Annotated in this window: 48 protein-coding genes, 4 pseudogenes and 2 riboswitches (2 of these 54 running past the window's edge); of the genes and pseudogenes, 30 read left to right on the forward strand and 22 right to left on the reverse strand. The window is 63.4% G+C overall.

Annotated elements, in window-relative coordinates; all coding sequences use genetic code 11:
• Positions 1-539 carry the final stretch of a methyl-accepting chemotaxis protein gene (locus tag NHH73_13960; GenBank protein USX29322.1) on the forward strand. It extends 1,090 nt beyond the left edge of the window, so only the last 539 of its 1,629 coding nucleotides appear in the window; its start codon lies off the left edge, out of view; its stop codon occupies positions 537-539.
• Between the two features lie 107 nt (positions 540-646).
• On the opposite strand, the gene gcvP is transcribed toward NHH73_13960, so the two are convergent.
• The 3 genes from gcvP to gcvT all read right to left on the reverse strand — a co-directional run bounded on the left by gcvP (position 647) and on the right by gcvT (position 5,117).
• Complete coding sequence (gcvP, locus tag NHH73_13965; protein USX29323.1) at positions 647-3,541, reverse strand: aminomethyl-transferring glycine dehydrogenase; 2,895 nt, start codon at positions 3,539-3,541, stop codon at positions 647-649.
• Between the two features lie 3 nt (positions 3,542-3,544).
• A complete protein-coding gene (gene gcvH / locus NHH73_13970; GenBank protein USX29324.1) occupies positions 3,545-3,925 on the reverse strand; it encodes a glycine cleavage system protein GcvH in 381 nt (126 codons plus the stop codon).
• Positions 3,926-3,995: 70 nt separating this feature from the next.
• Positions 3,996-5,117: a glycine cleavage system aminomethyltransferase GcvT gene (gene gcvT, locus NHH73_13975; GenBank protein USX29325.1), complete on the reverse strand. Its 1,122-nt coding sequence runs from the start codon at positions 5,115-5,117 to the stop codon at positions 3,996-3,998.
• A 75-nt stretch (positions 5,118-5,192) separates the two neighbouring features.
• A riboswitch (glycine riboswitch) is annotated at positions 5,193-5,318 on the reverse strand.
• A gap of 44 nt (positions 5,319-5,362) precedes the next feature.
• Positions 5,363-5,459: riboswitch (glycine riboswitch) on the reverse strand.
• A gap of 150 nt (positions 5,460-5,609) precedes the next feature.
• Between gcvT and NHH73_13980 the strand changes: the two genes are divergently transcribed.
• On the forward strand, positions 5,610-6,170 hold the full coding sequence (locus tag NHH73_13980; protein USX29326.1) for an ATP-dependent Clp protease proteolytic subunit: 561 nt from the start codon (positions 5,610-5,612) through the stop codon (positions 6,168-6,170).
• 67 nt (positions 6,171-6,237) lie between these two features.
• Here the strand turns inward: NHH73_13980 and NHH73_13985 are convergent, their stop codons facing one another.
• From NHH73_13985 to NHH73_13995, 3 genes and pseudogenes are all read right to left on the reverse strand, one after another.
• Positions 6,238-6,432: a hypothetical protein gene (locus NHH73_13985; GenBank protein ID USX29327.1), complete on the reverse strand. Its 195-nt coding sequence runs from the start codon at positions 6,430-6,432 to the stop codon at positions 6,238-6,240.
• A 171-nt stretch (positions 6,433-6,603) separates the two neighbouring features.
• A pseudogene (locus tag NHH73_13990) lies at positions 6,604-7,665 on the reverse strand (methyl-accepting chemotaxis protein).
• 66 nt (positions 7,666-7,731) lie between these two features.
• Positions 7,732-8,433: pseudogene (locus NHH73_13995) on the reverse strand (MCP four helix bundle domain-containing protein).
• A 239-nt stretch (positions 8,434-8,672) separates the two neighbouring features.
• On the opposite strand from NHH73_13995, the gene NHH73_14000 reads away from it, so the two are divergent.
• A complete protein-coding gene (locus NHH73_14000) occupies positions 8,673-11,057 on the forward strand; it encodes a DUF1631 domain-containing protein (GenBank protein ID USX29328.1) in 2,385 nt (794 codons plus the stop codon).
• A gap of 20 nt (positions 11,058-11,077) precedes the next feature.
• Here the strand turns inward: NHH73_14000 and NHH73_14005 are convergent, their stop codons facing one another.
• Entirely contained in the window at positions 11,078-11,716 is a 639-nt protein-coding gene (locus tag NHH73_14005; GenBank protein ID USX29329.1) for a LysE family translocator, read from the reverse strand.
• A 326-nt stretch (positions 11,717-12,042) separates the two neighbouring features.
• Between NHH73_14005 and NHH73_14010 the strand changes: the two genes are divergently transcribed.
• From NHH73_14010 to NHH73_14035, 6 genes are all read left to right on the forward strand, one after another.
• Entirely contained in the window at positions 12,043-12,561 is a 519-nt protein-coding gene (locus tag NHH73_14010; protein USX29330.1) for a phosphatase PAP2 family protein, read from the forward strand.
• Positions 12,562-12,686: 125 nt separating this feature from the next.
• Positions 12,687-16,214, forward strand: coding sequence for a chromosome segregation protein SMC (gene smc / locus NHH73_14015; protein USX29331.1), 3,528 nt, complete (start codon positions 12,687-12,689; stop codon positions 16,212-16,214).
• Positions 16,211-17,431, forward strand: a complete 1,221-nt coding sequence (locus NHH73_14020; protein ID USX29332.1) for a cell division protein — start codon at positions 16,211-16,213, stop codon at positions 17,429-17,431. The genes smc and NHH73_14020 overlap by 4 nt, the downstream gene beginning before the upstream one ends.
• Before the next feature lie 14 nt (positions 17,432-17,445).
• On the forward strand, positions 17,446-19,791 hold the full coding sequence (gene ligA, locus NHH73_14025; GenBank protein ID USX29333.1) for an NAD-dependent DNA ligase LigA: 2,346 nt from the start codon (positions 17,446-17,448) through the stop codon (positions 19,789-19,791).
• A gap of 18 nt (positions 19,792-19,809) precedes the next feature.
• A complete protein-coding gene (gene def / locus NHH73_14030; protein ID USX29334.1) occupies positions 19,810-20,346 on the forward strand; it encodes a peptide deformylase in 537 nt (178 codons plus the stop codon).
• 112 nt (positions 20,347-20,458) lie between these two features.
• Positions 20,459-21,517, forward strand: coding sequence for an AI-2E family transporter (locus NHH73_14035; GenBank protein ID USX29335.1), 1,059 nt, complete (start codon positions 20,459-20,461; stop codon positions 21,515-21,517).
• A 91-nt stretch (positions 21,518-21,608) separates the two neighbouring features.
• Here NHH73_14035 and NHH73_14040 read toward each other — a convergent pair.
• From NHH73_14040 to NHH73_14050, 3 genes and pseudogenes are all read right to left on the reverse strand, one after another.
• A pseudogene (locus NHH73_14040) lies at positions 21,609-22,379 on the reverse strand (methyl-accepting chemotaxis protein).
• Between the two features lie 291 nt (positions 22,380-22,670).
• Positions 22,671-23,108, reverse strand: a pseudogene (locus NHH73_14045) (MCP four helix bundle domain-containing protein).
• A gap of 241 nt (positions 23,109-23,349) precedes the next feature.
• Complete coding sequence (locus tag NHH73_14050; GenBank protein ID USX29336.1) at positions 23,350-23,775, reverse strand: hypothetical protein; 426 nt, start codon at positions 23,773-23,775, stop codon at positions 23,350-23,352.
• A 122-nt stretch (positions 23,776-23,897) separates the two neighbouring features.
• Here NHH73_14050 and NHH73_14055 point away from each other — a divergent pair, with 122 nt between their 5' ends.
• A complete protein-coding gene (locus NHH73_14055; protein USX29337.1) occupies positions 23,898-24,797 on the forward strand; it encodes a hypothetical protein in 900 nt (299 codons plus the stop codon).
• Here NHH73_14055 and NHH73_14060 read toward each other — a convergent pair.
• Both NHH73_14060 and NHH73_14065 read right to left on the reverse strand, forming a co-directional pair.
• Positions 24,783-25,892: a DNA topoisomerase IB gene (locus NHH73_14060; protein ID USX29338.1), complete on the reverse strand. Its 1,110-nt coding sequence runs from the start codon at positions 25,890-25,892 to the stop codon at positions 24,783-24,785. The two genes, NHH73_14055 and NHH73_14060, sit on opposite strands and share 15 nt — an antisense overlap.
• A 75-nt stretch (positions 25,893-25,967) precedes the next feature.
• On the reverse strand, positions 25,968-26,195 hold the full coding sequence (locus NHH73_14065; GenBank protein USX29339.1) for a hypothetical protein: 228 nt from the start codon (positions 26,193-26,195) through the stop codon (positions 25,968-25,970).
• Positions 26,196-26,360: 165 nt separating this feature from the next.
• On the opposite strand from NHH73_14065, the gene NHH73_14070 reads away from it, so the two are divergent.
• From NHH73_14070 to urtE, 6 genes are read left to right on the forward strand one after another with little or no spacing between them, the layout of a single operon-like run.
• Entirely contained in the window at positions 26,361-27,497 is a 1,137-nt protein-coding gene (locus NHH73_14070) for a porin (GenBank protein USX29340.1), read from the forward strand.
• A 24-nt stretch (positions 27,498-27,521) separates the two neighbouring features.
• A complete protein-coding gene (urtA, locus tag NHH73_14075) occupies positions 27,522-28,778 on the forward strand; it encodes an urea ABC transporter substrate-binding protein (GenBank protein USX29341.1) in 1,257 nt (418 codons plus the stop codon).
• A 51-nt stretch (positions 28,779-28,829) separates the two neighbouring features.
• Entirely contained in the window at positions 28,830-30,422 is a 1,593-nt protein-coding gene (urtB, locus tag NHH73_14080) for an urea ABC transporter permease subunit UrtB (GenBank protein ID USX29342.1), read from the forward strand.
• Positions 30,419-31,537, forward strand: coding sequence for an urea ABC transporter permease subunit UrtC (gene urtC / locus NHH73_14085; protein USX29343.1), 1,119 nt, complete (start codon positions 30,419-30,421; stop codon positions 31,535-31,537). The genes urtB and urtC overlap by 4 nt, the downstream gene beginning before the upstream one ends.
• Positions 31,534-32,331, forward strand: coding sequence for an urea ABC transporter ATP-binding protein UrtD (gene urtD, locus NHH73_14090; protein USX29344.1), 798 nt, complete (start codon positions 31,534-31,536; stop codon positions 32,329-32,331). Before urtC ends, urtD begins: the two co-directional genes overlap by 4 nt.
• A gap of 5 nt (positions 32,332-32,336) precedes the next feature.
• Positions 32,337-33,035 (forward strand): urea ABC transporter ATP-binding subunit UrtE, encoded by a 699-nt coding sequence (urtE, locus tag NHH73_14095; GenBank protein USX29345.1) that lies wholly within the window; start codon positions 32,337-32,339, stop codon positions 33,033-33,035.
• Between the two features lie 15 nt (positions 33,036-33,050).
• On the opposite strand, the gene NHH73_14100 is transcribed toward urtE, so the two are convergent.
• The gene (locus tag NHH73_14100; protein ID USX29346.1) at positions 33,051-33,935 is read right to left on the reverse strand and encodes a c-type cytochrome; all 885 of its coding nucleotides are present in this window, start codon (positions 33,933-33,935) and stop codon (positions 33,051-33,053) included.
• 120 nt (positions 33,936-34,055) lie between these two features.
• On the opposite strand from NHH73_14100, the gene NHH73_14105 reads away from it, so the two are divergent.
• The 6 genes from NHH73_14105 to NHH73_14130 all read left to right on the forward strand — a co-directional run bounded on the left by NHH73_14105 (position 34,056) and on the right by NHH73_14130 (position 39,958).
• Positions 34,056-34,415 carry a c-type cytochrome gene (locus tag NHH73_14105; protein ID USX29347.1) on the forward strand — a complete coding sequence of 120 codons (360 nt, stop codon included), beginning with the start codon at positions 34,056-34,058 and terminating at the stop codon, positions 34,413-34,415.
• Positions 34,412-35,383: a c-type cytochrome gene (locus NHH73_14110; protein USX29348.1), complete on the forward strand. Its 972-nt coding sequence runs from the start codon at positions 34,412-34,414 to the stop codon at positions 35,381-35,383. The genes NHH73_14105 and NHH73_14110 overlap by 4 nt, the downstream gene beginning before the upstream one ends.
• Positions 35,380-37,926: a cbb3-type cytochrome c oxidase subunit I gene (locus NHH73_14115; GenBank protein USX29349.1), complete on the forward strand. Its 2,547-nt coding sequence runs from the start codon at positions 35,380-35,382 to the stop codon at positions 37,924-37,926. Before NHH73_14110 ends, NHH73_14115 begins: the two co-directional genes overlap by 4 nt.
• 2 nt (positions 37,927-37,928) lie before the next feature.
• On the forward strand, positions 37,929-38,258 hold the full coding sequence (locus tag NHH73_14120) for a hypothetical protein (protein USX29350.1): 330 nt from the start codon (positions 37,929-37,931) through the stop codon (positions 38,256-38,258).
• 128 nt (positions 38,259-38,386) lie between these two features.
• Positions 38,387-39,280: a hypothetical protein gene (locus NHH73_14125; protein ID USX29351.1), complete on the forward strand. Its 894-nt coding sequence runs from the start codon at positions 38,387-38,389 to the stop codon at positions 39,278-39,280.
• Between the two features lie 33 nt (positions 39,281-39,313).
• Positions 39,314-39,958 (forward strand): GNAT family N-acetyltransferase, encoded by a 645-nt coding sequence (locus NHH73_14130; protein ID USX29352.1) that lies wholly within the window; start codon positions 39,314-39,316, stop codon positions 39,956-39,958.
• A 6-nt stretch (positions 39,959-39,964) separates the two neighbouring features.
• On the opposite strand, the gene NHH73_14135 is transcribed toward NHH73_14130, so the two are convergent.
• Both NHH73_14135 and NHH73_14140 read right to left on the reverse strand, forming a co-directional pair.
• A complete protein-coding gene (locus NHH73_14135) occupies positions 39,965-40,312 on the reverse strand; it encodes a metalloregulator ArsR/SmtB family transcription factor (protein ID USX29353.1) in 348 nt (115 codons plus the stop codon).
• A 9-nt stretch (positions 40,313-40,321) separates the two neighbouring features.
• A complete protein-coding gene (locus NHH73_14140) occupies positions 40,322-40,798 on the reverse strand; it encodes an SRPBCC domain-containing protein (GenBank protein USX29354.1) in 477 nt (158 codons plus the stop codon).
• Between the two features lie 239 nt (positions 40,799-41,037).
• Between NHH73_14140 and NHH73_14145 the strand changes: the two genes are divergently transcribed.
• The 5 genes from NHH73_14145 (at position 41,038) to NHH73_14165 (ending at position 43,704) form a co-directional block, all read left to right on the forward strand.
• Positions 41,038-41,562 carry a hypothetical protein gene (locus tag NHH73_14145; GenBank protein ID USX29355.1) on the forward strand — a complete coding sequence of 175 codons (525 nt, stop codon included), beginning with the start codon at positions 41,038-41,040 and terminating at the stop codon, positions 41,560-41,562.
• Positions 41,563-41,655: 93 nt separating this feature from the next.
• Positions 41,656-42,120 (forward strand): hypothetical protein, encoded by a 465-nt coding sequence (locus tag NHH73_14150; protein USX29356.1) that lies wholly within the window; start codon positions 41,656-41,658, stop codon positions 42,118-42,120.
• A gap of 110 nt (positions 42,121-42,230) precedes the next feature.
• Positions 42,231-42,602 (forward strand): hypothetical protein, encoded by a 372-nt coding sequence (locus NHH73_14155; protein USX29357.1) that lies wholly within the window; start codon positions 42,231-42,233, stop codon positions 42,600-42,602.
• 141 nt (positions 42,603-42,743) lie between these two features.
• Entirely contained in the window at positions 42,744-42,986 is a 243-nt protein-coding gene (locus tag NHH73_14160) for a ribonuclease E inhibitor RraB (protein USX29358.1), read from the forward strand.
• Between the two features lie 487 nt (positions 42,987-43,473).
• Positions 43,474-43,704, forward strand: coding sequence for a hypothetical protein (locus NHH73_14165; protein ID USX29359.1), 231 nt, complete (start codon positions 43,474-43,476; stop codon positions 43,702-43,704).
• Positions 43,705-44,028: 324 nt separating this feature from the next.
• On the opposite strand, the gene NHH73_14170 is transcribed toward NHH73_14165, so the two are convergent.
• From NHH73_14170 to NHH73_14200, 7 genes are all read right to left on the reverse strand, one after another.
• On the reverse strand, positions 44,029-44,967 hold the full coding sequence (locus tag NHH73_14170) for a response regulator transcription factor (protein USX29360.1): 939 nt from the start codon (positions 44,965-44,967) through the stop codon (positions 44,029-44,031).
• Positions 44,951-48,370: an ATP-binding protein gene (locus NHH73_14175; GenBank protein USX29361.1), complete on the reverse strand. Its 3,420-nt coding sequence runs from the start codon at positions 48,368-48,370 to the stop codon at positions 44,951-44,953. Before NHH73_14175 ends, NHH73_14170 begins: the two co-directional genes overlap by 17 nt.
• Positions 48,371-48,514: 144 nt before the next feature.
• The gene (locus NHH73_14180; GenBank protein USX29626.1) at positions 48,515-49,186 is read right to left on the reverse strand and encodes a PilZ domain-containing protein; all 672 of its coding nucleotides are present in this window, start codon (positions 49,184-49,186) and stop codon (positions 48,515-48,517) included.
• 271 nt (positions 49,187-49,457) lie between these two features.
• Positions 49,458-50,207: an rRNA pseudouridine synthase gene (locus NHH73_14185; GenBank protein USX29362.1), complete on the reverse strand. Its 750-nt coding sequence runs from the start codon at positions 50,205-50,207 to the stop codon at positions 49,458-49,460.
• Positions 50,208-50,238: 31 nt separating this feature from the next.
• The gene (locus NHH73_14190) at positions 50,239-52,806 is read right to left on the reverse strand and encodes a [protein-PII] uridylyltransferase (GenBank protein USX29627.1); all 2,568 of its coding nucleotides are present in this window, start codon (positions 52,804-52,806) and stop codon (positions 50,239-50,241) included.
• Between the two features lie 18 nt (positions 52,807-52,824).
• Entirely contained in the window at positions 52,825-53,667 is an 843-nt protein-coding gene (gene map / locus NHH73_14195; GenBank protein ID USX29363.1) for a type I methionyl aminopeptidase, read from the reverse strand.
• 165 nt (positions 53,668-53,832) lie between these two features.
• A complete protein-coding gene (locus tag NHH73_14200) occupies positions 53,833-54,630 on the reverse strand; it encodes an MHFG family PEP-CTERM protein (GenBank protein USX29364.1) in 798 nt (265 codons plus the stop codon).
• A 499-nt stretch (positions 54,631-55,129) separates the two neighbouring features.
• On the opposite strand from NHH73_14200, the gene rpsB reads away from it, so the two are divergent.
• From rpsB to pyrH, 3 genes are all read left to right on the forward strand, one after another.
• Positions 55,130-55,882: a 30S ribosomal protein S2 gene (gene rpsB, locus NHH73_14205; GenBank protein ID USX29365.1), complete on the forward strand. Its 753-nt coding sequence runs from the start codon at positions 55,130-55,132 to the stop codon at positions 55,880-55,882.
• Positions 55,883-56,008: 126 nt separating this feature from the next.
• Positions 56,009-56,920, forward strand: a complete 912-nt coding sequence (tsf, locus tag NHH73_14210) for a translation elongation factor Ts (protein ID USX29366.1) — start codon at positions 56,009-56,011, stop codon at positions 56,918-56,920.
• Between the two features lie 162 nt (positions 56,921-57,082).
• Positions 57,083-57,671, forward strand: partial view of a UMP kinase gene (gene pyrH / locus NHH73_14215; GenBank protein ID USX29367.1) — the 5' portion only. Its footprint extends 128 nt past the window's final position; only the first 589 of its 717 coding nucleotides appear in the window; its start codon is at positions 57,083-57,085; its stop codon lies off the right edge, out of view.

The raw sequence follows: 57,671 nt of genomic DNA on the forward strand, positions 1-57,671 counted from the left end.
GCGTCATCGACGGCCTGGCGTTCCAGACCAATCTGGTGGCCTTGAACGCGGCGGTGGAGGCGGCGCGCGCCGGCGCCCAGGGCGAAGCGTTCGCACAGGTGGCCAGCGAGGTGCTGGTCCTGGCGCAGCGCTCGGCGACGGCGGCGCACGAGATCAAGGCCTTGATCGCCGAGTCGGTGGCCGAGATCGAGGGCGGCGCGCGCTCGGTGGAGGAGGCCGGCGACAGCATGGCGGAGATCGTGGCCTCGGTGCAGCAGGTGGGCGACATCATCGGCCAGATCAGCGAGGCCAGCGCCGAGCAGGCCGAGGGTTTGCAGGGCGCGCACATGGCGATCCTCGAGATGGATCAGGTGACGCAGCAGAACCTGGCGCTGGTGCGGCAGGCGGCGGCGGCGTCCACGGGGTTGCAGCGGCAGGCGCTCAATCTGTCCGAGGCGGTGGCGATGTTCAAGCTGGAGGATGGTCAGGAGCCGAACGTCCCCCAGCAACCCGGCTCGCCGCGGGTGGTGCGCCTGCGGCTGGCGTCGATTAGGAATTGAGCGCACACCCGCAACCATCGCTGCACCGGATTGGATAATAAAAAAGCAGGCAAACCGTGAGGCTTGCCTGCTTTTTTGTTTGCGCGGCGTGCCGCGCAAACTGTCGCTTACTCGTAGTCGCTCATTGGCGCGCAGCCGCAGAACAGGTTGCGGTCGCCGTAGACGTTGTCGGCACGGCCGACCGGCGGCCAGTACTTCTGCTTGCGCAGCGACGGCACGGGGTAGGCCGCCACTTCGCGGCTGTACTTGTGCTCCCACTTGTCTGCGGTCAGCACCTCGGCGGTGTGCGGCGCGAACTTCAACGGATTATCCAGCTTGTCGAATTCGCCGCTCTCCACTTTGGCGATCTCGCCGCGGATGGCGATCATGGCGTCGATGAAGCGGTCCATCTCGGCCTTCGATTCGCTTTCGGTCGGCTCGATCATCAAGGTGCCCGGTACCGGGAAGCTCATGGTCGGCGCGTGGAAGCCGAAGTCCATCAGGCGCTTGGCGACATCCTCGTTGCTGATGCCGGTGGCGTCCTGCAGCTGGCGCAGGTCGATGATGCACTCGTGCGCCACCAGGCCGTCGTGGCCCGAATACAGCACCGGATAGTGCGGCGACAGGCGGCGCGCGATGTAGTTGGCGCTCAGGATCGCGGTTTCGGTCGCGGCGGTCAGGCCTTCGGCGCCCATCATCGCGATATACATCCACGAAATCGGCAGGATGCTGGCCGAGCCGTACGGCGCGGCGCTGACCGAACCGATGCCGGCGTTGTCGCGGATGTAGCCATTCGAACGCTGGTTCGGCAGGAACTTGGCCAGGTGCGCGCCAACGCCGATCGGGCCGACGCCCGGGCCGCCGCCGCCGTGCGGAATGCAGAAGGTCTTGTGCAGGTTCAGGTGCGAGACGTCGCCGCCGAACGCGCCCGGCGCGGCCACGCCGACCAGCGCGTTCATGTTGGCGCCGTCGATGTAGACCTGGCCGCCATGGCTATGGACGATCTCGCACAGCTCCTGGATGCCTTCCTCGAACACGCCGTGGGTCGAAGGGTAGGTCACCATGACGGCGGCCAGGTTCTTCGAGTGCAGTTCGGCCTTGGCCTTCAGATCGGCCAGGTCGACGTTGCCGTTGGCGTCGCAGGCGGTGACCACCACCTGCATGCCGACCATGTTGGCCGACGCCGGGTTGGTGCCGTGCGCCGACGATGGAATCAGGCAGATGTTGCGGTGGCCTTCGCCACGCGACTGGTGGTAGGCCTGGATTACCAGCAGGCCGGCGTACTCGCCCTGCGAGCCGGCGTTCGGCTGCAGCGAGATGGCGGCGTAGCCGGTCACCGCGCACAGCATCTCTTCCAGCTGCGCGATCATTTCGCGGTAGCCGATGGTCTGGCTGTCCGGCGCGAACGGGTGGATGTTGGAGAACTCGGGCCAGGTGACCGGGATCATCTCGCTGGTGGCGTTCAGCTTCATGGTGCATGAACCCAGCGGGATCATGGTGCGGTCCAGCGCCAGGTCCTTGTCCGCCAGGCTGCGCAGGTAGCGCAGCATTTCGGTTTCGGAGTGGTAGCGGTTGAAGACCGGGTGCGTCAGGTAATCGCTCGAACGCGCCAGCGATGCCGGGAACGATTCGGCGACGGCCGCTTCGACGGTGTCGAAATCCGGGCCGTGGGCCGGGCCGCCGACAGGGTGGGCGAACACGGTCCACAGCAGGGCGATGTCTTCGCGCGTGGTGGTCTCGTCGAGCGAGACGCCGACGTGCGAGGCGTCGATCACGCGCAGGTTGACGCCGTGCGAGTGGGCCGACGCGTGCAGCTGTTCGGCGTTGGCGGTGGCGACGGTCAGGGTGTCGAAGAAGCTGTCGTTGGTGACGGTGTAGCCGAGCGTCTTCAGGTTAGCCGCCAGCACGCCGGTGTAGCGGTGCACGCGCTGGGCGATCTGCAGCAGTCCTTTGGGACCGTGGTAGACGGCGTACATCGACGCCATCACCGCCAGCAGCACCTGCGCGGTGCAGATGTTGGAGGTGGCTTTTTCGCGGCGGATGTGCTGCTCGCGGGTTTGCAGCGCCAGGCGGTAGGCCTTGTTGCCCTGGGCGTCGATGGTGACGCCGACCAGACGGCCGGACATGCTGCGTTTGAATTCGTCGCGGGTCGACAGGTAGCCGGCGTGCGGGCCGCCGAATCCCAGCGGGACGCCGAAGCGCTGGCTGTTACCGACGACCACGTCCGCACCCCATTCGCCCGGTGGCGTGAGCATGGTCAGCGCCAGCAGGTCGGCGGCGACAACCACCATCGCGCCCTTGGCCTTGACCGCCTCGACGCCGGCCTTGTAGTCGCGCACCACGCCGTTGACGCCGGGGTATTGCAGCAGCACGCCGAAGGCGTCACCGATGCCGGAAAGTTCGGCAGGGTGGAAGCCCTTGACTTCGATGCCCAGCGGTTTGGCGCGGGTCTCGACCACTTCGCGCGTTTGCGGCAGCACGTCGTCGGCGACGTAGAACACGTTCGACTTCGACTTGCCCACGCGCTGGATCAGGGTCATCGCTTCGGCGGCGGCGGTGCCTTCGTCGAGCATCGAGGCGTTGGCGATGCCCATGCCGGTCAGGTCGGTGATGGTCTGCTGGAAGTTCAGGATTGCTTCCAGGCGGCCTTGCGAGATCTCCGGCTGGTACGGCGTGTAGGCGGTGTACCAGGCTGGGTTTTCGAAGATGTTACGCAGCACCACGCCCGGGGTCAGCGTGTTGTAGTAGCCCTGGCCGATCATCGACTTCAGGACCTTGTTCTTGCCGGCGATTTTTTTCAGCTTGTTCAACGCTTCCTGCTCCGGCATCGGCTGCGTGTATGCGCCGAGCGGCAGGGTGGCCTTGTTGCGGATGTTGGCAGGAACGATGGTGTCGATCAGGGCGGCGCGCGAGGCGTAGCCGAGGACCGCCAGCATGGCTTCCTGTTCTGCGGCGTCAGGGCCGATGTGGCGTGCGATGAAAGCGTCGCGTGCTTCGAGTTGGGTCAGGCTTGAACGGGTCATAATTTACGCTTCGGTGGTCTTGCCGTAGGCGGCTGCGTCCAGCAGGCCGTCGATCGCGCCGGCGTCGGTCGGCTTGATCTTGAACAGCCAGGCGGCGTAGGCGTCGGTGTTGATCGATTCCGGGGCGCTGGCCACGTCTTCGTTGACGGCGATGACTTCGCCCGACACCGGTGCGTAGATGTCGCTGGCCGCCTTGACCGATTCCACCACGGCGGCGTCGTCGCCGGCCGTGTAGCTCTTGCCGACCTTCGGCAGTTCGACGAAGACGATGTCGCCCAGCGCGTCCTGCGCGTACTCGGTGATGCCGACGGTGACGGTGCCGTCCGACTCAGCGCGTACCCATTCGTGGGATTCGGTGTACTTCAGGTCTGCAGGAATATTCATGTAAGGCTCCAGATGGGTAGGGGGCTAGTCGGGGTGCTAATCAGGGTACGAAGCAGGATACTAAATCAATTTAAACAGCGAGGATTTTACCGTTGCGGACGAACGGCAGCTTGACCACCGAGGCGGCCAGCTTCTTGTCGCGGATCTCGACGTGCACGGTGTCGCCGACGGCCACGCCGTTGGGCACGCGCGCCAGCGCGATGGCCTGCTGCATGGTCGGGCTGAAGGTGCCGCTGGTGATCTCGCCGACGGCGTCGGTGCCGGCTACGATGACTTTCTGGTGGGCGCGCAGCACGCCGCCTTTTTCGCGCAGGATCAAGCCGACGAATTGGGCGTTCTGGCCCATCGCCTGCAAGGCAGCTTTGCCGATGAAATCGCGCTCGGACACCAGGTCGATGGTCCACGCCAGGCCGGCGTCGAGCGGGTTGACGGTTTCGTCCATGTCCTGGCCGTACAGGTTCATGCCCGCTTCCAGACGCAGCGTGTCGCGGGCGCCCAGGCCGGCCGGCTTGACGCCGGCGGCGGCCAGCGTGTTCCACAGCTTCTCGGCCTGGTCGGCGGCGACACCGATCTCGAAGCCGTCTTCGCCGGTGTAGCCGGTGCGGGCGATCATCGCCTCGCCGAAGGCGGCGCTGTGCGCGAAGGCGACGTTGAACGGTTTCATGTCGGCGGTGCCTGCCTTCGATTCGGGGATCACGTCCCACACCTTGGCGCGCGCGTTCGGGCCCTGCACGGCGATCAGCGCCATGGCGTTATCACCATCCCGGCGCTGCGTGATCGTCACGCCGCTGTTGGTGGCGGCGTTCTGCGCCTGCATCCACGCCACGTCTTTTTCGGCGGTGCCGGCGTTGACGACCAGGCGGAACCAGCTTTCGTCGATGAAGTAGACGATCAAGTCGTCGATGACAAAGCCCTGCGGATTGAGCATGCACGAGTACAGCGCCTTGCCCGACACCTGCAGCTTGTCGACGTTGTTGGCCAGCAGGCCGCGCAGGAAGGCGCGCACGTTGGCGCCCTTGATGTCGACCACGCACATGTGGGCGACGTCGAACATGCCGACGTCGGTGCGCACGGCGTTGTGTTCTTCGATCTGCGATCCGTAGTTGACGGGCATGTCCCAACCGCCGAAATCGACCATCTTGGCGCCGGCGGCGCGGTGTGCGTTATTGAGTGGGGTGGCTTTGAGCGTCATAATTCCTCGGTCCATATCGAAAAGGGGTTAACAGAACATACAAGGAACGGCTAAAAAGCTGTTTCCACAATGATCGCAGACCCCTCTGTCCTTGGTACCTGAGAGATTACGGGCGAATCGACGCGAAGTCGAACTCGATTCCCGTGCGCCCCTTCGGTGGGCCGCCGGCGTGTGCCGCGGCCGCTCTCCAGAGTTGGACCAGTTGGCATCCCGCCGCGATAGATTATCGAACGGCGGCCGCGCTGGTCCCTTGATCGGTCCTTTTGCCTGAGAGTTTTTGGGTAGTGCCCCTTCGGCGGCTGCGTTGGCGTATCGCCCGCAACCCTCTCCCGATCAAGACTCGGGAATATATGTCAGAAGGGCCTGAATGTCAATCTTGCGGGCAGGGCTGGACGGGGTGGTGGGCGGGGGCGCGCACGAATGGCGTGCAATAAAAACGCTATATAAACAACTATTTGCTAGAATAAATCACACTTATTCGAGAGCCCACCCATGAGCCAAGATCCAAATTCCTACGAGGGCCACGCGTGGTTCACCCTGTCAGGCGACGTCAACAGTGACATGGTGCGCCGTGTCTTCGACGCCGTTGCCGATATGACGGAGGACCGCATCACCACCGCCCACATCCTGATCCAGTCCAACGGCGGCTATGTCAGCGACGGCATCTGTCTGTACAACTACCTGAGCAAGTTGCCGATCAAGATCGTCACCTACAACGCCGGCGCGGTGGCGTCCATCGCCGTGATCCTGTTCCTGTCCGGCGAGGAGCGTTATGCCAGCGACACGGCGCGCTTCATGGTGCACAAATCGCACGCCAGCGCGCCGCACGGCGCCCGGCCGGACGCGTTGCGCATCATCGTCGAAGGCTTGCAAGCCGACGACGCCCGCACCGAGCAGATCCTGCGCGAACACGTCAAGCTCACCGAGGAGCACTGGCGTACGCACGCGTACTCCGACCTGCACCTGACGGCGGCCGAGGGCGTGGCGGTGGGGATGGTCAACGCGGTGAAGGACTTTGTGCCGCCGCGCGGACAGCGCGTGGCCAATATTTGATTGCAGGATGAAACGGGAGCGGCGCCAGGGAGGCGCCGCCGATGCCGCTAATTATGGTGGAGCCTGATTAGCGGTTTTTGTTGCCCGTCTGTTTGTTGCCGTCGTTTTTATGGCTTTGCCGGCCGGCTTCCACATGCTGCTCATGGGTGCCGCCCTGGGTGCCGGAGCGCGAGCCGCTGGACGACCCTTTGTCGCCCGATTGCTTGCTGCTGCCTTGACTGGAGCCTTGCTTGCTGCCACCGCTTTTTTGATTCGAGTTCATTTTAGTTCCTTTGTGAAAGTGAAAGAACGTACTCGCCACAAGCGCGCCGTGCTGACTGGAAAAACGGTGACACCGTGCGCGTTTCTGGTAGAGCAATGATGCGTTTTCGCTCAGGCACTTGCTATCGGAGTGCGTCTTGGGGGGCTGTAGGAACATGCCTCGCACTCGTCATTAAAACTCTTCCCATTCGACCTCACTGTTGAGCTTGCCGGATGCCTTACCCAGTCCGCTGGCGGCGCCGGCGCGGGCGGGCGGACGGCGTGGCGCGACCGTGCGTTTTCCCGGCAAGGGCAGTGCCGGCTTGATCCGTTCGCGGCGCGCGCCGGCGGTGGCGAGCGCCGGCGGCGTCTCCTCGTCGTCGCGCATGTCCGCCGCGCCTGTCATCCCGGCGGTGCCGCGCGTTTTGAGCGGCTCGGCGGCGCGCAGCGGCTGCCGCGCCCGCGCGTCCCGGTCCGCGCCGTCGTGCACGGCGAACGCACCGATCGCCTCGTTCAGCTTGCCCGTTTCGTCGCGCATCGACGACGCTGCGGCGGCCGCCTGCTCGACCAGCGCGGCGTTTTGCTGTGTCACCTGATCCATCGCCGCGATCGCCCGGTTGACTTGTTCCAGGCCGGCCGTTTGCTCGGCGCTGGCGTCGGCGATCTCTCCGATCAGCCCGGTTACCCGCTGGACGCTGCCCACCACCTCGTCCATCGTCAAGCGTGCCTGGTCGGCCAGCTGCGTGCCGCGCACCACCTTGTCGACCGAGTCGTCGATCAGGCTTTTGATCTCCTTGGCGGCCGCCGCGCTGCGCTGGGCCAGGTTGCGCACCTCGGAGGCGACGACGGCGAAGCCGCGTCCTTGCTCGCCGGCACGGGCCGCTTCCACCGCAGCGTTAAGCGCCAGGATATTGGTCTGGAACGCGATCCCGTCGATGACGCCGATGATTTCCGCGATTTTCTTCGAGCTGTCGTTGATCGACGCCATCGTGCCGACCACTTGGCCGACATCGCTGCCGCCGCGCACCGCCACCGCCGACGCCGACACGGCAAGCTTGTTGGCCTGCACCGCGTGCTCGGCGTTTTGTTTGACGGTGGCCGTCAGCTGCTCCATCGACGAGGCGGTCTCTTCCAGCGAGGCGGCCTGCTGCTCGGTGCGGCTCGACAAGTCCAGATTGCCCTCGGCGATCTCGGCCGACGCCTGGCCGATCGCCCGCGCGCCGCTTTGCACCTGGGCGATCATCGTCATCAGGCTGTCGTTCATATGTTGCATCGCCTGCAGCAGCTTGCCGGTTTCATTGTTCGACCGTATCTCGATGCGGGTGCTCAAGTCGCCGTCGGCAATGCGCTGCGCCACCAGCATCACTTGCTGCAGCGGCGCCGAGATCGAGCGCGCCAGCCACAACGCCAGCAGCACGCCAAAGCCGATCGCGGCCGAGAGCAGGGCCAGCGTGACGATGCGCCCGGCCAGGTACGCCTGGTCGGCGCCGCGCGCCGCCTGCCGGCCGCCTTCGAGATTGCTGGACAGTAATTTGTCGAGCTGGCCGCTGACGGCGTCGAACGCCGGCAGCGACGAGCCCTTGAGCACCGCGACCGCCTCGTCCTTTTTACCGTCGTTGGCCAGCGCCATCATTTTGTCGTGCTCGAGCAGGTAGGAAGCGGCCATCCGTTGTAATTCCGCCGCCTGCGGCATGAGGTTTGCATCGTTGATGGTCTTGCCGAGCTTGTCAGCATTGTCACGGAACGCGGATAGTGCGAGACTTAGTTTTTGCTCGGAACCGTCGATGCTGGCCTTGTCGCTGATCACCACGTGTTCGAGCTTGCGCAATTCCTGCACATTGTTTTTGAGCGACAGCACGGCGATCGATTGCGGCAGCCAAGTGTCGGACAGCTGCGTCGACGCGCGGTCGATGTCGCCCATGCGCGCGAGTGAACTCAGGCCCAGCAGCACGGTCAGGACCAGCACGGTGGCGAAGGCAATCAGCAATTTGCTGGAGGTTTCCAGGTTATGCAGGAATTTCATGGATGTCCTTGGTGAGGGAAGCGACGGCGAGGGCGGGAGCGGGGCGGACCAGATAATGATGTTAAGCAAAGTCCAAGCTTGTTCATTGCGCCTCGTCAAAGCAGTTGTTGGAACGAGGAAAGTGGTACACAGCCCGCAAGGGGCAAAAAAAATCGCCGATTCTTTCACTGCTGGTATTGCCATGAGGAAATACTGTGTAAGAATGGGGTCTACGGATCGATCACCAGCGGGCCGACACGATGGCGAATACTTCAACCACCCCGAGCACCAGCGGCGCGCCGATAAAGACGGTAACGCCGCGGCATGGCTTGCTGGAGGACTTGATCGGCATCGCCGTCAAGCACGCGGGCGATCAATATCTGGCACTGGCGGCCAAGCTGGCCGGCGCGCTGATCGACGCCACCGACGGCGATACACGGGCCATCCAGCAACGGCTGCGCGCCGGCAATTTGCTGCGTAACCGCCATTTCGCGTTCTTGCATCTGGCGACGGAGGCATTGGAAAACACGCTGCGCCAGGAGATCGCCCAGTTGGCGCCGGCCGCCAAAGACAAACGTAGCGGCGCCGGGCAGCCGATGTCGCTGGTGCCGTTCGACGAAATGGACAAAAGGGTGGCGCTCGGCGGCGCCAGCAAACCGTTCGAATCGCTGCATTCGGACGCGTTGCAGACGCTCAATGTGCGGCTGGCGTTCTTGCTGGGCCGCGATATCTTGCGCGTGAGCCAGAATCCGTTTCGTCCCGAGGTGTTCCTGGCGGCCTTGCAGCGGGCCTGGCTGCAATTCGATCCCGAGCCGGAGTCGGCGCCGTTGTTGCAACCGCTTGTCAAACCCGGCATGTTTATCGAACTGGGACCGATGCTCGAAGCGCTGAACCTGGCATTGCAGGGCAAGGGCGTAATGCCGGGCTTTGTGGATGGCTACAAGGGCCGCAAGGCCGACGCTGCCAAGCAAGCGGCGGGCGCCCGCGCGCGCGGCAACCAGGCGGCTTTGGCCCAGCAACTGCGCCAGTTCTTCGCCTCCAGCGACGTCGCCGGTTCGGCCGCCGGCCAGATCGTCGACAACATCGCCGGCGGCCTGCTGCAAGGCGCCGGCGTTATCGATCCGGGCATTCCGGATGTGCCGATGCCGGCGCTGAACGCGGGCGGCGTCTGGGTCCAGGGGGCGGCACAAGGTTTCCAGTCGCGCGGCGTTAGCAACGAGCAGGCGCAGCGGCAGTCGCAGATCGGCGCCAGGCAGCCGCTGTTCGCCTATCTGGCGCAGTTGCAGGCGACGGCGGCGACCGCGGCGGGCAAGCACGGATCGGACGGCGAGCCGGCCGCAAGCGCCGCCGCCATGCCGGCCAACGTTTTCTACCTGCCCAACATCAAGCAAAGCATGCCGCAAGGCAGCCTGACGCGCGCCGACGAAAGCACCTTCGATTTGCTGACAGCGATCTTCGACACCGTTTTCCGCGACCAGAACATTTCGCAGGAGATACGCGACCTGATCCGTTTCCTGCAGATTCCCGTGCTCAAGGCCGCGCTGGTCGACAAGAACTTCTTCTTCCAGGAGGAACACCCGGCGCGCCGCATGATCGATCTGCTGTCGCGCATGGGCTGGGAGCAGCGCAATGGGCCGGAAGATCCGTTGTTCAAGGCGATGCAGCGCAGCGTCGACCGCGTCGGCCGCGACTACGACCATGAACTGTCGGTATTCGCCCAGGCCGTCAACGAGCTGGAAGCGTCGATCCTGGCCGAAGAACGGGTCGCCGCGGCCACCATCGCCGAGCCGATCGCCGCCGCGCTGAAGCAGGAAAAGATGGCGGAAGCGGGCAAGCTGGCGAAAAACGCCGTGGCCCTGCGCATCGGCACCGGCGAGGTCATCGCGGTGGTGGAAGCGTTCCTCGAACAGCGCTGGGTCTCGGTGCTGACCGTCGCCTACAGCATCGAGGACGGCAAGCCGGGCGCCGTCAACAACGCCACCAGGGCCATGGACGAACTGATCTGGAGCGTGCGCCCCAAGCTGAACGCCGACGACCGCAAGCTGCTGATCTCCAAACTGCCCGGGATGCTGGCCACATTGAACAAGTGGCTCGACGCGATCAAGTGGCAGGACGCCGACCGCCTGCAATTCTTTGCCGAGCTGGCCGAGTGCCACGCGTCCATCGTGCGCGCGCCGCTGGACCTGTCGCCGGAACGTCAGCTGGACATATCGGTGCAGGTGGCGAAGCAGGCCGCCGAGCGGCGTCTGGAACTGCAGGCGAAGGCCGAGGCGGCCGACCAAGCCGAAGCCGAGACGCGCGCCAGCCAGCCGGAGCTCGAAGCGGCCGAGGAGGAGGCCGCCATCGAAGTCGAGGGGCTCAGGCGCGGCATGTGGCTGGAGTTCGCGCAGCCGGACGGCGGCCGGCGCCAGGTCAAGCTTGCATGGATCAGTCCGCTTCGCACGCTGTATATTTTCTCGACCGCGTCGCGGCAGGAGGCTTTTTCGCTATCGGGCGAGCAATTGGCGCGGCAATTCCGGGATGCCACCGCGCGGGTGGTGCGCAACGACGGCGTGGTGGCCATGGCGCTGTCCGAAGCGCTGGCGCGCGGCGCCGTCAACGACGCCTCGGCCGATCCGGCTCGGCGCGCGTCCACTTCAGGCTGACCTCGGTCCGACGCGTCTGTTTACTTGACGGTCAGCAGCGCGCCGCCCATGCCGATGAACAAGGCGCCGGTGGTGCGCTTGGTGAAGCGCGAACGGGCCGCGCTCTGGCGCACCCGGCGCTTCATCCACGACGCGCACACCACATAAAAGAAGTGCGACAGCAGGCTGCACGCGGTGAAGGTCGACGTCAGCAGCAGGAAGCGCATCGGGTCGATATGGTCCGGCGGCATGAATTGGGGGAACACGGCGGTGAAGAACAGGATCGCCTTGGGATTGCTGATCGCCACCAGCAGGCCGGAGCGGAACGTGCTCCAGCGGCTGGCCAGCGCCACCGGCGCCGCCTGGGCCGCGTCATCGGCCTGGGCCGGCGCCTTCGACGCCTGGCGCCAGGTTTTCACGCCGAGATAGATCAGATAGGCGGCGCCGGCCACCTTGACCGCGCCAAAAGCCAGCGCCGAGGTCTTGAGCACCAGGCCGAGGCCGGCGACGGCGGTGGTGGCGACGATGAACACACCGAGTGCGTTGCCCAGCGAGCTATACAAGGCGCGCCGCGCGCCTTGCGTGGCGGCCGTCGAGATGGCCATCAGCACGCCCGGCCCCGGACTGAAGGCCGCCGCCAGGGAAACGGAGAGGAATAACAGCCAGGTCGAGAGTGTCATAAAGCGTATCCGATCAAACAACAGTGAGCATAGGCAACAGTATGCCACGCCGCCGCCGAAGCTGCCGGCGGCCCTCTTTATCCGCCTGCCGGCACGCATTTTGCGTGCTTATCTTTTGCCTTATTCAAGTTGATTGACGGCAATTGTTCGGTCAAATACGGCTGGGTGTGTTTTAATGATGGTGCAGTGCAAAAAAATTGAAAGGCGGTGATTGGATGATGTGGTGGCATGCTTTAAGCGTAGCGGGTAGTTTGGCGGTAACGGGACCCATCGGGGTGGCGATCGGCGTATGGCTGCTTGCGGGCAAGTCGTGGAGACTTTCCTGGATGTGGGCGCTGTTGTTCGGCATCGGCATGACCCTGGTGGTCGTGACCAAAATGGCGTTCGTGGGCTGGGGGATCGGCGTCGCGTCGGTCGAGTTCGCGGGCTTTAGCGGCCACGCGATGCGCGCCGCAGCCGTCTATCCGGTCGCCGCCTTCCTTGCCTTCCGTAGCTCCAGCAGTAACGCCAGGTATGCGGCCACCGCCGCCGGGGTCGTCTTCGCCATCCTGATCGCCATTTCGCGCGTGCCCATGATGGCGCATTCGGTCTCCGAATCGGTCACCGGCAGCATCCTGGGGCTGGCGGTCGCCGCCGCCTTCATCCGCTTCGCCAGCACCGAGCAGCACTGGGCGCTCAGCCGCATGCTGGTCGTGCTGTGCCTGCCGATCGTATTGATCGCGCCGCGTGTCGAACCGGTGCCGGCGGAGCAATGGATCACCGAGGCCGCGCTGTATCTCTCCGGCCGCGACCAGCCCTACACCCGCGCCATGTGGGCCGAGTCCAAGCACCGCGCGCACCAGTAGGGCGCCACGCCGGGCGTGGGTCCCGGCTGCGGCTGGGGTCCGTCCCTCAACCGGGGTTTCAACCTTATTTAATGCGCTAAATGGTATTATTGTGATCTTTTACAGCCCATAGCCCAGATAATCACGTGCGTCTATCTTCCATTAAATTGTCGGGATTCAAGTCTTTCGTTGATCCCACCAATTTCCAGGTGCCGGGCCAGCTGGTTGGCGTGGTGGGACCGAATGGTTGCGGCAAGTCGAATATCATCGATGCCGTGCGTTGGGTGCTGGGGGAATCGAAGGCCTCGGAATTGCGCGGCGAATCGATGCAGGACGTCATTTTCAACGGCTCGACGCATCGCAAGCCGGCCGGGCGGGCTTCCGTCGAACTGGTCTTCGACAACAACGACGGCAAGGCCGCCGGCCAATGGGGCCAGTATGCGGAGATCGCCGTCAAGCGCACCTTGACGCGCGACGGCACCTCTACTTATTACATCAACGGCCAGCCGGTGCGCCGGCGCGACATCCAGGACATCTTCCTCGGCACCGGCCTCGGTCCGCGCGCCTACGCCATCATCGGCCAGGGCATGATCAGCCGTATCATCGAATCGCGTCCCGAAGAATTGCGCGTGTTCCTCGAGGAGGCTGCGGGCGTTTCCAAGTACAAGGAACGCCGCCGGGAAACCGAGAACCGTCTGCACGATACCCGTGAAAACCTACTGCGCGTTGAAGATATCCTGCGGGAGCTGAATTCGAATCTGGAAAAACTGGAAGGGCAGGCCGCCGTCGCGACCAAATTCCACCAGCTGCAATCGGACCAGGAAGAGAAGCAAAAGCTGCTTTGGCTGCTGCGCAAGGTCGAAGCCGAGAACGAGCAGAAAAAGTACTTCCGCGAGGTGGAGCAGGCGCAAAACGATCTGGAAGAACAGACCGCGAAGCTGCGCAACGTCGAGGCGACCCTGGAGCACATGCGCCAGGCGCATTTTGCCGCCGGCGACCGCCTGCACACGGCGCAGGGCAGCCTGTATCAGACCAACGCCGAAATCGGCAGCCTGGAAGCGCAGATCAAGTTCGTCATCGAATCGCGCGGCCGCCTGCAATCGCAGCTGGCGGCGCTGACCGCGCAGCGCGACCAGTGGCAGAACCAGGCCACCGAATACGGCGGCCAGATTGAGGAAGCCGAATTCACGCTGGAAGAACTGTCGGCCAAGGTCGAACAATCGCAGATGATGGCCGAGCAAAAAGGCGAGTCGTTGCCGACGCTGGAGCAGGCCTGGCGCGAGGCGCAGACCAGGAGCACCGAATCGCGCGCCCGCATCATGCAGGCGCAGCAGCAGCTGGAACTGGAATCGGCGCACCAGCGCAACGCCAACAACATCCTTAACGGCCTCGCCGTGCGTCGCGAGCGCCTGCAGCAGGAAAAGAGCGGTCTGAGTCTGCCGGACAGCGCGCACCTGACCAATATGCGCATGCAGCTGGAGGAAAAGCAGCAGGCGCTGGAGGAACAAAGCTTCCTGCTGGAGGAGGCGCTGGAGCAGCAGCCGCGCCTTGAAGAGGAACGCCAGGCCGCGCAGCAGCAGGTCAATAGCGAAACCGCCGCCAACGCCCAACTGGAAGCGCGCCTGAACGCGCTGCGCCAGTTGCAGGAACGCGTGCAGACCCAGGGCAAGGTGACGCCGTGGCTGCAAAAGCACGAGCTGGATTCGCTGCCGCGCCTGTGGCAAAAACTGAATATCGAATCCGGTTGGGAGACGGCGCTGGAATCGGTGCTGCGCGAGCGCACCTCGGCGCTACAAATGTCGAACATCGAATGGGCCAAGGCCTTCTTCGGCGACGCGCCGCCGGCCAAGCTGGCGTTGTTCGCGCCGTCGACGGCGGTGCCGCCGGCGCCGGTGGAAGCGCCGGGCCTGAAGCCGTTCCTGAATCTGCTCAAACTCAACGACCCGTCGCTGCGCGGCCTGCTGCAGGACTGGCTGCACAACGCCTACCACGCCGAGGACGCGGCCGAAGCCTTCGCCGAACGCGCCAGGTTGCCGGCCGGCGGCTACTTCGTCACCCGCCAGGGCCACGTCGTCACCCAGAACAGCGTGCGCTTCTACGCGGCCGACTCGGAGCAGGACGGCATGCTGGGACGGCAGCAGGAAATCGAGAACATCACCAAGCAGCTGCGCGCGCAGCAGATGCTGGCCGACGAAGCGCGGGCCCGTTCGGTGCGCGCCGAGGCGGCGCTGTCGGAACACACGCGCCGCCTGACCGAATACCGCGCCAAGCTGCAAAGCCTGCAGCAATCGGTGCACACCTTGCAGCTCGATGTCGTCAAGCTGTCGGAGATCGAGGCGCGCTTCAACCAGCGCAGCAACCAGATCGAAACCGACCTCGCCGAAATCGCCGCGCAGGAGGAAGAACAGACCCACATCAAGATGGAGTCCGAGGAAAAGTTCGAGCAGCTCGATATGGAGCTCGGCAACCTGCAGGGCGACCACGAGGACGGCCAGACCGTCTTCCTGGAAAAGGAACAGCGCCTGGCCGACGCCCGCGAAGCCTTGCGCGATCTGGAGCGCGCCGCGCAGGAGGCGCAGTTCGCGGAAAAATCCCAGCGCAACAAGATCGAGGAATTGCGCCGCTCGATCGCCACCGCGACCGCGCAGGTGGCGCAGGTGACGCAAAGCCTGGAGGCGGGCCAGCATGAACTGGCGACGATGGAATCCGGTTCCGCCAACGACGGCCTGCAGGACCTGCTGGACCGCCGCACCGATCAGGAGAAGGCACTGTCGGACGCGCGCCATGAACTGGACCAGATCACGCAGCAGCTGCGCCAGTTCGAGGAAGGGCGCATGTCGACCGAGCGCGCGCTGCAACCGCAACGCGACAAGATCATGGAAATGCAGCTCAAGGAGCAGGCCGCGCGCCTGAACCAGGAGCAGTTCGCCGCGCAGCTGGCCGAGGTGCAGGCCGACGAGGCGACGCTAGCGGAGAAGCTGCATCCGGATATGAAGGCGTCGTATTTGCAGGGCGAGGTGACGCGCCTGACCAACGCCATCTCGATGCTGGGCGCGGTCAACCTGGCGGCGCTGGACGAACTGGCGACGGCGTCCGAGCGCAAGAACTTCCTCGATTCGCAGAACGCCGACTTGAACGAGGCGATCAACACGCTGCAAGACGCCATCGCCCGGATCGACAAGGAAACGCGCGATCTGCTGCAGGACACTTTCGACCGCGTCAACGGTCACTTCTCCGAGCTGTTCCCGATCCTGTTCGGCGGCGGCCAGGCCAAGTTGATCATGACCGGCGACGAAATCCTCGACTCCGGCGTGCAGGTCATGGCGCAGCCGCCGGGTAAAAAGAACGCCACCATCCACCTGCTGTCCGGCGGCGAAAAAGCGCTGACGGCGACGGCGCTGGTGTTCTCCATGTTCCGACTTAACCCGGCGCCGTTTTGCCTGCTCGACGAGGTCGACGCACCGCTGGACGACGCCAATACCGAACGATTCTGCCGGATGGTCAAACGGATGTCCGACCATACCCAATTCCTCTTCATCTCGCACAATAAGATTGCGATGGAGATGGCCAATCAACTAATCGGTGTGACGATGCAGGAGCAGGGCGTATCGCGCATCGTGGCGGTGGATATGCAATCCGCCGCCAATTTCGCTTCAGAGGCACAAGCAGCATGACAGACCTTCAAATGAGTTTGATCGGGATCGCCGGCGTATTCGTCGCCGGTGTCTTCACCTACAACAAAATCCAGGAATACAAGGCCAAGAAGAGCGTCGAACGCGCCTTCGCGACCGATCATGACGATGTGCTGATGCGCACCGGCGAGGCGCCTTCGCCCGCCGCGGCGCGTCCCGAGCCGCGTCTGGAACCGCGCGTCGACCCGGTCGGCGGCACGCGCCAGGAACCGAGCTTCTCGCTCGACGGCGCAACGCCCGCGCCGGGCGTTGCGGCGGGCTCCGAGGCTGCCGTCGCCGCGTCGCTGGGCGCCGTCGGCGGCGACTTCAGCACCGACCCTATCGATCCGTCCTCGTCGACCGAGGCGGCAGAAGCGGCCATGATCGCGCGCGCCAACGCGGCATCGGCGGCCGCCGCCGAACAAGCCACGGCGCTGGTCGACCCATTGATCGACTGCCTGCTGCCGCTGGCGCTGGAAGGCGCGGCGCGTGGCGACAAGCTGCTGCCGGTGCTGCAAACCCTGCGCATGGTCGGCAACAAGCCGGTGCACTACATCGGCCTGGCCGTCAGCGGCGACTGGGAACCGATCGTCCACGGCGGCGTCTACACCAAGCTGCAAGGCGGCGTGCAACTGGCCAGCCGCAGCACCGCGCTGAACGAACTGGAATACTCGGAACTGGTGACGCGCCTGCGCGCCATGGCCGACGAAATCGGCGCCGAGCCGGAAATTCCGGACATGATCGAAGTGATGGCCGAGGCGCGCAATCTGCACCGCTTCGTCGCCGGCCATGACGCGCAGCTGGGCGTCAACCTGCAATCGAACGGCGCGCCGTGGGCCATTTCGACCCTCATCGGCGCGCTGGAAAAGCAGGGCTTCGACGTGCGTCCGGACGGCCGTTTCGTCATGCCGGACGGCGACGGCGGCTTCCTGTTCTCGCTGTCGACCAACGTCACGCTGGCCGAGGAAACCACTTCGCGTTTGACGTTGCTGCTGGACGTGCCATGCGTGGCGCCGGCGCGCGACGGCTTCGGCGCCATGGTGGCCTGCGCCAAATCGCTGGTGGGACGCCTGGACGGAACCATCGTCGACGATTACAACCAGCCGCTGACCGATGCCGCGCTGGGCGAGATCGCCACGCAGGTACAGGACTTCTACACCGAGATGAACGAGGCCGATATTCCGGCCGGTTCCACCCGCGCACTGCGTTTGTTTAGCTGATTCTGGAAGTAGCAATGACTGAAGTGGATTACAAGGCGCGTATAGAATCGCTGAGCGCTGAGCTGAACCGGCACCTGCACGCCTATCATGTGGAGGACGCGCCCACCATCCCGGACGCGGAGTACGACAAGTTGTTCATGGAGTTGCAGGCGCTGGAGCTCGAGCACCCCGAGTTGGCGCTGGCCGACTCGCCGACCAGGCGCGTGGGCGCGGCGCCGCTGCCGCAGTTCGACCAGGTCACGCATTCGGTGCCGATGCTGTCGCTGAATAATGGCTTCGCCGACGAGGATGTCGAAAACTTCGACCGCCGCGTGCGCGAGGGCCTGGACGCGGCTGGCGCCGTGGAATACGCGGCCGAAGTCAAATACGACGGACTGGCCATCAACCTGCGCTACGAGAACGGCATACTGGTGCAAGCGGCCACGCGCGGCGACGGCTACACCGGCGAGGACGTGACGGCCAATATCCGCACCATCCGCACCATTCCGCTGCGCCTCAAAACGTCCAATCCGCCCGCCGTCCTCGACGTGCGCGGCGAGGTGCTGATGTTCAAAGCCGATTTCGACGCCATGAACGCGCGCCAGCGCGAAGCGGGGCAGAAGGAGTTCGTCAACCCGCGCAACGCGGCGGCGGGCAGCCTGCGCCAGCTCGATTCGCGCATCACCTCCGCGCGCAAGCTCAGTTTCTTCTGCTACGGGATCGGCATGCTCGATGGCGCCGACATGCCGCCGTCCCATTCCGCGCTGCTGGAGTGGTACCGCACGATGGGCCTGCCGGTCGCCAAAGAAGGCGCGGTGGTGCGCGGCTACGAAGGCCTGATGAAGTATTACAAGCAGATCGGCGAAGCCCGTCCGACCATGCCGTACGAGATCGACGGCGTGGTCTACAAAACCAATCTGCTGCAGGACCAGCGCACCCTGGGCTTCGTCTCGCGCGCGCCGCGTTTCGCGCTGGCGCACAAGTTCCCGGCCGAAGAGGCGCTGACCACCGTGCAGGCGATCGAAGTGCAGGTCGGCCGCACCGGCGCCATCACGCCGGTGGCGCGGCTGGCGTCCGTGTTCGTTGGTGGCGTCAACGTCACCAACGCGACGCTGCATAACGAAGATGAAGTGCGCCGCAAGGACGTGCGCGTCGGCGACACGGTGATCGTGCGCCGCGCCGGCGACGTCATTCCGGAAGTGCTGGCCGTGGTGCTGGAGCGCCGTCCAACGCCGGAACCGGCGATGTACGAACTGCCTAAAACCTGCCCGGTGTGCGGCTCGCATGTGGTGCGGGAAGAGGGCGAGGCCATCGCCCGCTGCTCCGGCGGTTTGTTCTGCTCCGCCCAGCGCAAGGAGGCGATCCGCCACTTCGCCGGCCGCAAGATGATGGACATCGAAGGACTGGGCGACCGCTACATCGACAGCCTGGTTGAATGGGGCAAGGTGCAGCGCGTGGCCGACCTCTACTCGCTTAAGCTCGACGACCTGCTGGAGATGAAGCGCCTGGCCGACGAGCGTGATGCAGGTGTGACAAAAGCGACCCCCGAGACTGTCGCCAAGGGCAAGATCGCCACCAAGTGGGCCGACAATCTGCTGGAGGCCATCGCCGCCAGCAAAAATCCGCCGCTGGAACGGCTGCTGTTCGCGCTCGGCATCCGCCACGTCGGCGAATCCACCGCCAAGACCCTGGCCGAGTGGCTGGGACGCTTCGACCTGATACGCCGCGTGCCGGCCGCGCTGCTGCGCGTGCTGCCCGACATCGGCGGCACGGTGGCGCTGTCGATCGCCGAATTCTTCGCCGAGCCGAAAAACCAGGAAGCCATCGACGCCTTGCTGGCCGCCGGCGTGACGCCGAAAGGCGAGCATCCGCCCAGCGCCAAGCTGCGCGAGAAGCTCGACACCGTCAAGCTGATGGCGGCGCTGGGGATCCCGAAACTGACCGAGCCGCGCAGCAAGCAGCTGGTCGATCAGGGCATGAACCTGAAGGCGATGTCCAATCTGCCGATCTTCACCGTGTTCGGGCTCCCGGCTGCCGTCGGAGAATCGCTGACGGAATGGATGGCCGAACCGGGCAACCGCGAACTGGTCGCCTCGCTGCACCAGTTGCGTGAGGACCTGCTGGCGCAATTGCCGGAGGAAGCCGCCGAAGGCCCGCTGACCGGCAAGACCTTCGTGCTGACCGGGACCTTGCCGAACCTGAGCCGCGACGAGGCGGCCGCGATGATCGAGGCGCAGGGTGGCAAGGTTTCCGGTTCGGTGTCGAAGAAGACGCACTATCTGGTCGCGGGCGCCGATGCCGGCAGCAAGCTGGCCAAGGCGCAGGAGCTGGAAGTGACCATCCTCGACGAGGCGGGCCTGCAGCAACTGCTGGCGAAATAAAGAAAGAAGGGTGGCGAGATGACCGTACGTGAAATCCTGAAGATGGGCGACCCGCGCCTGCTGCGCGTGGCAGAACCGGTGACCGAATTCGGCACGCCGGAGATGAACCAGCTGATCGCCGACATGTTCGACACCATGCACGCGGCCAATGGCGCCGGCCTGGCGGCGCCGCAGATCGGCGTCAACCTGCAGCTGGTGATCTACGGCTTCAAGCAAAATCCGCGTTATCCGGACGCGCCGCAGGTGCCGGAAACGGTGCTGATCAATCCCGTCCTGACGCCGCTGTCGGACGAAAAGGAAGAGGGTTTCGAGGGCTGCCTCTCGGTGCCGGGGCTGCGCGGCAGCGTGCCGCGATGGACCAAACTGCGCTACGAGGGCGTGGACCAATTCAACCAGCCGATCTCGCGCGACGTCGACGGTTTTCACGCGCGCGTGGTGCAGCATGAAGTCGACCATCTGCTCGGCATGCTGTACCCGATGCGCATCACCGATTTCTCCAAATTCGGCTTCACCGAGGTGATGTTCCCGGACCTCGATCCCAACGACGACGATTGACGAGTGTTGTTGTCCGGCGGCGCCGCTGCGGCGATTGTTAGGTGGCGTACGCGGGCGTAGTGCGGCTTCGCCTATGATATGAAACTAGATCATCATTCAAATAACTATAAACATGCCACAATTCTCGTTCCAACAAAAAATATTCCTGGCCCTGCTGGGCTTGGTCACCATTGCCTTCGTCTGGATACTCGCCCCTTACGGCGGCGCCATTTTCTGGGGCATCGTGCTGGCGATCCTGTTCGCGCCGATCTACCGCTGGCTGCTCCAGCGCACGCGCAACAAATCCGGCCTCGCCGCGCTTCTGACGCTGCTGTTGATCATCGTGATCGTCATCCTGCCGCTCACACTCGTTTCGATATCGATCGTCAACCAGGCCGCCTCGGTGGTGGAACTGGTGCGCTCGGGCGACATTTCGGTCGGCATGTACTTCAACAAGCTCATGGCCGCGTTGCCGAACTGGTTGATCAGCCTGCTTGACCGCTTCCACCTGACCAGCCTGGCCTATCTGCAGGACAAGCTTACCGAAGCGGCCTCGCAGGTCAGCCAGGAGGTCGCCACGCGCGCCATCAACGCCGGCCTGTACACGGTCGACTTCCTGACCAGCCTGTGTATTTTGCTGTACTTGCTGTTCTTCCTGCTGCGCGACGGCGACAAACTGTCGAAGAAGATCAGGTCGGCCGTGCCGCTGAGTCCGAAATACAAGCAACGCCTGTTCCAGAATTTCACCACCGTGATCCGCGCCACCGTCAAGGGCAACATCCTGGTCGCGATCGCGCAAGGCGCCCTCGGCGGGCTCATCTTCTGGTTCCTCGACGTGCGCGCGCCGGTGTTGTGGGGCGTATTGATGGCCTTCCTGTCGTTGCTGCCGGCCATCGGCGCGGCGATCGTCTGGGCGCCTGTCGCGATTTACTTCCTGGCGACAGGGGACGTGTGGCAGGGCGCCACCCTGGCTGCCTTCGGCGTGTTCGTCATCGGCCTGGTCGACAATTTCCTGCGTCCGGTGCTGGTCGGCCAGGACACCAAGATGCCCGATTACGTGGTGTTGCTGTCGACGGTGGGCGGTATGGCCTTGTTCGGGCTGAACGGCTTCGTCATCGGCCCGGTGATCGCCGCGCTGTTCATCGCCGCCTGGGACCTGTTCGCCACCGCCCCCGAGTTTCATCCCGAGTGAGGCCTACGCAAGAGCGCGTGTCCGAATGTCAGACTTGACCCCGAAGCGTCGGTCGCGAATACGCCTTACGCGGAGCAGGCGCTTCCCGGTCGTCCAGCCTGAACACGCCGACAACGCGCGCCAGATTGGCGGCTTGCGTTTCCAGCGCGTCGGCGGCCGCTGCCGCCTGCTCGACCAGCGCCGCGTTTTGCTGCGTCACCGCGTCCATCGTGCCGATCGCCACGTTGACCTGCTCGATGCCGGAGGTCTGCTCCGCGCTGGCGGCCGAGATCTCGCTCATGATGTCGGTGACACGCTTGACGCTGTCGACGATGTCGAGCATCGTCGCGCCGGCTTCGTTGACCAGTTTGGTGCCGGTGTCGATCTTGTCGACCGAGTCGCCGATCAGCGTTTTGATTTCCTTGGCGGCGGCCGCCGAGCGTTGCGCCAGGTTACGCACCTCGCTTGCGACAACCGCGAAGCCGCGACCCTGTTCGCCGGCCCGCGCCGCTTCGACGGCGGCGTTGAGCGCGAGGATGTTGGTCTGGAAGGCGATACCGTCGATGACGCCGATGATGTCGACGATGCGCTTCGACGAGTCGTTGATCGAGCTCATCGTTGTGACCACTTCGGCCACCACGTCGCCGCCCTTGACGGCCACCCGCGATGCCGACAGCGCCAACTGGTTGGCCTGGCGCGCGTGTTCGGCGTTTTTCTTTACGGTACCGGTTAACTCTTCCATCGACGAGGCGGTTTCTTCAAGCGTGCCGGCCTGCTGCTCGGTGCGGCCGGACAGGTCCAGGTTGCCCGCCGCGATCTCGGCGGAGGCCTGCGCGATGGTCTTGCTGCCGGCGCGCACCTGGCCGATGATGTCGACCAGGCTGTCGCGCATGACGCGCATCGCATGCAGCAGGCTGCCGTGGTCGCCGGCCTTGGTGTCGATGACGACGGCCAGGTTGCCGGCCGCGATGCTGCCGACGATGTCGGCCGCGTAGGACGGTTCGCCGCCCAGTTCGCGCAGCAGGCCGCGGCTGATGCGCCAGGCCGCGAACATGCCCACCACGATGGCGATGGCGCACAGCACCACCATGAAGACGAAGAAGCTGGAAGCGACGTGGCGTGCCTGCGCCGCTTCCTCCCGGCTCATTTTTTCTTCCAGATCGATCATGGTGTTGATCGAGGCCAGCCAATCGACGAACGCCGGCGCCGCCTTGGTCTGCAATACGGTGGTGGCCTCGGCGATATTGTCGGCTTTGCGCAGCGCGATCACCTGGTTCAACAGGGCCACGGTGCGGGTCTCGCTGGCCTTGATGCCGGCCAGCGCCGCGCGCTCCTCGGTCGTCAGGTCAGCGGCGGTGGCGAAAATCTGGTCGAGCGGCGTGGCCGACTTCGTGTAGGCGTCAGCCAACGTGGCGATTTTGTCGAGTTCGATCTGCAAGGCGGCCGGGTTGGCGGACAGGACGACGTCTCGTGCGGCGATCGAACGGTCGTGCACGCTGCCACGGAAATTAATGGCGTAGCGCTGTTTGACGTTGTTGACGTCGCTGATATGGGTGAGCATGCGGTCGATGCTCGACACGCGGCCGATGCCCAAGCCGGTAAGGGCTATCATCAGCACGAACACGGCGCCAAAGCCCATCGCCAGACGCGTGCCGATCTTCATTCCCTTGAACTTCATGATGTCCTCTGTTGCAGTTGTTGTATGGATAACGACTGTTATTATTGTCGCACGGCAATTTATGACTGTAACACAGCCGGTTTATTATTGCTTGCGGGTAAAATATTTGGCGTTGGGGGAACAGCCTGGTCCGGCTGGACCGGCCGTCGGGCGGCATCCCCGACCAGGATGTGCGTCAGTCCTGTTCGGCGGCCAGCAGGTCGCGTGCGTTCAGCAGCGCGTAGATGATCTCGGGATGCTGGCCGAAACAACGGCGTATCGCGGCGGGAATGTTTTCGCGGGTGCGGCGGCACAGGCCGGGTTGGTCGGCAAGCTTGATCTGCAAACCCATAACGGTGCGCACGCCGTTGGCGCTGGGCGTGATCGTCAACCGGATGCCCAGCAGTTCCTGCATGCGCTGCTCGATGCGGCCCAGCGCTTCGTAGCTGTCGATCGCTTCGATGCGGGCGATCAGCGCTTTTTCCTCTTCACGCGTCAGCCGCAACACGCGAATGTCGGTCTGGCCGTCGCGCTCCCATGCGTCCAGCAGCTCGCCATGCCGGCATTCGCAGGCGCCGGGCGGGCACTCTTTGCGGATGGGAAATGGCAGGGCAGAAGGCATGGACGGACTCGCGACAAAGGGAGTTCGATTCTACTCCGAAGGCGGGTGCAACGCGACCATCGCACAACCCGGCATGTGGCCGATATGTTAAGATTTTCCTCCCGCCAATAACCGATTTTTCTATGCGTTCGATATTTGCAGTGCTGCTCGCATGTTCCTTGCCATGCGCGGCCCACGCGGCCGATTGGCATCCGTTCCGTTGGTATATGGCCAGCATCGGCGGCGGTCCCGTCGAACGGGTGGCGATGTTGTTGCCGGTGAAGGTCAACGGTGTCGATTGCCGGGTGCAGCTCGACACCGCCGTCGGCCAGGAGTTGATTTGGACCCGACAGTCGCCGGCGGTACAGCCGCAGCAGCCCGCTGCTTCTGCCCAGCCGGCGCTGATCGAACTGGCCGGCATCCGCAAGTCCGTTTCCGCGCAAGCGGCCAACCTCGAACCGCTGACAGCGGAAAATTGTTCGGCGGGGACCATCGCCACCGTAGGCAGCGCCTTTTTCGAGCACGGCACGCTGACGCTGGACCTGGGCCGCGCGCGCTTCGCGTTCGCGGCGTCTGCCAGGCTGGCCGACGAGCCGGCGGCCAGGCCATTCCGCTACACGCGCTTGGCCGAGGGCGGCGGCCCGCCGCTGGTGGAACTCAAACGTCCTGGCGGCAAGACCGGCTACGCGGTGCTGGACACCGGGTCGGCGCGTTTTGACCTGGCGGCTCTCACGCGCCAGCAGTGGGACGACCTGTCCGGTGGTTTGCCGCCGGAAGCGGGGCCGAAGGTCAGGGCATTTTCGGTACCGAGTTGGGGCCGGCAACTGCCTTGTTACGAGACGATGCTCGACGGCGGCTTCGAGGTCGGCGGCGCATCGGTCCCGCAAGCGAACGTCTCATACTGCATCGACGAAGGCTTCCGGCCACCTGCCGACACGCTCGGCGTATTAGGTATGCGTCCGTTTGGCGACCGCGTGATCACGCTCGACTTCCTGTCGCAGCGCTGGCGCCTGTCGGACCGGCCATCCTCAAGCGGCCTGTAGCCGCTGCTGCAACAAGGCCAGCACGGCCGCTTCCTCTGGACGCAGCGCGTGCAGGTCTTCCTTCAACTCTTCCTTGGCGCGCTGGCGCAGCGCCGTCAGCATCGTGCCGTCGAGATACGACTCAATTACCGCCGGATGCACATAGCATTTGCGGCAGATGGTCGGCGTGTTGCCGAGCTTTTTGGCCACCGATTCGATGGCCTGCACGATGTTCTTCTTGGCCTGCGCCTCGGAGTCGTACTTTTCATACTCCAGCAGCGCCACCGCCGCCAGCACCGTGCCCGACCAGGTGCGGAAGTCCTTGGCGGTATAGTCCTCGCCGGCGATCGATTGCAAATATTCGTTGACGTCGGCCGAGCCCACCGTGTGCGGGTTGCCGTCGTCGTCGACGTACTGGAACAGCTCCTGGCCCGGCAGGTCCAGGGTGCGGCGGATGGTGTTGGCCAGGCGCCGGTCCTGCACCTGCACGGTGTGGTTGACGCCGCTCTTGCCCCGGAAGCGGAATTCGACCTTGGTGCCGTCGAGCCGCACGTGGCGGTCGCGCAAGGTGGTCAGGCCGAACGATTTGTTCTCGCGCGCGTATTCCTCGTTCCCGATGCGCATCATCGTCGCTTCCAGTAGGTAGACGATGGTGGCGAGCACCTTTTCACGCGGCAGGCCCGGCAGCTTGAGCGCGGCGTCGACGGCCTTGCGGATGGCCGGCAGCGCCTTGCCGAATTTGAGCATGCGCTCGTACTTGGACTCGTCGCGCACAGACCGCCAGCGCGGGTGGTAGCGGTACTGCTTGCGGCCGCGCGCGTCGCGTCCCGTCGCTTGCAGGTGGCCCAGCGGCTGCTTGCAGATCCAGACGTCAGTCCAGGCCGGCGGTATCACCAGCGACTTGATGCGCGCAAGCATGTCGGCGTCCTTGATCTTGTCGCCATCTGCGTCGACATAGTAGAAGGTCTTGCCGCGCTTGCGGCGCGCGATGCCGGGCTGGTCGTCGTGCACATAACGCAGGCCGGCCGATTTGGCCGCCGCCGACGCTTCCGCCGCCGCGTCGGCCGTCGCGGGTATCGCGGCCGGGGTGTTTGCCGCTGGGTGATCGCGCTTCATTACTGTCCTCGTCTCTCAGGTTAGGAAATAATCCTACCTCTTGAAACAGGGCAATGATGTGCGATAGCGCACGGTTTAATCCATGCGTTTGAGGCGCTGGCCAACGATGCTCCACTTACATGGCGTGCCGTCGACGGTGCCGCACAATACCCAGCCGGTGCCGATCTTTTCGACGCCGATCTCGCACTCCAGTTCCTTGGCCAGCTTCTCGGCCCAGCCGCGCGCCGCGCCCTGGCCTTTGAACAGTTCGTTGCCTTCGTAGATCACGGTGGCGTCGAATACGGGGGCGGCAAAGATGGTCATGATGGGGCTTTCTTGAAATCTGAAAGCGACATTGTGCACCAAATCGCCATGTCTGCGACCATGTCCCGGCTTTACCACTACGTCATTCGACGTATTCCCCGCCTTGCCCCCGCTGGCTAAAGTTGCAACATTAGTTCAACAATAGTCCAACCAAGGGGAAACACGATGCGTCTGAAACGGGGAAGCCGGCATGTGCTGCTGGCGGCGGCGGTGGCGGCGGTGGCAGCGGGTATGTCCAACCCGGCTTGCGCCGGCGCGACGATCAACATGGGCGACGACAAGTCGGTCAGCGTCGGCTTCGGCCTGCGCGAGAGCTTCACCAGCGCGGAAGACGCGGCGCCCAACGGCAGCGGGCGTTCGCAGGACTTCAACCTCGATAGCGGCCGCCTGTACTTCGGCGCCTCGCTGAACAAGAACATCAAGGGCATGTTCAACACGGAGTGGGACGGCGACAAGATCCGCGTGCTGGACGCCGCCGGCCAGTTCGCCATCTCCCCCGAATTCAATATCTGGGCCGGCCGCCTGCTGTCGCCGAGCGACCGCGCCAACATGGCCGGTCCTTACTACTCGATGGGCGGCGGCTACTGGGCCGGCGTGGCCTCGCGCTACGGCTACAACGGCGGCATCTTCCGCGGCCGCGACGACGGCGTCGTCGTCTGGGGCAAGGTCGCCGACGGCAAGCTCGGTTACTCCTTCGGCGCCTTCGAGGGCCACACCTTCGGCATCGGTTCGCTGACGCAGTCGCAGGCCAAGGCGGCCGGCGTCAAGGCAGACGACTCGCTGATGTACGCGGGCCGCCTTCAGTACGACTTCTGGGACGCGGAACCGGGCTACTACGGCACCGGCAATTTCCTCGGCAACGCCGACATCCTGTCGATCGGCGTGGCGGGACGCTATCAGAAGGACGGCATCCTGACCGTCGCCAAGAGCGGCAAATACAGCTCCTACAACGTCGACTTCCTGATGGAAAAGCGCATCAAGGGCTCCGGCGCGGTGGCGGTGGAAGCGGCCTACTACGACTATGACACCGACAATATCGTCCTCGCGGAGCAGGGCAAGGCCTATTCGGCCGGCGTCTCGTACATCTTCGAGCAGAAAGTCGGCTGGGGCAAGGTCCAGCCGTTCGCGCACTGGCAAAAATTCTCCGCCGATACCAACATCGACACCAAGCAGCTCGACGCCGGCGTGAATTACGTCATCGACGGCTATAACGCCCAGGTCAGCGCCTTCTACTCGAAGACCAAGGTCACCAGCGTGGCCAGCCAGGACAAGTTCTCGGTCACTTTGCAGCTGCAATACTAATCTCGCCACCCACGGAGTTATCACATGCAAAATCGTCGCAATTTCATCGGCACCATCAGCCGCATCGCCGCCGCCACGTCCCTGCTGGCCGCCGGTGTCAACGCTTACGCCGCCGACACCATCAAGGTCGGCATCCTGCACTCGCTGTCCGGCACCATGGCCATTTCCGAGACGTCGCTCAAGGATGTCGCCTTGATGACCATCGACGAGATCAACGCCAAGGGCGGCGTGATGGGCAAGCAGCTTGAGGCGGTGGTCGTCGATCCGGCCTCCAACTGGCCGCTGTTCGCCGAAAAGGCGCGCGGCCTGATCGCCCAGAACAAGGTGGCCGCGGTCTTCGGCTGCTGGACCTCGGTGTCGCGCAAGTCCGTGCTGCCGGTCTTCAAAGAGTTGAATAGCCTGTTGTTCTACCCGGTGCAGTACGAGGGCGAAGAACTGGAAAAGAACGTCTTCTACACCGGCGCGGCGCCGAACCAGCAGGCGATTCCCGCCGTCGAATACCTGATGAGCAAGGACGGCGGCGGCGCCAAGCGCTTCGTGCTGCTGGGGACCGACTACGTTTATCCACGCACCACCAACAAGATCCTGCGCGCTTTCCTGAAAAGCAAAGGCGTGAAAGATAGCGATATCGACGAGGTGTACACCCCGTTCGGCCATTCCGACTACCAGACCATCGTCGCCAACATCAAGAAGTTCTCGGCCGGCGGCAAGACGGCGGTGATCTCGACCATCAACGGCGACTCCAACGTGCCGTTCTACAAAGAGCTGGGCAACGCCGGCCTGAAGGCGACCGACGTGCCGGTGGTGGCGTTCTCGGTGGGCGAGGAGGAACTGCGCGGCGTCGACACCAAGCCGCTTCTGGGCCACCTGGCGGCATGGAACTACTTCGAATCGGTGAAGAATCCAGTGAACACGGACTTCATCAAGAAGTGGAAAGCCTACGCCGTCGCCAAGAAGCTGCCGAACGCGAAAACGGTCGTGACCAACGACCCGATGGAAGCGACCTACGTCGGCATCCACTTGTGGGCGCAGGCGGTGGAGAAGGCCAAGTCGACCGATACCGACAAGGTGATCGCGGCGATGGGCGGCCAGACCTTCAAGGCGCCGTCGGGCTTCACCCTGACGATGGACGCGACCAACCACCATCTGCACAAGCCTGTGTTCATCGGCGAGATCCGTGCCGACGGCCAGTTCAACGTCGTATGGAAAACGCCGGGTCCGGTGCGCGCGCAGCCTTGGAGCCCGTACATCCAGGGTAACGAGGGCAAGCAAAAGCTGTAATCGGGAGCCGGCCGCCGTCCGGCGGCCGGCTTCATTAGAGGAAGACGTATCTTGAAAAAACTCCTGCTTATCGCCGCACTGCTGCTCACCGGGGCGGCACAGGCGGCCATCGACAGCGCCTTGCTGGCGCCATTAACCGGCGACGACGCCGACGCCCGCATCGTGGCGGTCGGCCGGATCGGCGCCCTGGCCAATGACGACGCCACCCGCCTGCTGATGGCGATGAAAAACGGCGACGCCTACGCGACGCCGGACGGCCAGGTCCTGATCGTCACCGACGACAAGGCCTACAACCCTGCCACCGGCGCCACCGGGCCGCTGCCCGAGGGGATCGATGGCCTGATGATCAACAACCGGCTGCGCGGCGCCATCGACGACGCGCTGTCGGCGCTCAAACTCCTGTCCCCCGACCGCACCGAACGCCTGGCGGCCGTCACCGAGCTTCAAAAAAGCGTGACCCTGGCGCAGGCGCCGCTGATCGACAAGGCGCTCGCCAAGGAAACCGACGCGGATATCCGCCCCTTGCTGCAACTGGTCGCGGCCACCGCCAACCTGCAATCGCCCGATGCCGTCAAGCGCAAAGCGGCGGTGGAGGCACTGGCCGACAGCAGCAACGCCAACCTGCGCCCGACACTGCAGGTGATGCTGAACAAAAACGCCGACGGCACGCCGGCCGAACCGGATGAAGGCGTGCGCGTCGCCGCCGCACGCACCCTGGCCGCCATCGACAGCCGCCTGGCGCGCACCGAATTTATCGGTAATGTCTTCTACGGTATCTCGCTGGGCAGTGTATTGCTGCTCACGGCCTTGGGCCTGGCCATCACTTTTGGCCTGATGGGCATCATCAATATGGCGCACGGCGAGCTGCTGATGATCGGCGCCTACACCACTTATCTTTGCCAGACGGCCTTCCGCCAATATTTCCCGTCGGCGGTGGACGCCTACCTGATCGCCGCGCTGCCGGCCGCCTTTCTGGTGACGGCGGCGGTGGGTGTGGCGATGGAGCGCACGGTGATCCGGTGGCTCTACGGCCGTCCGCTGGAAACGCTGCTGGCCACCTGGGGCATCAGCCTGATATTGATGCAGGGCGTGCGCACCATCTTCGGCGCGCAAAACGTCGAAGTTGCCAATCCATCGTGGATGTCGGGCGGCGTGACGGTGCTCGGCAACCTGGTGCTGGCCTATAACCGCATCGCCATCATCGTCTTCGCCATGATCGTGGTGGCCGGCGTGTGGCTGATCCTGAACAAGACGCGACTGGGCCTGTTCGTGCGCGCCGTGATGCAGAACCGCCGCATGGCCGGCTGCGTCGGCGTCTCGACCGCCAAGATCGACATGATGACCTTCGGCCTGGGCTCCGGCATCGCCGGCCTTGGTGGCGTGGCGCTGTCGCAGCTGGGTAACGTTGGCCCGGATTTGGGCCAGGGTTACATCGTCGATTCGTTCATGGTGGTGGTGCTGGGCGGCGTGGGTCAGCTGGCCGGCACCATCATCGCCGCGATCGGCCTCGGTGAGGCTAACAAATTCCTCGAGCCGGTGGCGGGCGCGGTGCTGGCCAAGATCGCCATCCTGATCTTCATTATCATCTTTATCCAGAAGCGGCCGCAGGGTCTGTTCGCCATGAAAGGCAGGAGCGCTGAATGATTCATAACTCGCCGGTTCAAAGTTCATTGTTCTCGCGCCGGGCGTGGAGCGGCATCGTGGCGACCTGCGTGGTGCTGGCGGCGCTGCCGTTGCTAAACCTGGTTTTCCCGGACGGCCACGCGCTGCACGTGCCAAGTTACATGGTCAGCCTGATCGGAAAATTCATGTGCTACGCGCTGGCCGCGCTGGCGTTAGACATGGTGTGGGGCTACGCCGGCATCCTGTCGCTGGGCCACGGCGTGTTCTTCGCGCTGGGCGCCTATGCGCACGGCATGTACCTGATGCGCGCCATCGGCAGGGACGGCGTGTATCAAAGCGATCTGCCCGACTTCATGGTTTTCCTCGACTGGAAAACCTATCCATGGTACTGGACCGCGACCGACAGCTTTTGGTACTGCCTGGCGCTGGTGGTGCTGGTGCCCGGCGTGCTGGCGTTCGTGTTCGGCTTCTTCGCCTTCCGCTCGCGCATCAAGGGCGTGTACTTCTCCATCATCACACAGGCGATGACGTATGCCTTCATGCTGCTGTTCTTCCGTAACGACACCGGTTTTGGTGGTAACAACGGCTTCACGGACTTCAAGCGCATCCTCGGGTATGCGATCAGCGCGCCGGGCACCAAGGCGACCCTGTACCTGGTGACCCTGGCGGTGCTGGCCGGCTCGCTGCTGCTATGCCGCGCGATCGTGCAATCGAAGCTGGGAAGGGTGCTGCAGGCGGTGCGCGATTCGGAGTCCCGCTTGATGTTCATCGGGTATAACCCGCTGTGGTTCAAATTATTCGTGTGGACCCTGTCGGCGGTGCTGTGCGGGATCGCCGGCGCCTTGTATGTGCCGCAGGTTGGCATCATCAACCCGTCCGAGATGTCGCCGGCGAATTCGATCGAGATGGTGATCTGGGCAGCCGTCGGCGGGCGCGGCACGCTGATCGGTCCTATCATCGGCGCGTTCTCGGTCAACGGTTTGAAGAGCTGGTTCACCGGCGCCTTCCCGGACCTGTGGTTGTTCGCATTGGGGTTAATATTTATTTTAGTGACGCGCTATCTGCCGCAGGGCATCGCCGGTCTGGCGGCGCGTTGGGGCAACGGTTCGGGCAAGGCCAAGGAGGAGGCGGCATGAGCGGAAACGAGAGCTATGACCGCGTTGCAGGCCAGGGACTGGATACGACGCACGGCGCGATCCTGTACCTGGAGGAGATCACTGTCTCGTTCGACGGCTTCCGGGCGCTGAATAAACTGAGCCTGGATATTTCGGTCGGCGAGCTACGATGCATCATCGGACCCAATGGCGCCGGCAAAACGACCATGATGGATGTCATTACCGGCAAGACGCGGCCGACGTCGGGCACCGCCTGGTTCGGCCAGACGATGGATTTGAGCCGCATGACCGAGTACCAGATCGCGCACGCGGGCATCGGCCGCAAGTTCCAGCGCCCGACCATCTTCGAGCAGCACACGGTGTTCGAAAACCTGGAACTGGCGATGAAGACCGACAAGCGGGTGCGGCCGACGTTATTCGCGCGGCTGAACTCCGAGCAGCGCGGCAAGATCGACGAGATCCTCAAGCTGATACGCCTGCACGGCAGCGAGGCGCGCTTGGCCGGCCTGCTGTCGCACGGCCAGAAGCAGTGGCTGGAGATCGGCATGCTGCTGATGCAGGAGCCGCAGCTGATTTTGCTCGACGAGCCGGTGGCCGGCATGTCGGACGCCGAGACGGCGCGCACGGCGGAACTGCTGAACGAATTGCGCGGCAAGCATTCGATCATGGTGGTCGAGCATGACATGGCGTTCGTGACGGAGATCGCGCAGCAGGGCGTGGTGACGGTGCTGCACGAGGGCTCGGTGCTGGCGCAGGGAACAATGGCGCAGGTGCAGTCCGACGAGCGGGTGATCGAAGTCTATCTGGGACGCTGAAGAATATGCTGCAAGTTGAAAAAATCAATCAGTACTACGGTTCCTCGCATACCTTGCGGGGCGTGTCGCTGGAGCTGGAACGCGGCAAGTGCATGGCGCTGTTGGGCCGCAACGGCGTGGGCAAGACCACCTTGTTGAAGTGTTTGATGGGTGTGTTGCCGGTGTCGGCGGGCAGTGTGAAGCTGGAGGGACGCGACATCACGCGCATGGCGCCGCACCAGCGGGCGAGGGCGGGCATCGCCTACGTGCCGCAGGGACGCGAGATATTTGCGCGCCTGACGGTGGAGGAAAATCTGCTGATGGGGCTTGCCACGCATAACGGCAAGAAGGCCGGCATCATCAAGGGCGAGGTGTACGAGCTGTTTCCGGTGCTGAAGGATATGCTGCACCGGCGCGGCGGCGATTTGTCCGGCGGCCAGCAGCAGCAACTGGCGATCGCGCGCGCCTTGCTGGCGGAGCCGAAGCTGATCATCCTCGACGAGCCGACGGAGGGTATCCAGCCGTCGATCATCAAGGACATCGGCAATGTGATCCGGCTGTTGCGCCAGCGCGGCGACATGGCGATTCTGCTGTGCGAGCAGTATTTCGATTTCGCGCACGAGCTGGCGGACCAGTTCATGGTGCTTTCGCGCGGCGAGGTGGTGGCGTCGGGCGCGCAGGCGACGATGGGCGATCCGGACGTCAAACGCCATCTGGCGGTTTGATACGGGATATTCCCGCTATTGAGAAAGCAAATACGCCGCCATGTCGCGCGCGTCCGATTCGGTAACGTCCATCGCCGGCATCGCCGTCTCCGGATTGATTTGCCGGGGATCGCGTATCCACCGCGCCAGGTTGGCGGCGCTGTTGGGCAGGTGGCCGGCGATGTATTTGCGCGCCGCCAGGTCTTTCAGCGGTGGACCGACAAAGGTATCCGGCCCGGTCACGCCAGGAATCACATGACAGGCGTTGCACGCGTATTGACTGAGCGCGAGCCGCCCACGCAAGGCGTCCGCGTGGGCGCGCTCGGGACGGGGTGCGCGCGGCTGCGCGCCGGCCTGTTTGGTAATGGCCGCATACGCCTGCGGCGACATCTCCGGCAGCGCGACCAGGAAACCGACCACCGCCCACAAATCCTCGTCCGCCAGATGGAATTCCCACGCGGGCATGCCACTCATCTTGATGCCGTGGCGGGTGATCCAATACAGTTCATTCGGACGCCAGCGGCGCGAGGCGTCTGCCAGAGGTCCCGGCACCGGCTGCATGCTCTTGCCGATATCGTCCTGGGCGACGCCCGGCGCGCCGTGGCACACCACACAATTGTCCCGATATAGTCCGGCTCCGCGCAGCAGTGCGGGCGAAGATGACATGCCGCCCGACGGCGCCCGCGCCTTGGCTAGCGCCACGAACGTTGGCGTTTGGATGTCGCGCGCATAGTGCCGCACCGATTCGCGCATGCCCTGTTCAAGCACCGTGTGCACCGGCTGGAAGTGCAGCTTGGTCGAGGAAATGTCGTAATAGCCGCCGAAGAAAACCACCGCGCCCACGGCCGCGCCCAGCGCTCCGAGCGTCGCCAGCGTGGCGGCGACGGTGATCAAAACGAGTCGTCGGCGGTGCATCGTCATCGTTCGAGCCCTTCCCCGAACGGGCCGACAACGCCGCGCCGGCTGGTGTTCTGTTGAAAATAGCGAAATGATATGTTTCTTGTATTATAGCCATTCAACTGGCTTGAGCAGGTTCCAATCGTGCGCATCCTTTCCTTCTCCCTACTGGCGTTGTTGGCCGCCTGCGATACCGGCGAGCAGGCGCGTTCGCCGGTGCCGGGAGGCGATGTCGGACGTGGCAAGCTGCTGCTGGCGCAGTACCAATGCGGCTCTTGCCACCAAATCCCGGACGTGGCGGCGGCGCGCGGCACGCTTGGACCGGCACTGGAGAGCTATGGCCGCCGCAGTTATATCGCCGGCCAAATTCCCAATCGTCCCGATGCGCTGGCGCGCTGGATCGTCGATCCGGCGTCCCTGAAGCCCGGCACCGCGATGCCCGCCATGGGCGTCTCGGAGGCGGACGCCCGCGACATGGCAGCCTACCTGTACGCGTTGCCATGAGCGTATCCAAGAGTCCAACCGAGTGGCTGCAATCGGCGCTGCACCCGGCCGGACCGGATGCCGCCGTCATCGCGCAACTGACATGGATATTGTTCATCGGCGGCACGCTGCTCTTCATCGGCGTGATGATCCTGTGCGCGATGAGCCTTCGCGGCGGGCGCCCGGTACGGCCGATGGTCTGGATCGTCGGCGGCGGCGTGTTGCTGCCGCTGGTGCTGCTGTCGGCGTTGCTGGTGTTCGGCACCTGGCGCAGCGCCCAATTGAGCCAGCCGACGTCCCAGCACGCGATCAAGATATCGGTGATCGCGCGCATGTGGTGGTGGGAGGTGCGCTACACCGATCCCGCCGGCGGCGAGGATATCGTGCTGGCCAACGAGATCCGCGTGCCGCTCGGCCAGCCCGTGTATCTGGGCCTGAGCAGCGCCGACGTGATCCACAGCTTTTGGGTGCCGGCGCTGGCGGGCAAGGTGGACATGGTGCCGGGCCGCGTGCACGGCATGAGCTTGCAGGCGGATCGCGCCGGCGTGTACCGCGCGCAGTGCGCCGAATACTGCGGCGAGCAGCACGCGCGCATGGCCTTGCATGTCGTGGCGCAGTCTCCGGCCGAATTTTCCGCGTGGCTGGCTGCGCAGGCGCGGCCTGCCGGCATCGTGGTACAAGGAGGCGAAGTCGAACGCGGGCGGCGCGCCTTCGACGAACAGCGTTGCGCCGCCTGCCATACGATACGCACGGGACCAAACAGGAGCGCGACGTCGGACAACGGCGTCGCCGCCCTGGGCCCGGACCTGACGCACGTCGGCAGCCGCCTGTATCTGGGCGCGGGCACCTTGCGCAACGGGCAGGGTGCGCTGGCGGCGTGGATCGCCGATCCGCACGTCGCCAAGCCCGGTGTGCGCATGCCCGCCAGCGCCGACATGGACGGCGCCACCCTGCGCGCGCTGGCCGCTTACCTGGAGCAGCTCAAATGACGGCGGTACGCGATCTCCCCAGCTCCCTGCCAAGGCCGGCGGGAGAGCTCGAACAACTTGAACGGGTCTGGCGCACGCCGCGCGGCCTCGCCTTCCTCACTTCAGTCAACAACACCACTATCGGGCTGCTTTACATCGGCACCGCGCTGCTGTTCTTTATTCTCGCCGGTATCCTGGGGTTGATGATCAGGGCGCAGCTGGCGGTTCCGGAGAACGCGCTGCTCAGCGCCGGCACCTACAACCAGGTGTTCACCATGCACGGCACGGTGATGATGTTCCTGTTCGCCATTCCCGTGGTCGAGGCGATCGCCGTGTTCCTGTTGCCCGGCATGCTGGGCGCGCGCGACCTGCCATTTCCGCGCCTGTCGGCCTACGCGTTCTGGGCCTACGCGGTCGGCGGCCTCGGTTTTTTCATCAGCCTGTTCTGGGGTCTGGCGCCGGACGGCGGCTGGTTCATGTATCCGCCGCTGACGGGCAAAGAGTATTCGCCCGGCCTGAACGCCGACTTCTGGTTGCTGGGCATAGGCTTCATCGAGATCTCGGCGATCGCCGGCGCCATCGAGCTGATTGTCGGCATCTTGTTTACGCGGGCGCCTGGCATGACCCTGGGCCGCATGCCGGTGTACGCGTGGGCCATGCTGGTGGTGGGCGTGATGATCGTGTTCGCGTTCCCGGCGGTGATCGCCGGCACCACCTTGCTGGAACTGGAGCGCGCCTACGACTGGCCTTTCTTCATTCCCGCGCGCGGCGGCGACCCGCTGCTGTGGCAGCACCTGTTCTGGTTCTTCGGCCACCCTGAGGTGTACATCATCTTCCTGCCGGCCGCCGGCATGGTGTCGACGATGATCCCGGCGCTGGCCGGCACGCCGCTGGTGGGGCACCGCTCGATCGTCGCCGCGCTGGTGGCGGTGGGCTTCTTCAGTTTCGCGCTGTGGGCGCACCATATGTTCACCGCCGGCCTCGGGCTGCTTGAAACGAGCCTGGTGTCGGCGGCCAGCATGGCGGTGGCGATACCCACCGGCGTGCAGGTGTTCGCGTGGATCGCTACGCTGTGGCGCGGGCAGGTGCGCATCAACGCGCCGACCTTGTTCCTGCTCGGTTTCATGTTCATCTTCGTGCTGGGCGGCCTGACCGGCGTGATGGTGGCGGTGCTGCCGTTCGACTGGCAGGTGCACGACACCTATTTCATCGTCGCCCACCTGCACTATGTGCTGATCGGCGGCCTGGTGTTCCCGATGTTCGCGGCGCTGTATTACTGGATGCCGCTGGTGAACGGCAACCGCATGTCGGAGCCAGCCGCGCGCTGGGTGTTCGGGTTGATGTTCGGCGGGATGAATTTGGCGTTCTTCCCGATGCATATCACCGGTTTGCTCGGCATGCCGCGCCGGGTGTACACATACTCGCCCGAGATGGGATGGGACCTTCTGAACCTTGTATCCAGCATCGGCGCCTTCGCGCTGGCGCTGGGTGTGCTGGTGTTTATCGTCGACGCGGTGCGCACCTTGCGCCTGCCGGAGCGCGAGCATGGCAATCCGTGGAACGCGTCCACGCTCGAATGGCTGCCGGCCGACGATTACGCCACGCGCAGCATTCCGCAGGTGGAGTCGCGCGAGCCTTTGTGGGACAGGCCGCAACTGGCGCGGGAGGTGGAAGAGGGCGCGCACTGGCTGCCCGGCACCGCGACCGGGCGGCGCGAGTCCATCGTCACCAGTCCGGTGGCCGCGCGCCCGCTGTATCTGCTGGTGCTCCCGGGCGACAGTTGGTGGCCGTTCGCCGCCGCAGTCGGCACGGCCGGCTTCTTCCTGCTGCTGACGATCAAAATGACCTTGGTCGCGTGGGCCTGCGGCATCGTGGCAGTGGCCTCGGTGCTGGCGTGGATGTGGCAGTCGGACACGCCGCCCGTGCAGCGCACGGCCAACGTCTCCGACGACGTGTCGTTGCCGGTCGGTGTCACCGGCACGGCCTCGCATTCGTGGTGGGGCACGGTCATCATGCTGGTGGTGGACGGCACCATCTTCGCCGCCTTCCTGTTCGCCCATATCCACATATCGATGCGGCTGGAGGTATGCCCGCCGCCGGGCAGCCGCCTGCCCGAACCGTTTTGGCCGCTGCTGTCGTGTGGTTTGCTGCTGGCCGGGTCGCTGCTGATCGAATGGACCCGGCGCACCTGCGCCGTCGTGCCGGACAAGGCGCGCAAGGCGCCACGCCGGGGGCAGGGCTGGCAGCGGCTGGCGATCGCACTGGCGTTGGCGTGCATGCTGGGCTCCTTCGGACTCGATCTGCGCGGCCAGGCGCTGGCGGGTCTCGATCCGACCGGGCACGCCTGGGGCGCGACGGTGGCGGCGATGCTGGCCTATCAGGGCCTGCACGCGGTGCTGCTGTTCATCCTGGCGGGTTATCTGTTGGTCCGTTCCTGGAGCGGCAGGCTGACGCCGCCCGCCCGCGCGACCCTCGACAACTGTGCGCTGGTGTGGCACTACGCCACGCTGCAAGGCATCGTCATCGCGGCGGCGGTGCAGTGGCTGCCCAAACTGATGGGATGATCATGCGCACCCAAGACCGGCTTTTGAGTAAAATGACGCTGGCGGTGGCGCCGCTGCTGATCTGGGCGGCGCACTTCTTTTTTTGCTATGCGTGGACGGCTGCGGCCTGCCAGCGCGGTGCCGATCCAGGCTTGGCGCTGACGGTGGCGTCGGTGCTGGCGCTGGGCGCGGCGGCCCTTCTGCTGGCGCGGGCGGTACGGCCGGCATGCCGCGCGTCGCAGCCTGTGCGCCTGGTCGTCTGGGTCCATTTGGCGTCGGCGGCGCTGGCGCTGGCGGCCATCGTGTGGACTTGCGTGCCCATGTTGATGCTGGAGATGTGCACCGCGCCTTGAGCCTCCCTGGCTGGTTTTTCGGCCGTCGGCGCGGCAACGTTTTGTGACAAAGCGCGCATTTTCGCTGTTAAATATTGTGCTACATTGCTTTGTTTTCTTTTTGAGTGGCGCCCGCGCCGCGTCGTCACATGCAAGTAAAGCATTCGCTGTACGCGTTCCTGTTGTTGATGTTCGCGCTGTTCGCATTGTATTTTTACTCCAGCTTTCCACGGCCTGCGAGAGCGCCGGCGTCGCCGCATCGCCCCGCAGACGCCTGGCTGGCCAATCCGCGCGCCGCGCACCATGCGCCATCGGCCGATACGGTCCGTGTCAATCTTCCAGCCGTCGCCACGGCCGTGCCGCTGGCGACCCAAATCGATCTTCTGGTCTCCACCGGCGTGCCGGCCGACGCGTTGCGCGCTTACTGGCTGGCGCAGGGCTGCATCGACTTCGCGGAGAAGGGCATAGCACTGACGGAGGATCCACAAAGCCAAACGTTTTTGCGTGGGCTGACCGACGAGGAATATCGGGCGCAGACGGCACTTTGTGCCGGTCTCACGGAGCGGATCAAGATGTCGCGCCTTGACCATCTGGCGATCGCCGCCAGGGCAGGGGTGAGCGGGGCGGACGACGCGTTCCTGCGTGTCGGTCCGTTCGGCGATCGCAGCGCGCTGAAGACGCGGCCGGACGATCCGTTGGTGAAGGCGTGGCGCGTGGAGGCGGAGAAGTTGTTGACGGCCCACGCGGAGGCGGGCGACATGATAAGCATGCTGACCTTGATGCAGGAGTACAGCTATGGCGGGACGCTGGACGCCGATCCGGCGCTGGCGCTGCGCTATACCTACGCGGTGAGCGATATATTCGATCGGATGCTGGCACGGAGCGACCCGAATTTCCCCAATCCTTACAAGACCCAGGTGGAAATGGCGTTGAAGGGGCCACTATCGACGCAGCAGGTCACCACGGCGATTGCCGCCGGCAAGGACATGGCGGAGAAGGCGGCCGAGCAGCAGGCGAAGAATCGCGCCGCCGCCGGCCAGTGAGCGCCGGTTAGTCGACAGGAGCGCAGACCTACGATGGGCAAGCCGAATATCTCCAGTGCCGTCGCCCCCGAGTTGCTGGCGGGTTGGCTTGCCGCACGGTCGGTCGCGCGCGGCTTGCCGCTGCCGGTAGCCGACAGTGGCGGGCTGCGCGTCGACACGGGATCGGACATCGAAGTTCGGCGCTATGTGTTCGCCGGACCGGTGCAGGAAATACGCGAGCTGGCCAGGTCGATTACGCAACCGCGCACCTTCATCAAAATGATCGGGCCAGCCGAACAACTGCTGGAACTCGTGCCGGCCGCATGGCAATTGCAGCCCGGCGCCCACGTCATGGTCCACGATGGCGCACAGGATGCGCGACCCGCCTTGCCTACAGGGTATCGGCTGGAATTGGTCATGGAAGGCTGCACCACCCTGGCCCGTATTTTCAGCGTCGGTGGCGACCTGGCCGCCAGCGGCTATGCGGCCGAATACGGCGGGACATTCATTTTCGACCGCATCATCGTCGAGGAAGCGCATCAGCGACGAGGGTTGGGCAGGGCGATGATGGCGGCGCTGGGTTCCGCGCAACGCTCAGGCGCCACGCGGCGGGTTCTCGTGGCGACCGATGCTGGGCGTGCCCTGTATTCGACGTTAGGCTGGACTGTTATTGCGCCTTATTCCACGGTGGCGACTTAGCACGCTTCATTTCGCCTCCGTGTGGTCATGCAATAGCGCGTCCAGTGCATCGAAACGCTGTTCCCACATCCGCCGGTTGACCGCTACCCAGTGCGCGAGAACATCAAGTCCGTGGCCGTCGAGCTCGCACATGCGAACGCGCCCCACCTTGCGCGTCTGCAGAATTCCGCAGGTTTGCAGTACGCGAAGATGCTGGGAGATAGCGGTAAGCGTGACATTCAGCGCCGCAGCCAGGGCGCTGACCGATTGCGGCCCCTGGGCGACCAGCTTAACGATCGCGCGGCGGGTGGCGTCTCCGAGCGCGGCGAAAACCTGGTCCGCCGCGTCCGTGTGCATTGCCTGTACTTGGTTCATGCGAGTCCTTTAGTTGGCCGCTACGGCAGCATGCAATTGACCCAACAGTTTCTGCCAGCCGGCCCGTCGCAGCTCCGGGCCGTCCGCACCGTCGCCGTACATCGCCTGATGGGTAAAGACCAGGCGTGTAGCGCCGGACTCGTCGCTGAAGAACTCGAACGTGTGCAAGGACGCGGAAAAACGCCGTCCGCCCATCGCCATCGTGGCGGCGGCGACGATGCGTTGTTGCGGAACGATATCAAGGATGTATCCGTCCGATTCCAGCGTCACGCCGGCGAAGGGCGTACCGGGCTTGAATCGGTAGCGCGCCAGTTCGCGTCCGCCAACTTCGAATTGCATGTCGTAGTGCTCGATCTCATGCTGGACGCCTTCGGCAAACCAGCGCTTCTTCTGATGCGGATCGCTGAACGCTTGAAACACGCGCGCCAGCGGGGCGGCGAAGCTACGTTCCATGGTGAAGGTATCAAATTGCGCTGACTGAGCCATAATCTTTCTCCGATAGTGAAGTTGAGGCTTCAGTTTATGTGGATTGAATAGTGAAGTCAAGACTTCACTGATGTGGCATCGGACCGCGTGCCAAGCGGGATGGGCCGTGCGTGCTGCCGATTGGATGGGGTAGCAGGGATGTTACGCAGGCGGCAGTGTGACAATCCGTGTCTTTCTACTGCATTGCATTACTGTATGCTCCACAATAATTGTCCGATAACGGTTTTGAGGAGGGTGAATTGGGCGCTCGCGGTGCAGTCATTATGGGATTTTTCGGTGCGGTCTTCGCTGCGCTGACTATGCATTTGCAATGGCGGGTCCTGGGCCTCATGCTGGCCTTACCTTTTGTGGTTTTTCTTGCCATCGCAGCTGCTGCTTTACACACGATGCGCCTGAAGGGCAACGGTGTCGTCCTTTCCGAATCAACTAAAAAGGCGCTGATGTGGAGTAGCATCGGCGAGGGCATCGGTGTCTTTCTCGCTTCGAACGTGCTAGCCAACCTGCATCGTGACGACTTGCTTTTGCCGGCGATTGCTCTTGTCGTCGGCCTTCATTTCCTCCCGATAGCCCGCGCTGCTTCTTTCCGTCCTTTTTATGTGCTCGGCGCTGTACTGCTGGCGTCTGCCATCATCGGCTTCCTCGTCGCCGCACCGGTCGGCGGCGAGATAGCCGGAATCGCAGCGGCATTGAGTTTGTGGCTCGCATCGCTGGCGGCCATTCGAAGGGACTGGCAAGAGAAACGGGCATCGTTGAGTTTTGGCTGATGCATGTGCGCGTTGCAACGTCGGCCATGAGCTGTCCTTTCAATGGGCACTCGGGGTTTAGAAAGCTGAGATTCACTAAACGTAGGAGATGGAATGCGTCTAGCTGCATTCGCGTTATCTGTACTCGCCTTATTAGTCGCGGGTCGTTCCTTTGCGGCGCAAGTCTTCTCTTGCGATGGTGCAGAGGTTCGCATCGAGGTGGTTGCGCGTGAAAGTCCAGTGTGGGAAGAACGTCTAGAGGCGGTCGTTACCGTCTCGCGTGACGAAGCAATTACTGTATTGCGCTATCGGAATATTGACTTTGTTGGTGGCCAGTGTTTGGTCAAAGACACGTCCCAATCGCTAGTCATTTTTCAAGCATTTTGCGGTGGCACGGGCTGCAAGGACCTCGCCAATTGGGGCGTAGTGAACCCGAAAACCCTTCGGGTCCTAACCGTCCCAAGCGATACGAATCGCGAGGAAGTGCTGAGGCTAGTCGGCGATAGTGCTCTTCCGCGACTGGAATTGCTGAATGTTCTTGCCGAGGCCCGTAAGCAAGGTATTAGAATGCCTGATTAACAGGATATAGTATTGTTTTCGAAAAACGAACGCGTTAGGCCACAGAGGGCAACCGGCCACTAACGGACCTATTGGGTTAAAGCCTCATCTACTCGCGGAGGAAGCACGTTGTGAAACTAATCTTTCTAAGCATTTTGGTGTTTTCCATGGCGGCTAATTCTGCCGAGAACGTTAAAGAGCTATCGGATGATGCCGGCACATCAGACGTGCGCTGGACGGCGATGCTGGGGCACGTGGATCCCTCGATAAGTAAAGCAGTCGCTGAAACGCAAAAAAACGAAGCGACACCGCCGCCGCATTATCAAAGCGCCATAGCGTTCAGCTCAACTAATACGAACATTATGACTGCTGCTTTTATTGAAGCGAAGGTGCCGGATTGTCTTCACTCAGAAGGACTAAAGCGTCAACCTACATTTCTTCTCGGCGGATATCTAGCGCTGCCGTTCATAGCTGTCGCCAAGGTGCGCGGGAAGTGTATCTAATGTTTCGACAGCAACCGGCCAGAAGCGGACGACCGTATTTTTAGGAGCGAATGAATGTTTTCAAAACCACGCTGACCCAATGACGCAGATGGAGATGTTTTTCGTAGAATGCAGAAAAGTGGGTTTGACTTCGATAAGGCTGTGGATATCGACTTTAATATGGATTTTGATTCGTGGCCACCTTCCGAAGAACTAGTGAGTATGCTTCGTTCGCAATTTGAGCATGTGAAGATTTATTCCCCTGATTCAAGTGGAGACGGATATGTACAATTCGTTTTAAATGCTTTGCCGACGTACGAATTAGTTATTTTTATCCAAAAATCCGTCTCCGAAATGGCGGCCCGGTTCGGCGGCGTGTGTGAATCATGGGGCGTGTTGCACTGAGTCTGATAGCGGCAACAAGCCGACGTTGGCAATTCACACGATTGAAACTGTAGAGGAAGAATTTTTTGAATAAGAATACATCAATTAAACTGCTTGGATTGATATTTTGCATTACGATTTTAGTCGAGATTCTGACTTGGGTAATGGGTGCGCCTCCAGAGAAAAGTATAGTCCGGTTGATAGCCTTAACAGGATTGTTTTTGTGGTTGCTGAAGGGGGCCCGCTTTGCGCGCTACACGTTGAGTGTCGTGTATTCGCTGAGTGCGCTCTTGGCCGTCTTGTCGGCCGTCCGGTCGGGCGAGGCGCCAGCATTTATCGCAGTATTCTGGTGCTTTAGCATATTCTCGGTGGTTGCTGCCGTCTTCTTTATTCGGTCAAGTGTCTTGTGCGCATTGACTGCCCCAGTACGTGTAATAACAGACTAACGCTGCGTCGGGCCACAGCCTGACGTTCGCAATCCCGCCTCCACTTACTAATTTTCCTACTTATGAAAATTGGCCTGGATGGAAACCATATAGAAATCATCGAATTAGAACGCGCGCCGAAGGGAGTTCCAAACGAAGGCGACGTGCGCGTGCTTATTCAGGTGGTGCTCGGTGAGTTCAGTGGAAAATACGATTCCGTTTGGCTAGAAGAACTAGCCCTTCGCGAATTCATCGCTTGCTTTGAGCGGGTTGAAAACGAGCGCTTCAGGAAGCGTAACGTTGGAAAGCTGTAGCCCAGAAGAGTTTATTCTGACGCTGCGTTCACGAGATGCCCTTGGACATTTTTCTGTGGATATTTCGTTGTGCCGTTACCGTTATTTTGGCGGCAGTTCTTGGCCGACACGCGTCTCTGGTGGATTTGAAATTGACCCTACTAAATTACCGGCAATGCTGAGTGATTTTAGGGAGCTGCATCGTCCGAACGTTTAACAGCGCTTATCGCGAACTTCCGCTATGGGGCGGAAGCTACCGTTGGCCGTTCGACCGTCGTGTGGAAGTTTAAGTTGAGCTGGCCCGACATTGCGAAGTCGTCGCTCCTCCCGCAAGCAGTGCTGGTATCACGAGCGTTCAAGCTCCTCGTTTCTGCCGCCGGCGCGCAGTTTGGTCATGGCGACAGCCGCCGCCGAGGTGCGCGTCTCCACCCCAAGCTTTACGAACACATGCTCCAGGTGCTTGTTGATCGTGCGCGGGCTGGTGCCGAGAATCTCGCCGATATCGCGGTTGGTCTTGCCCTTGATTAGCCAATTCAGCACCTCCGATTCACGCTGCGTCAGTTTGAAGGCCGCCATCAGCTTTTCGATCTGCGCAACGTCGGACTCCTCACGCAGCACGATCATCCATTGCTCGTCCTCGCTGAACTCCGCCGCCGAGAAGATCAACCTGCGCGCGCCGCGCGCCAGCGTCAAGGGCGGGTGCGACTGTCCCTGGCTGTGCGCGGCCTGCGTCGCCGCCAGCCACGTTGGTAACTCGGCGTCGACCAGATACCCCTGCATCAAGGTGCGCGCCAGAGGCGTCTGCCAAACGATCTTGCCGTCGCGCGGCGACATCGCGATGACCGCATTGCCGAAGGCGTCCAGCGCGCTGCGGGCCTGGTCCATCAGGCGCGCCGTCTGCATGTGGGCGGCGATCCTGGCCAGCACCTCGCCGGTGCGCAGCGGCTTGGTGACGTAGTCGTTGCCGCCGGCCTCGAAGGCGGCCACCACATGCTCGGCCTCCGTCAGGCCGGTCATGAACACCACCGGAATATGACGCGTGGCCAGATTGGCTTTCAGCCGGCGGCACGCTTCGAAGCCGTCCATGCCGGGCATGATGGCGTCGAGCAGGATGATGTCCGGCTGCGCTTCGGCGGCGCGCTGCAACGCCGCCTCGCCGTTGTTCGCCACCAGCACTGTGAAACCCGATTCGTCCAGCGCGTCGTGCAGCACGGCGAGGTTTTCCGGGACGTCGTCGACCACCAGTACCAGGTTGCCGCGCGCGGGTTCAATGTTGAAGTTCATCGCTCTTATTCTTTCGGACAAAGTCGGCCATCGCATCCAGCTGGAAGCGTTTGGCAAAATCGCGCATGGTGTGGGTGAAGCGGGAGTACTGGGCATCAAGCGCGTCGATCTCGTCGAGTTTGGACTGGATGCCACGTACATAGCCGATGCGTATCAGTTCCTCCAGCGCCGCCATCTGCGCGGCCGGCGGCATCGCGATTGCCGCAGCACCGGCGGCAGCCGGCATCTCGCTGCTGATCGCCTCCGCGCGCGGCTGCGTGATCCAATCCAGCGCGAGGCGTCGGCCGATCCAGTCCAGCAGCTCGCCGACGTTGACCGGTTTGATGATGAAGTCTTCGGCCTTGATGCCGGCGGCGTTCTCCATGCCCTTGTCGAAGGCGTTGGCCGAGACGATGGCGATCGGCACCGATGACAACTGGCGGCGGCGCAGGATGTAGCTTGCCTCCCAGCCGTCCATGCCCGGCATGGCCAGGTCCATCAAAATCAGGTCCGGCTGGAACGCGGCGTGCAGGTCGAGGCATTCGAGGCCCGACGCCGCCTGTGCGATCTCGAATCCCAGCGGCGCGAGGATGTTGAGCAGCAGTTCGCGGTCGACCCGTTCGTTGTCGACGACCAAGATGCGCCGGCGCGGGCCGCGATAGCCGGTGCGCTGCTGAGCCGGCGCCTCCAGTTCCCGCAGCGCCTTGCCTGTGACGTGCACGCTGGGCAGGAACAGGCGGATGTGGAACAAGCTGCCCTGCAAAGGCGCGCTGCGGATTTTCATTTCACCGCCCATCAGCTGCGTCAGCATTTTGCTGATCGGCAGACCGAGGCCGGTGCCGCTGGCGTTGGCGTGCGCGCTGGCGCTGCCGCGCGTGAACGGTTCGAAGATGTGGTCCAGTTCTTCCTGCAGGATGCCGGGGCCCGAGTCCTCGATCTCGAACGAGGCGATCTCGCGCGCGTACTTCAACCGCAGCACGACGCCGCCCTCGCTGGTGAACTTGACGGCGTTGCCGAGGATGTTGATGAGTATCTGGCCCAGGCGTTTGCGGTCGGCGCGCACGATGCGCGGCAGCGCGCCGGTCAACTCGTAGCGGAAGGTCAGGCCCTTGTTGGCCGCCTGCAGTTCGAACATGCGCACCAGCTGGCCGATGAAGTCGGGGAAGTTGATTTCCTTGGTGTCGAAGGTCAGCTTGCCGCCCTCGATGCGGGCGATATCGAGCGTGCCCTCGATCAGCGACAGCAGGTGCTCGCCGCTGCTGCGGATCACGCGGATGGCCTGCTGGCGGTGCTCGGGGATCGACGGGTCGTTGTCGAGCAGCTGGGCGTAGCCGAGTATCGAATTCAAAGGCGTCCGGATCTCGTGGCTGATGCCGGCGATGTAGCGGCTCTTGGCCTGGTTGGCCAGGTCGGCGGTCTTCTTGGCCTGCTGCAGCTGGGCGTCGGTCTGGCTATGCAATTCGATCTCGCGCGTCAGCAGGCCGGTTTGGCGGTTCGATTCCTCCTGTGCCACGCGGCGGCTTTCGCTGGTGAGCACCAGCCACCAGGCGACGATGCCGCTGGTGATCAAGAGCGCGGCAAAGATCTTGAGGAACACCAGCCGCAGTTGCGGCAGCAGCGCGGCGTCGCCGGCCGGCAGCACCGATTGCTCGTGGTAGTAGATCAATCCGAGCAGGGCGCCGAGGAACAGCACCGTGACGATCATCAGCAGCAGATAGTGTCCCAGTCCGCTGCCCAGATAGCGCCACAGCGATTTGGGCAAGAGGGCCTGCATCGCCTGCTGCCACTGCGCCGACACCTTGGCGTGCGGCTTGCAGACGTCATTGCAGCGCGCGTCCAGGCAGCAGCACAGGGAACAGATCGAACCCTGATAGGCCGGGCAGTGCGCCATGTCCTCGGCCTCGTACTCCTTTTCGCAGATCACGCAGGTCTTCTGCACCACGCCGGGCTGGCGGGCGATATAGTATTTGCCCTTGGTGGCGATGGCGATCAGCGGCGCGGCCACCAGCGCCGTGAGCAGCGCGATGAAGGCGGAGAAGGCCTGCGCCTGGTGGCCGAACACGCCCATGAAGGTGGCCACCGACAGCGCCGACGCCAGCACCATGGCGCCGACGCCGACCGGGTTGATGTCGTACAAATAGGCGCGGCGGAATTCGATGCCCTTGGGGCTCAGGCCCAGCGGCTTGTTGACCACCAAGTCGGCCACCACCGCCGTGATCCAGGAGATGGCGATGCACGAGTACAGCCCGAGCACCTGGTCGAGCGCCTGGAACACGTCGAGCTCCATGAGCAGCACGGCGATCAGCGCGTTGAACACGGCCCACACCACGCGGCCCGGATGGCTGTGCGTCAGGCGCGCGAAGAAGTTCGACCACGCCAGCGAGCCGGCGTAGGCGTTGGTCATGTTGATCTTGACCTGTGAGATCACCACCAGCAGCGCGGTGGCCAGCAGCGCCCAGCGCGGATCCGCGAACACCTGGCTATAGCCGGCCAGGTACATATGCGTGGGGTTGACCGCCAGATCCAGCGGCACGGCGCTGCTGATGGCGAGGAAAGCCAGCAGCGCGCCGCCGAGCATCTTGACGATGCCCAGCAAGATCCAGCCCGGCCCCGCGATCAGTACGCCCATGTGCCAGCGCACGCGGTTTTGGTCGGTCTTGGGTGGCATGAAGCGCAGGAAGTCGACCTGCTCGCCGATCTGCGTAATCAGCGCCACGCCGACGGCGGTGGCGGCGCCGAACATCAGCACATTGAACTGGCCGTTCTGGCCGGAGCGGCCGGCGTAGTCCATCAGCTGCGGCAGCAATTCCGGCTGCTTGTGCAGGGTGGCGACGAAGGGCAGGGCCATCAGGATCAGCCATACGGGCTGGGTCAGCATCTGGATGCGGCTGATCAGGGTTACGCCGTGCGTCACCAGCGGGATGACGGCCAGCGCGCTGACCATGTAGCCCAGATAGAGCGGCAGGCCGAAATACAGTTCCAGCGCGTAGGCCATGATGGCCGCCTCCAGCGCGAACAAGATAAACGTGAACGAGGCGTAGACGAAGGAGGAGATGGTCGAGCCGATGTAGCCGAAGCCGGCGCCGCGCGTGAGCAGGTCCATGTCGACGCCGTATTTTGCGGCGTAGTAGCTGATCGGCAGGCCGGTGAGGAAGATGATCAGGCCGACGGCCATGATGGCCCACAGTGCGTTGATGAAGCCGTAGTTGACGGTAATGGTGCCGCCGATCGCTTCGAGCACCAAAAAAGAGATGGCGCCGAAGGCGGTGTTGGAGACGCGGAACACCGACCATTTGCGGAACGAGCGCGGGGTGTAGCGCAGCGCGTAATCCTCGATCGTTTCGTTGGCCACCCAGGTGTTGTAGTCGCGCCGGATCTTGACGATGCGCTGGGGCGGTTCGGTCTCTGCCGCGGTGGTGCTCATGTGCTCCCTGTCTGGCTTATCGTTATACTCCTGACTTTCAAGCAAGAAATATGCCGATAAACAAACATGGGGAGTGCGATGCTGGCGGGCGTGGCGCCCCATCGCGGTGCGGCCGTCGGCGGCCGCACCATTGTGGTGCTGCGGCTAGCGGTGCCGGCTGGCGTTGAGCTTGTCGAGCAGGCGGGTCAGCTCGTCCTGCATGGCCGGCGACAGATTGGTGAACTGGCAACCGATCTGCACCTGTTCGCCCAGCAGGAAGGAGCGGAAGGTGCGCGACAGCCGCACCTCGAGGTCGGCGATCATGACCGAATCGGGACCGAGCTCGAGCCGTACGCGCTGCAGCTTGCGTCCCACGTGCAGGCCGACGCAGTCGCGTGGCGGTGCGCGCATGCCGACGCCGCCCGACGAGAAGTCGTACAGCTGCAATTCGTACGGTTTGCCGTTCAACACGAATGAGGCCATGTAGTAGATGCCCAGCGGCGTTTCGAGCCGGGTCGAGGCGCGCCGGTTCAGTACCATGCACTTGAGTGGGAAGCCCAGCGGGATCAGGGTCGGCGTGCCGGGCAGGCAGGCCCAGTCGTCGGACGTCAGCTTGAACTGGATCTTCGCCGAGCGCAGCCAGGCGACAAAGGTCGCCTCGCCGGGCGGCAGGAACTCTCCATCGTTCAGTTCGAGCACGAAGTGCGGATTTTCCGGGTCCACCGAGCGGATGCGCGCCATCACCACGTTGTTGGAGCTGGCCGGGTAGATCGAGACCGGGTCGCCGTTGTCGGCGAGCAGGGTCAGCGAGTCGCCGATGTCATGCTCATCGGTGATGTCATGCGGCTTCGAACCCGCCGGTATGGGCTCCACAGCGTCTTTTAGGCTGGGTGGGCCGCGGCGAATTTCATTGGGTATTGGATCGTTCACGACGGCATATCTCTTTGATTATGACTTCAGCAATGCGAGGTCGGTTCGAACAGTTTACAAGTTATTCGCGCACTTGGCTTGCTAAATAGCAATAACCGGTGAGAATATTTCGCCGAATGTGCGGTTTGATCCACGCGCGGCTCGGGGGAGGGGGGCCGTCGGCGCCCCCGCACGCCGCTTAAAACTGTTCTTCGGGACGCAGGTAGCGCCATTGGCCGACCGGCAGGTCGCCCAGTTTGACTTTGCCGATCCTAACCCTTTTCAAACCGATCACTTTCAGGCCGACCATGTCGCACATGCGGCGGATCTGGCGCTTTTTGCCTTCGCGCAGCGTAAAACTGAGCTGGTCGTCGTTTTGCCAGCGCACCTTGGCCGGCAGTAGCGGCTTGCCGTCCATCCACAGGCCGTGGTTGAGCTTTTTCAGGTCGCTGTCGGGCAGCTTGCCCGGCTTGGTGTACTCGACGCGCACCAGGTATTCCTTGTCCACGCTGGTGGTCTCGCCGATCAGGTGCTTGGCCACGCGGCCGTCCTGGGTCAGCACCAGCAGGCCGACGGAGTCGATGTCGAGGCGGCCGGCCGGCACCAGCGAGCGCAGCTGGGTAGGGTGGAACAGTTCCGGCGACGGATCGTCCGGCCAGCGGTTCTCCGGCTTGACCAGCACCACGGCCGGCTGGTAGCCGTCCTCGGCCTGGCCGCTGACGTAGCCCATCGGCTTGTTGATCAGCACGGTCACGCGCTTCGATTGTTCGGCGGCGGCCTGGCGCTCGACGGTGACTTTCTGGCTCGGGTAAACCTTGCTGCCGAGCTCGGAGATGACCTGGCCGTCGACACGGACCCAGCCGCGCGCTATCCACTCGTCGGCTTCGCGGCGCGAGCACAGGCCCAGTTCGGACATGCGTTTGGACAGGCGTAATAATTCTTCTGACATGATGCTTTTCTATAATGGTGAACGGTGTGGTTTAAACCTTGATCGCTTCAAGCAAATCGGTTTCCAGCTGCAGCTGGCTGCGCGCATTGCCCAGCGCCGCGCCGTCGATCAAAAACACGTCCTCGACCCGCTCGCCCAGGGTCATGACCTTGGCCGTATGCAGGTTGACCCGGTACTTGGCCAGCACGTTGGCGATCGAATAGAGCAGCCCGGTGCGGTCGTTGGCGGCGATCGACAGCAGGTAGTACTGTCCGCGCTCGTCCGGCCGCAAGTCCACCGTCGGCTGCATCGGGAAGGTGCGCGACAGGCGCGACAGCCGGCCCTTGCCCGGCATCGACAGCGGCTCGGGATGGGTCAGCGCGCCGCACAGCTCGTGCTCGATCAGGTTGATGATGTCGCGGTAGCTCTTGGCGAAGTTCTGCTCGGTCACCAAGAAGGTGTCGAGCGCGTAGCCGTGGCGCGTGGTGTGGATCTTGGCGTCGAGGATGCTGAAGTTCTTGCGGTCGAAATAGCTGCAGATGCGCGCGAACAGGTCCGGCTGGTCGCGGATGTAGACGGCCACCTGCAAGCCTTCGCCGATCGGCGCCAGGCGGCATTTGACCACCGGCTTGTCGCTGGTGAAGCGGTCGTACAGCGCGCGCGTCTGCCAGGCGATGTCGGAGGCGTCGTGGCGCAGGAAGTAGGCGACGTCGAGCTGGCGCCAGAAGGCTTCGTGCGCGTCCGGCCCCAGGCCATACAGGCGCAGCGTGGCCAGCGCCTCCTGCTGGCGGTTCTTCAGTTCATGGTCGGCGCTGTGCGGCTCGCCGCCCAGCACGCGCAAGGTGATGCGGTACAGGTCTTCGAGCAGCTTGGCCTTCCACGCGTTCCACACCTTGGGGCTGGTGCCGCGGATGTCGGCCACCGTCAGCAGGTACAGCGCGGTCAGGTGGCGCTCGTCGCCCACCGTCTTGGCGAAGGCGGCGATGACGTCCGGGTCCGACAGGTCCTGCTTCTGCGCCACCTGCGACATGGCCAGGTGCTGCTCGACCAGGAATACCACCAGCTCGGTGTCCTCGGCGCTCATGCCGTGCTCGGTGCAGAACTGCCGGGCGTCGACCGTGCCCAGTTTGGAGTGGTCGCCGCCACGCCCCTTGGCGATGTCGTGGAACAGCGCGCCCAGGTACAGCAGCCACGGTTGCGCGAAGTTGGCCATCAGCTGGCTGCAGAACGGGTACTCGTGCGCGTGCTCGGCCATCGTGAAGCGGCGCATGTTGCGCACCACCATCAGGATGTGCTGGTCCACCGTGTAGACGTGGAACAGGTCGTGCTGCATCTGGCCGACGATCTTGCGGAAGTTCGGCAGGTAGCGGCCGAGGATCGACAAATCGTTCATGCGGCGCAGCGCGTGGATGATGCCTTGCGGCGCCTGCAGGATGCGCAGGAACAGCGCGCGGTTGGCCGGATCGGCGCGGAACGCCGTGTCGATCAGGAAGCGGTCGTGCCACAGCGCGCGCATGGTGCGGGAGGTCATGCCCTTGAGCGACGGGCGCTCGGTCATCAGCACGAAGATTTCCAGGATGGCCGATGGCCGCCGGGCGAAGGTGTCGTCCTCGCGCATGTCGATCAAGCCGTTCAGGTCGTTGAAGCGCTCGTTGATCGGCACGGCCAGCTCTTCCTGCGGGAACAGCCGTTCCTCGATGTTTTGCAGCAGGATGGTGTTGAGCTGGGTGACGGTTTTTGCGGCCCAGTAGTAGCGCTGCATCAGGTATTCGCTGGCACGGCGCATGCCCGGGCCGCTGCCGGTGGCCTGCAAGCCCAGCGACTCGGCAATCGCGGTCTGGATGTCGAACACCAGGCGGTCCTCGCGCCGGCCGGCGTGCAAATGCAGGCGCACGCGGATGTCCTTGAAGGCGCGCTCCTTTTCCATCAGCTGCTTGGCCTCGGTTTGCGTGATCAGGCCGCTGGTGGCCAGGGTGCGCCAGGAGTTGGCCAGGCCGGCGGCCTTGACCAGCCACAGGATCACCTGCAGGTCGCGCAGGCCGCCCGGGCTTTCCTTGCAGTTCGGCTCCAGGCTGAAGGCGGTGTCCTCGTACTTGGCGTGCCGCTGGCGCATCTCCAGCAGCTTGGCGTGGTAGAAGGCGCGCGGGTCCATGGCGGCGTCGTAGCGGCGCTGCAGCTGTTCGAACAATTGTTCGTCGCCGCAGATCACGCGCGCCTCGAGCAGGCTGGTTTGCACGGTGATGTCGGCGGCCGACTCGGTCAGGCATTCATCGACGGTGCGGATGCTGTGGCCGATCTCCAGGCCCAGGTCCCACAGCAGCTGCACCAGTTCTTCCAGTTTTTCGGTGGTGGGGGCGTCCGGCGCTTCTTCCAGCAGGATCAGCAGGTCGACGTCGGAATAGGGGAACAGCTCGCCGCGGCCGTAGCCGCCGACGCCGACCAGCGCCGTGTTGGCCGGCAGGCGCGCCTCGTGCCAGGCCGTCGTCAAGACCGCGTCGACGCTCTGGCGCAGGCTGCGCAGCAGCTTTTCCGGCATGCCGTCGGCCTGGAAGCCGGCGATGACGATCTGGCGTTCGGCCTTGAGCTGGCGCTTGAGCTGCTCGCGCAGCTCGTTCTTCATGACGGCCGACATGCGCTGTTACGCCGCGACGGCCGGCGTGGCCGACGCCGCAGTGCCGGCGTTCGTGATAAACGCCGGCGGCGGCGGGCTGCCGGCCGACAAGGTCAGCACCTCGTAGCCGGTCTCGGTGACCAGGATGGTGTGTTCCCACTGCGCCGACAGGCTGCGGTCCTTGGTTTTGATGGTCCAGCCGTCGCCCATTTCGCGGATTTCGCGCTTGCCGGCGTTGATCATCGGCTCGATGGTGAAGATCATGCCCGGCTTGAGCTCGTCGAGCGTGCCCGGACGGCCGTAGTGCAGCACCTGCGGTTCCTCGTGGAAGATCTTGCCGATGCCGTGGCCGCAGAACTCGCGCACCACGCTGTAGCCGGCTTTTTCGGCGTGCTGCTGGATGGCGTGGCCGATGTCGCCCAGGTGCGCGCCCGGCTTGACCTTGGCGATACCCAGCCACATGCATTCATAGGTGATGTCGGACAGGCGCTTGGTCATGATCGACGGCTCGCCGATCAGGAACATGCGGCTGTTGTCGCCGTGATAACCATCCTTGATGACGGTGATGTCGAGGTTGACCGAGTCGCCGCTTTTGAGCACCTTGTCGCCCGGGATGCCGTGGCAGATGACGTCGTTGACCGAGGTGCAAATCGCCTTCGGATAGGGCGTGTAGCCGGGCGGGCAGTAGTTCAGCGGCGCCGGGATGGTGCCCTGGACGTTGACCATGTATTCGTGGCAGAGGCGATCCAGCTCGCCGGTGGTCACGCCGGCCTTGACGAAGGGGGTGATGTAGTCGAGCACTTCGGAGCCAAGGCGGCCGGCCACGCGCATGCCGGCGATATCTTCGGCGGATTTGATGGAGATAGACATAGAGGATCGCAATCAGCAAGGTAAACGGTAAAAACGCAGGCGGCGAGCGGACTTTCGTCCCTCGCGGCGTGCAAATATGCTGAAATTATAAACGACGCGGGGGGCGTCGCGTGCGGCAATGACCGGCCTGTGGCGTAATCGGCCCCGCGCCGCCCGCTCTGAGGCTCAGGCGGCCTTGCCGGCGGCTGCCGCAGCGGCGGCGCGGTGCTTGCGGCGGGCCGCGAAGCCCAGCAGGCCCAGGCCGGCCAGCAGCATGGCGTAGGTTTCCGGTTCCGGCACCGGGGCGACCGGCGATCCGGGCAGCGGCGGCGGACGCACGCCAGTGCCCGGATAGATCGGCTGGTTGACTGGCACGGGCGGCGCCGTGAAGCCCCGTTCGACCGGGCGTTCCTCGACCGGCGCGCGCACCACTAGCGGCGGCGGCAGGAAGCCGGCAGTGCGCAGGGTGGGCACGTCTTCGATGATGGGCGCATCCAGCAGACCAAGATCGCTGTCACCGACACGCTCGTTAAAGTTCGGCGGCGTCAAGGCGGCCGGCGGCGGCACTTGCGCCACGGCCGGACGAGGGCGCACGATGCGGCTGACGTTTCCGCAGATTTTCGGCACCAGGATGCAATGTTGATCTGCGCAATAAACAGCGCCTGGTTCGCTGCGGCTGGCTGCCCACTTGCTGCGCGTGACGGTATGGCAGACGGAGGCCGCGCCGAAGTGCATGTCGCGGATCTGCGCGTCGTAGACGTATTTGCCGGTGATCGCGTCGCGTGTGATGTTGACGGTCTCGTCCGGATTGCCGTAGGTGATGCGGTACTTCAGCTTGACACGCGTGCGTTCCGGGATGTCGGTGTAACGGTCGATGGCGGCGTCGGTGTTGCCGGTATACGGATTGGCGCCCGGCCGGTCCCAGGAACAGCTGGGTTGCACGGTGGTCGCCGCCGCGAGGGCGATGGCAAAGAGGGTAGACATTCAGGCATCTCCGAAACGCAATATTGCAATATTAACAGATCTTACGTAAAAGCAAGTGTCTTATTGCTAAGGCACTAAACTTTTGCAAATGATATTACAGATTGGCTACGATTCGCTTGACTGCGAACAATTAATTGTCGATTGTTACAATTTAACGTTTGGTCCGTTGTATCGGCGATGACATCGATATGTTTTTGTCCATGACAATGAGGTGGGAATCGTCGGTGCCTGTCCGTCATGCGGCGCCGCAGACGTCTTCTTTTTCGCGCCGCGACAGACATGGTGTCTGGTCTATTCAGATGGCGACTCCCTGTATTCCATCTTATCGCCGGACTTGCCTAAGTGGCTGTTTTCAGGGTAGAATCTCGGGTTGCTTGGATTTGACTTTCGGTTCAGGCAATAAAGTAGTCAATATTGTTTATTCATAAACGCGAATCCGATCGACAAGGGTGCCTATATGGTGACTGATCGGATTCCAGACCCAACCCTGGAGTTAAATATGTCCGTAACGATGCGCGAAATGCTGGAAGCCGGTGTCCACTTTGGTCACCAAACCCGTTTCTGGAACCCAAAGATGGCACCGTTCATCTTCGGTCACCGCAACAAGATCCATATCATCAACTTGGAAAAGACGATGGGTATGTATCAAGAAGCGATGAAACACGTGAAGCAGGTTGCTTCGAACCGCGGCACCATCCTGATGGTCGGCACCAAGCGTCAAGCGCGCGAAATCATCGCGGCTGAAGCGGCACGCGCAGGCGTTCCTTTCGTCGATCAGCGTTGGCTCGGCGGCATGCTGACCAACTTCAAAACCATCAAGACCTCGATCAAGCGCCTGAAAGACATGGAAGCCCAGATCGAAGACGGTTCGGTTGAGAAGCTGTCGAAAAAAGAAGCGCTGATGTTCCAACGCGAAATGATCAAGCTGCAAAAATCGATCGGCGGTATCAAGGACATGGGCGGCGTTCCTGACGCAATCTTCGTCGTTGACGTTGGCTACCATAAAGGCGCCATCACCGAAGCCGCTAAACTGGGCATCCCGGTCATCGGCGTGGTCGATACCAACCACTCGCCAGAAGGCGTTCAGTACGTCATTCCAGGCAACGACGACTCGTCGAAAGCCATCACGCTGTACGCCCGTGGCGTTGCAGATGCGATCCTGGAAGGCCGTGCAGCCGCCGGTAACGAAGTAGTTGAAATGGTCAAAGCCGCAGCTGGCGACGAATTCGTCGAAGTGAACGAACAGGCTTAATTGTTCTTTACTAGCTGAAGGAAAAAGGGGTGGCCAACAGCTCCCCCTTTTTTTTAACGTAAATGGGTAGAGCAGGGCTGACCGGCCGCTCCCCTTCCACCGAATACCGAATACAGGAGAAACACTATGGCAGCGATTACTGCAGCAATGGTAGGCGAACTGCGCGCCAAGACGGACGCGCCAATGATGGAATGCAAAAAAGCACTGACCGAAGCCGAAGGCGACATGGGCCGTGCTGAAGAGATCCTGCGCGTCAAGCTGGGCGGCAAGGCTTCGAAAGCGTCGTCGCGCGTGACCGCCGAAGGCGTGGTCGCCACCTACATCGCCAACGGCGTGGGCGCGCTGATCGAAGTGAACTCGGAAACCGACTTCGTCGCCAAGAACGACGACTTCCTGAACCTGGCCAACACCGCCGCCAAGCTGGTCGCGGAAAACAACCCGGCCGACGTCGCCGCGCTGCTGGCCCTGCCAGCTGGCAACGGCCAGACCCTGGACGAGGTGCGTGCCGCCTTGATCGGTAAAATCGGCGAAAACATGTCGATCCGCCGCTTCCAGCGCTTCGAAACGACCGCCAAGCTGGCCTCGTACCTGCACGGCACCCGCATCGGTGTTGTGGTCGAGTTCGACGGCGCCGACGAGCAAGTCGGTAAAGACGTCGCCATGCACATCGCCGCGATGAAGCCGGTGTCGCTGTCGGCCGACCAGGTTCCTGCCGAACTGATCGAAAAAGAGCGCTCGGTCGCCCAGTTGAAGGCTGACGAGGATGCTGCCACCGCCGCCGCCGCCGGCAAGCCTGCGCAGTCGCCGGAAATCGTCGCCAAGCGCCTCGAAGGCTCGGTCCAGAAGTATCTGAAGGAAGTGTCGCTGCTGAACCAGGCGTTCGTCAAGAACGACAAGCAGTCGATCGAGCAGATGCTGAAAGAAAAAGCGACCACCGTGAAATCGTTCACGATGTACGTCGTCGGTGAAGGCATCGAGAAGAAGGTCGATGACTTCGCCGCAGAAGTGGCCGCTCAAATGGCCGCTTCCCAGGGTTAATAGTGAAAACGGGCCGCGAGGCCCGTTTTTTTAGCCCGACAAGATAATCTTGTCTGTAACACCAGTTGTCCCCGGCGGCCGTCGCGCCTATCTCAAGGTATGATAGGCGCCGGCAGCCTTCCCTGAATCAACCCCACATACACACTTTAGGAGCCCCGTCTCATGTCCAAACCAGCCTACAAGCGCGTCCTCCTCAAACTGTCCGGCGAAGCCCTGATGGGCGATGATCCTTACGGCATCAACCGCGGCACGATCGAACGGATGGTCGCCGATGTGGCCGAGGTCGCGAAAATGGGCGTGGAACTGGCGATCGTCATTGGCGGCGGCAACATCTTCCGCGGCGTCGCCCCCGGCGCCCAAGGCATGGACCGCGCCACCGCCGACTACATGGGCATGCTCGCCACCGTCATGAACGCGCTGGCGCTGGCCGACGCGATGCGCCATGTCGGCATCACCGCGCGCGTGATGTCGGCCATCGGCATCGAACAGGTGGTCGAGCCGTACGTGCGCCCGAAGGCGCTGCAGTACCTGGAAGAGGGCAAGGTCGTGGTGTTCGCGGCCGGCACCGGCAACCCGTTCTTCACCACCGACACGGCCGCCGCGCTGCGCGGTTCCGAGATCAGCGCCGAGATCGTGCTGAAGGCCACCAAGGTCGACGGCGTCTACACGGCCGATCCGAAGAAGGACCCGAACGCCACCCTGTACCACTCGATCACCTTCGACGAGGCGATCGCCAAGCACCTCCAAGTCA

Source organism: Oxalobacteraceae bacterium OTU3CINTB1 (assembly GCA_024123955.1).
Classification (GTDB): Bacteria; Pseudomonadota; Gammaproteobacteria; order Burkholderiales; family Burkholderiaceae_D; genus Rugamonas.

Bases quoted from the DNA above. Each gene is read 5' to 3' on its own strand.
- gcvP (USX29323.1), bottom strand. From the start codon at position 3,541: ATGACCCGTTCAAGCCTGACCCAACTCGAAGCACGCGACGCTTTCATC.
- gcvH (USX29324.1), bottom strand. From the start codon at position 3,925: ATGAATATTCCTGCAGACCTGAAGTACACCGAATCCCACGAATGGGTA.
- gcvT (USX29325.1), bottom strand. From the start codon at position 5,117: ATGACGCTCAAAGCCACCCCACTCAATAACGCACACCGCGCCGCCGGC.
- NHH73_13980 (USX29326.1), top strand. From the start codon at position 5,610: ATGAGCCAAGATCCAAATTCCTACGAGGGCCACGCGTGGTTCACCCTG.
- NHH73_13985 (USX29327.1), bottom strand. From the start codon at position 6,432: ATGAACTCGAATCAAAAAAGCGGTGGCAGCAAGCAAGGCTCCAGTCAA.
- NHH73_14000 (USX29328.1), top strand. From the start codon at position 8,673: ATGGCGAATACTTCAACCACCCCGAGCACCAGCGGCGCGCCGATAAAG.
- NHH73_14005 (USX29329.1), bottom strand. From the start codon at position 11,716: ATGACACTCTCGACCTGGCTGTTATTCCTCTCCGTTTCCCTGGCGGCG.
- NHH73_14010 (USX29330.1), top strand. From the start codon at position 12,043: ATGTGGGCGCTGTTGTTCGGCATCGGCATGACCCTGGTGGTCGTGACC.
- NHH73_14020 (USX29332.1), top strand. From the start codon at position 16,211: ATGACAGACCTTCAAATGAGTTTGATCGGGATCGCCGGCGTATTCGTC.
- ligA (USX29333.1), top strand. From the start codon at position 17,446: ATGACTGAAGTGGATTACAAGGCGCGTATAGAATCGCTGAGCGCTGAG.
- def (USX29334.1), top strand. From the start codon at position 19,810: ATGACCGTACGTGAAATCCTGAAGATGGGCGACCCGCGCCTGCTGCGC.
- NHH73_14035 (USX29335.1), top strand. From the start codon at position 20,459: ATGCCACAATTCTCGTTCCAACAAAAAATATTCCTGGCCCTGCTGGGC.
- NHH73_14050 (USX29336.1), bottom strand. From the start codon at position 23,775: ATGCCTTCTGCCCTGCCATTTCCCATCCGCAAAGAGTGCCCGCCCGGC.
- NHH73_14055 (USX29337.1), top strand. From the start codon at position 23,898: ATGCGTTCGATATTTGCAGTGCTGCTCGCATGTTCCTTGCCATGCGCG.
- NHH73_14060 (USX29338.1), bottom strand. From the start codon at position 25,892: ATGAAGCGCGATCACCCAGCGGCAAACACCCCGGCCGCGATACCCGCG.
- NHH73_14065 (USX29339.1), bottom strand. From the start codon at position 26,195: ATGACCATCTTTGCCGCCCCCGTATTCGACGCCACCGTGATCTACGAA.
- NHH73_14070 (USX29340.1), top strand. From the start codon at position 26,361: ATGCGTCTGAAACGGGGAAGCCGGCATGTGCTGCTGGCGGCGGCGGTG.
- urtA (USX29341.1), top strand. From the start codon at position 27,522: ATGCAAAATCGTCGCAATTTCATCGGCACCATCAGCCGCATCGCCGCC.
- urtC (USX29343.1), top strand. From the start codon at position 30,419: ATGATTCATAACTCGCCGGTTCAAAGTTCATTGTTCTCGCGCCGGGCG.
- urtD (USX29344.1), top strand. From the start codon at position 31,534: ATGAGCGGAAACGAGAGCTATGACCGCGTTGCAGGCCAGGGACTGGAT.
- urtE (USX29345.1), top strand. From the start codon at position 32,337: ATGCTGCAAGTTGAAAAAATCAATCAGTACTACGGTTCCTCGCATACC.
- NHH73_14100 (USX29346.1), bottom strand. From the start codon at position 33,935: ATGACGATGCACCGCCGACGACTCGTTTTGATCACCGTCGCCGCCACG.
- NHH73_14110 (USX29348.1), top strand. From the start codon at position 34,412: ATGAGCGTATCCAAGAGTCCAACCGAGTGGCTGCAATCGGCGCTGCAC.
- NHH73_14115 (USX29349.1), top strand. From the start codon at position 35,380: ATGACGGCGGTACGCGATCTCCCCAGCTCCCTGCCAAGGCCGGCGGGA.
- NHH73_14120 (USX29350.1), top strand. From the start codon at position 37,929: ATGCGCACCCAAGACCGGCTTTTGAGTAAAATGACGCTGGCGGTGGCG.
- NHH73_14125 (USX29351.1), top strand. From the start codon at position 38,387: ATGCAAGTAAAGCATTCGCTGTACGCGTTCCTGTTGTTGATGTTCGCG.
- NHH73_14130 (USX29352.1), top strand. From the start codon at position 39,314: ATGGGCAAGCCGAATATCTCCAGTGCCGTCGCCCCCGAGTTGCTGGCG.
- NHH73_14135 (USX29353.1), bottom strand. From the start codon at position 40,312: ATGAACCAAGTACAGGCAATGCACACGGACGCGGCGGACCAGGTTTTC.
- NHH73_14140 (USX29354.1), bottom strand. From the start codon at position 40,798: ATGGCTCAGTCAGCGCAATTTGATACCTTCACCATGGAACGTAGCTTC.
- NHH73_14150 (USX29356.1), top strand. From the start codon at position 41,656: ATGCGTCTAGCTGCATTCGCGTTATCTGTACTCGCCTTATTAGTCGCG.
- NHH73_14165 (USX29359.1), top strand. From the start codon at position 43,474: ATGAAAATTGGCCTGGATGGAAACCATATAGAAATCATCGAATTAGAA.
- NHH73_14170 (USX29360.1), bottom strand. From the start codon at position 44,967: ATGAACTTCAACATTGAACCCGCGCGCGGCAACCTGGTACTGGTGGTC.
- NHH73_14175 (USX29361.1), bottom strand. From the start codon at position 48,370: ATGAGCACCACCGCGGCAGAGACCGAACCGCCCCAGCGCATCGTCAAG.
- NHH73_14185 (USX29362.1), bottom strand. From the start codon at position 50,207: ATGTCAGAAGAATTATTACGCCTGTCCAAACGCATGTCCGAACTGGGC.
- NHH73_14190 (USX29627.1), bottom strand. From the start codon at position 52,806: ATGAAGAACGAGCTGCGCGAGCAGCTCAAGCGCCAGCTCAAGGCCGAA.
- map (USX29363.1), bottom strand. From the start codon at position 53,667: ATGTCTATCTCCATCAAATCCGCCGAAGATATCGCCGGCATGCGCGTG.
- NHH73_14200 (USX29364.1), bottom strand. From the start codon at position 54,630: ATGTCTACCCTCTTTGCCATCGCCCTCGCGGCGGCGACCACCGTGCAA.
- rpsB (USX29365.1), top strand. From the start codon at position 55,130: ATGTCCGTAACGATGCGCGAAATGCTGGAAGCCGGTGTCCACTTTGGT.
- tsf (USX29366.1), top strand. From the start codon at position 56,009: ATGGCAGCGATTACTGCAGCAATGGTAGGCGAACTGCGCGCCAAGACG.